The sequence below is a fragment of the Nostoc sp. NZL genome, assembly GCF_015714705.1.
Taxonomy (GTDB): Bacteria; Cyanobacteriota; Cyanobacteriia; order Cyanobacteriales; family Nostocaceae; genus Nostoc; species Nostoc foliaceum_A.
Genome location: NZ_WBKL01000159.1, coordinates 1 through 57,671 on the forward strand (window position 1 = coordinate 1; position 57,671 = coordinate 57,671).

A 57,671-nucleotide genomic window follows, 5' to 3' on the forward strand; every position below is an offset into this window, starting at 1 on the left:
GCTCCCTACTCCCCACTCCCCAATCCCCAATCTCCTTAAAAATCCGTCCGACGGTCTTGGGGTAGAAAAGATCGCTCCATCGGAATTGGAGAAACTGGTTCTGTGAGGGTAAATGTCCCTGCTTCGATCCACTTTTTCAACTCTAGGGCGACTTGCCTAGAAAAAAATAAACTCGCTAAGGGGGCAGAGCGTACAGCTTTGCCCTCAATAGTGATCCGCCCAGATTTGAGTTGGGCGTAACTCACCAAACCAAAGGTGGGACGGACGCGCCGGGGAATGGAAAAATCCACTATTGGGGCTACTAAGTCTTGATCTTGCACGGCACAGTGTTCAACTACTTGTTCATTTAATACAGGGAGTGGTACACCAACACCTAACATCAATGAGGGCCCATAGCTTTTGAAGTAACAACCCCGCACCCAATGAGCATCCATTTGCTTGGCATCACCAATTAAAGCTAAAGTGGCGGAAGGGCCAATGGGTGTGCGATTAGCTAAACGCTTTTGTAAAGGGAAGTGCTGAGTACCCTCCCAAGCAACATAACCAATACCACCGCCTAAAAAAATTCTTGTACCTATACCAACGAGTTGTAAATCGGGGTCGTTGAGTAAGGGCGAAATAGCACCTGGGTTAGAGTAAACGGCATTTCCCAGACGCGGTTGTAAAGGGCCGAGATAAGTGAAAAGGGGGCGATCGCCACCATTTACACCAACAATAAAATTTTGATAAAGATTGCGCGGATTAAATAAGTAAAACTGATTAATCGTTTCACTGGTAACTGTAGTTTCAAAAGTTGCTCTGGGGTAACAATCTGTTACTTGTCCTTGCGCTTTTACGTGTATAGCTTTGCCAGCAATCAAATCTTCGATTACATGACCGCCGCCACGTTCTCGGACTTCTTCTCCATCCGTCGTCTCTACAGCACAACTCGCACCTAAATATAAATCTACTGCCCCAAAACCAGAGTATGCTGGCACACCATCTAACCAGCAGCGACGAATTTTTATCGGCGGATCGGTATGTCCGAGATTGATAATTGCACCACTTGATTCCATCGGCTCAAAGGTGCCAGTGGTAATTACATCCACCTCTTTAGCAGCTTTAGTAACACCGATTTCTACAACTCGTGCTTTTAACTCTTCAGTTGTCAACACTACCGCACGTTGGCGGCTAATTTTCTCGTTAATTTCTGCAATTGTTCGCATCTTATCAGTGCTAGCGCTTCCTGCTGTCTTCCTTTTTGAAGGATATCTTGATAAATCACAGATTCTTGCATAATTTCCTCTCAAAATATTTGTCGCCAATCTCTGCACGAGAGCTTATCACCCCAGATAGAGTTAAAATTCCAAAAAAACAATTCAAGTATTGCAAAGTCTAAATCATATATTTTTGGGGCAGGCACGTTACTTATGTCTGAAATATTTTTTATGTCTACGTAAAATTACCATCAAAAAAGCCTTGCATTATCAATCAAATATATGTATGGTTAGGATTGACTAGACTCACTGGACTTAAATAATTTTATGTCAACCGAAAGAAACATTTCTGACTGTTGTAAAGCATTTTAAGCCAACTAGTCAATCGTAAAGTGGGAGCAAATAGTAGATGCTAGAAGGTTTGGGAAGGAAAAGAATTACCTAACGGTCATAAAAAGGATATTTAAGCAAAAGTTAGAAGATTAGCTATTTATAGTAAAGCTGCTCTCTGGCTAACTTATCCTGACTTTAACCCCCTCAAAGCAATTCTACTTGTTGCTATTCATTTGATTGCTACATTTAATCTGATAACGAATTGAGTAAGAGGCAATGACTACTTCTGAATTAACTAATTTTGAGCAAAAAAACCAAAGTAAGGTTTCTGATAGAATTGAAAATTTATCTTCTTCATCAGATGAAAAAAAGTTGTTTAACTTGAAGGTAATTGAGTATTTATTACTTGCAGCTTTTGTATCTTCTGGACTCTTTATTATTTTTCTTTCAGATGATAAAAAAGTTGTAATTTCTGGAGCAGTAGCTCTAACATTTTTGTTTTTTTTATTGCTCATCAATAGACAAGTATTTCAGAACTATAAGAAGGCCGCTTATCAGTCTGAACTCACCAAAAAAGCTGAACTCTATAGTTATCTATTGACTAATCCTAATTCCTGGGATAAAGATACGCTGACTCTGACAAGAGGGAAGGCTTTACAATACAGCCAAGACTTGATTGACGATTATAAAAGAATTAGAGGTTTATCAAGGAACCTTTACTATAGTTTGCAAATTGCGACAGTAATTTTATCAGGAGTCACACCGATTTTAGTTCTGGTAGACAAATTAGAAGCTGGACAAGCTTGGCTCAAGTGGCTCCCTGTGCTTTGCCCAGCTATTGCTTCTATAGTTGCCAGTATAGTTACCTCTTTTCCTTTTCAGAAGAATTCGCTTGCTGCCAATACAGCTGTTGAATTGCTAGAAGCTGAACAAGAGAAATTTATATTGGGAGTGACTCCGCCTTATCGTTGCTATGATGTGTCTGACGAAACCCAACAGCAACAAAAGGCAAGTCAAGCATTAGAATATTTTATTGTTCAAGTGAACAATATCCATCTCAACCAATTGCAACAAACAAGTGAGACGCAATCAGAGAAGACAGAATCATCTTCATCTAATGAGTCAAACAAAGCAGGAGCAGAGGTAACGAACGAAAAGAACACCTGATGAGCTAATTGTGGTCACGAATCAGTCGAGTCTTCTTTGTAGTTATTGTTTTAAATAGGATTTATTCAGACTGGCTCGAAAGTCTCAGATTCCCAACTTCTTAGAAAAGTCGGGAATCTTATTGTTATTCCACTCCAGCATTGCTTGTGCCAAGCGCTGCCGAATCTGCAACATAGCTGGGTTTGTGGTTAAAAGTGCTAGTTACAATGTTGTTTTTTTGATTCTAGCAGCGATCGCAGTGATAGCTTTGGATATTTTTGGTTATATGTCCTAAAACCTTTATTCAGATAGGGTTTTGCTCATTGATATTTATTTTTTGACTGTTTTTGTAGCTATGAATAGGCATAGCCCCCGCAGGCATCGCTAATTTGCTCACAACATATGACTTTGAGCGTTTAGCCTCAATTATTCTCGACCAAAGTCATAAAAGAGCATTAATTGCAAAGATTTACAATTAGCAATTATTGTTTAATAACTGTCTTAAATATTTTAACTATTTGCTTAACTGTCTTAACTGTCTTAACTGTCTGCTAATTGTTCAATTTTTAATTTAACTATCTGTCTTAACTGTCTTAACTGTCTGCTAATTATTCAATTTTTAATTTAACTATCTGTTTAAATGCTTGAACCTACGTATTGCTTTTTTTCTCTAACAATGAAAGATTTATGACAACAGCATAAATTGCTAAAAATTCATTTGTCATCATCTCAAAGGAGTAATAACTCAAACAGATTTTTCAAATGCTTTATCTTTCGGTATAGGCAACTTCAGCTAAAACTGACATAGCTCTTTATTTGGACTAAGAGTATTTTGTATTATCCCCTTGATACGAGCTACCACGGGCAAATCACACATGGGGACGTAGCTAAGTGAGGATGCTCGTCAACTGCCATGATCCTCATCTCAGTCACGAAATGAAGATAGCAAGAATACCCCAGAGGAGGTTACGCGCAGATCATGCAACCCTTTGAACTGCCTGAATTTTACATGCCTTGGCCCGCCCGGCTGAACCCAAACCTGGAAGCAGCGCGAGTGCATTCCAAGGCGTGGGCCTACCAGATGGGGATACTTGGCTCACAAGAGGAAGCGGAAAGCTCCCTTATCTGGGACGAACGCACATTCGATGCTCACGACTACGCCTTGCTTTGCTCGTATACCCATCCAGATACGCCAGGTACGGAGCTTGACTTAGTGACCGACTGGTATGTTTGGGTGTTCTTCTTCGACGATCACTTCCTTGAAATCTATAAGCGCACCCAAGACATGGTTGGTGCGAAGGAGTACCTTAATCGACTGCCGGCGTTTATGCCAATCTACCCCGTCAGCACTCCCCCAGTGCCTACTAACCCAGTAGAGCGGGGCTTGGCTGACCTATGGTCTCGCACCGCGTTCACCAAGTCTGCGGACTGGCGGCTCCGGTTCTCCGAGAGTACTAAAAATCTCCTGGAAGAGTCTTTGTGGGAACTCTCCAATATTCGCCAGGATCGGGTAGCTAACCCGATCGAGTATATCGAGATGCGCCGCAAGGTTGGTGGTGCTCCGTGGTCAGCGGATCTGGTTGAGCACGCCGTATTTGTTGAGATCCCGGCTGAAATCGCCAAAACTCGGCCGATGCGTGTACTGAAAGACACATTTGCCGATGGGGTACATCTTCGCAATGACCTGTTCTCATACCAGAGAGAAGTAGAGGATGAAGGTGAGAACGCCAACTGCGTGTTGGTCTTGGAGCAATTTCTGAATGTGAGTACGCAGGAAGCGGCTAACCTCACTAATGAACTTCTAACCTCGCGGCTACAGCAGTTCGACAACACCGCCATCACCGAACTGCCCCCTCTCTTTGAGGAGCACGGACTAGACCCGGTAGCTCGTGTGAACGTTCTGTTATACATCAAAGGACTTCAGGACTGGCAGTCGGGCGGTCACGAGTGGCATATGAGGTCGAGCCGCTACATGAACAAGGGAGGGGACAATTCCTCTACATCCACGCTACTTCTGGGTGGTCCCACTGGGTTGGGCACATCAGCCGCGCGGATTGGATCGTTATACAGTGCCTTGGGTTTAGGAAGGTTCAAGAGCTTCACTCATGTTCCATACCAGCCTGTGGGGCCGGTGACACTGCCGAAGTTTTACATGCCGTTCACTACAAGTTTGAATTCCCATCTAGATACCGCACGGCAGCATTCCAAGGAATGGGCGCGCCAGATGGGGATGCTGGACTCACTACCTGGCATTCCTGAGGCCGTAATCTGGGATGACCACAAGTTCGATGTTGCCGACGTGGCCTTATGCGGTGCGTTGATCCATCCTAATGCGTCCGGTCCTGAACTGAATCTGACGGCGGGCTGGCTTGTCTGGGGAACCTATGCTGACGATTACTTTCCAGCGCTGTACGGGCACAACCGCAATATGGCGGGTGCAAAAGTGTTCAATGCCCGATTGTCAGCGTTCATGCCTCTCGATTCCAGCCCGATCCCGTTACCAACCAACCCAGTGGAACGCGGCTTGGCTGATCTGTGGTCTCGCACAGCTGGCCCGATGTCCGCGATCGCACGGGGTCAGTTCCGGCGTGCGATCGCGGATATGACCGAAAGCTGGTTATGGGAACTCGCCAACCAAATCCAAAATCGAATTCCCGACCCGATAGATTATGTTGAGATGCGCCGTAAGACCTTTGGCTCGGATCTGACGATGAGCCTATCCCGGCTAGCTCAAGGCGACGAAATCCCACCGGATATCTACCGCACCCGACCGATGCGCCAGCTGGATAATTCGGCCGCCGACTTTGCCTGTTTGACCAATGACATCTTTTCTTACCAGAAAGAAATAGAATTCGAGGGCGAACTCAATAACGGTGTGCTGGTCGTTCAGCAATTCCTCAACTGCGATCTATCGCAGGCCGTCGAGGTCGTCAACAACCTAATGACCTCTCGGGCCCGCCAGTTTGAACACATCGTGGCCACCGAACTACCAGCCCTTTTCGACGATTTCGACCTGGACGCAAGTACCCGCGAGAAACTGTATGGATATGTCGAGAAACTACAGCAGTGGATGTGCGGTGTGCTCAAGTGGCATGTGACGGTAGACCGCTATAAGGAATTTGAATTGCGTAATAGTTCGGTAACAGGGCATCTGCCAAGTGGCCCCACAGGGTTAGGCACTTCGGCTGCGCGGATCAGATCGTTGATCGGTGCGGGATGTATAAGTTCAGTACTAGGTCAAGTGGGGTCGGGTTCTTTTGCCAGTGAATAAAGTTTGGTGGTGTGAATCCAAAGTCAGTATTGGGTCAATCAGGTCAGGTTTTTTTGTTAGGAACTAAAGATTAGAGGATTAGGTTATGACTGAATCTATCGAGTTGAATTTGGATGTTGAGAGTGGGCAACCCCAACTGAGTTTGAGTACCGCAGCTGCGCGTAACTTGGCAACGACAACCAAATCTGCGCCACAGATGCAGGAGATTACATCGCGGTGGTTGTTGAAAATGTTGCCGTGGGTGCAGACCAAGGGTGGCACTTATCGGGTAAACCGTCGATTGACCTATGCCATTGGCGATGGGCGCGTAACTTTCACCAACACTGGAGCCGAGGTGCGGGTGATTCCTCAGGAACTTAATGAGTTACCATTGCTGCGAGGATTTGACGACACCGAGGTGTTGAACGCGTTGGTAAGTCGGTTTGTTCAGCAGGAATTTGCACCTGGTGACATCATTGTGCAGTTAGGTCAGCCAGCCAATCAGGTTTTCCTGATCGCTCATGGCAAGGTGGACAAGATTGGCGTTGGCAAGTATGACGAACAGACCGTGTTGGGTGTGTTGGCTGACGGCGACTATTTTGGCGATCGCATCTTAGTAGAGCCTCAGAGCAATTGGGATTACACAGTCCAGGCAGTCACCCGAACCACGGTATTGGTGCTACCACAACAGGCGTTTCGGGAACTGCTCAATCAGTCACAGGCACTACAAGCTCACGTTGATCGCTTCAGAAGCCTCCCACTAGTCCCGCAGAACGAGTCCGGTGAAGCTGCCATTGAGGTGACATCAGGGTACGTCGGAGAACTTGAGTTGCCGGGAACCTTCGTAGATTACGAACTCTCACCCCGGGAATATGAGTTGAGCGTCGCTCAAACCGTATTGCGAGTGCATACTCGCGTAGCGGATCTGTACAATGAACCGATGAATCAGACCGAACAACAATTGCGGCTGACTATTGAGGCATTGCGGGAACGTCAAGAACACGAGTTAATCAACAACCGTGGATTCGGCTTGCTACACAACGCCGACTTCAAACAGCGCATCTACACCCGCAACGGGCCACCCACCCCCGACGACCTCGACGAACTGCTGGCCAAGGTATGGAAAGAGCCGGGACTCTTCCTGGCGCACCCCCGCACCATCGCCGCCTTTGGTCGTGAATGCAACCGTCTTGGCATTTATCCACAAAGCATTGACCTGGGTGGACACCGAGTGCCTGCTTGGCGGGGCATACCTATCTTTCCCTGCAACAAAATCCCCATTACCAATACTCGCACCAGTTCTATCCTCTTGCTTCGTACAGGTGTGGAAAAACAAGGGGTGATTGGCTTACATCAAACTGGTATTCCCGACGAATACCAACCCAGCTTGTCAGTGCGATTTATGGGTATCAGCGAAAAGGCCATCCTCTCCTACCTAGTTACCGCTTACTACTCCGCAGCCGTCCTTGTTCCTGACGCACTCGGCATCCTGGAAGATGTCCAAATCGGACTCTAAAGCATTCTTGCCGAATTTTAGATTTTAGATTTTGGATTTTAAATTTTGGATTTTGGATTGAAAGATTCAAAATTCAAAATTTAAACATGTCTGTTCGCGTAGCGTCTCCGACAGGAGAAGCAACTGGCATGAGGTTTCTAACTGCCTAGTTCACTTTTGTTAGTAATTAGAGAGTAAGGATAAGGTGATGACAGAATCTATCGAGTCGAATTTGAATGTTGAGGGTGGACAGCCCCAGCTAAGTTTGAGTACCGCAGCTGCGCGTAACTTGGCGAAGACAACCAAATCTGCGCCACAGATGCAGGAAATTACCTCACGGTGGTTGTTGAAGATGTTGCCGTGGGTACAGACGAAGGGTGGGACTTATCGAGTAAACCGTCGGTTGACTTATGCCTTTGGTGATGGGCGCGTAACTTTTGCCAACACCGGGGCCGAGGTGCGGGTGATTCCCCAGGAACTTGCTGAGTTGCCATTACTGCGAGAATTTGACGACGTTGATGTGTTGAACGCCTTGGCAAGTCGGTTCGTTCAGCAGGAGCTCGCACCTGGTGACATCATTGTGCAGTCAGGCCAGCCAGCTAATCAGCTTTTTTTGATTGCTCATGGCAAAGTGAACAAGATTGGTGTTGGCAAGTATGATGAACAACCTGTGTTGGGTGTGTTGGCTGACGGCGATTATTTTGGCGATCGCACCTTGTTAGAATCCCAAAGCAGCTGGCAGTTTACAGTCCAGGCTATCACTCGCTGCACAGTATTGGTGCTACCACAACAGGCTTTTCGGGAACTGCTCAACCAATCGGAGGCGTTGCAGACTCACGTCGATCGCTTCAGAACCCGCCCCCAAGTCCCACAGAACAAGTACGGTGAAGCTGCGATCGCTTTAACTTCGGGGCATATCGGGGAGACTGAGTTGCCGGGAACCTTCGTAGATTACGAACTTTCACCCCGTGAATATGAGTTGAGCGTCGCTCAAACCGTGTTGCGGGTGCATACTCGCGTAGCGGATTTGTACAATGAACCGATGAACCAGACTGAGCAACAACTGCGGCTGACTATCGAGGCATTGCGGGAACGTCAAGAACATGAGTTAATCAACAACCGTGGATTTGGTTTGCTGCACAACGCCGACCTCAAACAACGCATCTACACCCGCACCGGGCCACCCACCCCAGACGACCTTGACGAACTGCTCACCCGGCGGCGGAAGTCGAAGTTCTTCCTGGCCCACCCCCGCACCATCGCCGCCTTCGGTCGGGAGTGCAACCGCCTCGGCATCTATCCAGAAAGCATGGACCTGGACGGCAGCATGGTGGCGGCTTGGCGGGGTGTACCCATCCTTCCCTGTAATAAAATACCCATCACCGATACCCAAACTAGCTCCATTCTTGTACTCCGCACTGGAGAGGAAGATCAGGGCGTTATCGGCTTACATCAAACTGGTATCCCCGACGAACACCAACCCAGCTTGTCTGTCCGATTCATAGGCATCAGCGAAAAGGCTATCATTTCCTACCTCATCACCGCCTACTACTCCGCAGCTGTCCTTGTCCCTGACGCACTGGGAATCCTCGAAGATGTCGAAATCGGTCGTTAAGCGAAAGAGTCGCACATCTGCTGGGCTTCTTCCTGCTGCGCTAACGCGTCTCTACACGCCTGATAATCCTTAACTGAACTGTATGAGATTAATTCATCTTGTGGGTGAAAGTTGAAATATATAAGACTTACGCAATAACTCTCTCAAACTCTTATTCCTTTGTGTCCTTTGCGTCCTTTGCGGTTCGTTTTTTCATTATTTTGCGTAAGTCCTGATATAGATGAGGGTATAGGCAATTTCTGAAGTTGCTAATACCCTCAAATCAACATCTTAAGTTTTTGTAGTAGCGTATAAGTCTAAGTTAATGCCTGAGCAACTGCTGCCGAAAGTGACTCGTTTGCTGCTTGTTTCAACAATTCGGCTTTATCGGTCTGTTCCCAAGGCAAGTCTAAATCAGCCCGCCCAAAATGACCGTAAGCCGCGACGTCCTGATAAAAACGTCCGCCTCGTTCACTTGGTAAGTTGCGTAAGTTGAAGGTATGGATAATCCCCGCTGGTCGCAGTTCAAAGTGCTGATTGATTAATTCCAGTAAGGTTTCTTCATCCACTTTACCAGTGCCAAAGGTATCCACCAGAATGCTTGTTGGTCGCGCTACGCCAATAGCATAGGATAGCTGAATTTCAACTTTTTCTGCTAACCCAGCGGCGACAATATTTTTCGCGACATAGCGAGCCGCATAGGCAGCAGAACGGTCTACCTTTGTGGGGTCTTTTCCAGAAAAAGCGCCGCCACCATGTCGTGAATAGCCACCGTAAGTGTCAACGATTATTTTCCGTCCTGTCAAACCAGAGTCTCCCTGAGGACCACCAACGACAAATTTGCCAGTGGGGTTGACTAAAAAACGTGTTTCCTGATTAGGCTTAACGTCAATGTCGCCAAAAACAGGTTCGACCACTGCTGACCAGAGGTCTTGTTTAATTTTGGCTTGTACAGCCACCTCATCCGTAATTTCCCCTATGCTGGCTGTATGCTGGGTGGAAATTAGAATAGTATCAATACCTACTGGGCGTCCATCTTCGTAGACCACAGTTACTTGGGTTTTACCGTCAGGACGCAGGTATGAAAGTTCACCCGTTTTCCGAACTGCTGCCAATCGGCGAGCAATGCGGTGGGCAAGACTGATGGGTAAGGGCATCAGTTCTGGTGTTTCGTTACTGGCAAAACCAAACATTATACCTTGATCGCCTGCACCAATTTTGTCGAATAGCTCATCACTATCTTGCTGGCGAGTTTCTTGGGCGGTGTTAACGCCTTGAGCGATATCAGGTGATTGTTCGTCTAAAGCCAGCAGAACGCTGGTGCTATTAGCAGAAAAGCCATTATCGGCATTGGTATAGCCAATTTCGGCAATTTTTTTGCGGGCGAGATTGACGAAATTAACATTGGCTTTGGTGGTTATTTCACCAGTGATTAGCACCAAACCAGTATTAACTACTACTTCAGCAGCGACACGGCTGCTGGGGTCTTGTGTCAGTAGGGCATCCAGAATGGTATCAGAAATCTGATCGCAGATTTTATCTGGATGACCTTCGGTAACTGACTCGGAGGTAAATAAATATCGACGAGACAAAGGAAATTCCTCCTTTCTTGGGTTTTTTGCGCTGACTAAATGTGAGTATTTAGTTCAACTACCTAATTTATGAAATCATAACAATATTTATACTTCAGTAGTTAGTATCTTCTTGATATTGATAAAAATCACTAACTATAAGGTAAGTATCTGTAAAGAAGACAAATGTATGCTAATTATTTTCTGGTTAAAATGTATTTAATAACACAAAAAAAGGGGGACACCCGGAAGCGCCCCCACAAGCTTTGACACAAACACTGCTGCTTTAAACCTGAACCGCTAACTTTGCTTCTGTAGCTGTCAACCGCTCATAGGCAGCACGCATTTTCAAACCTGTAAGCACTTGGAAGAAACCAGTACCATTGTTGGAACCTGGATACTCACGGTGCTGGAGTAACAAGTGAGTCAATTCACCTTGATATTTAGTGGATGTATTGCTGAGATGGGTTTCGATATAAATTACTTCTTCCAAGTTGTCAAATTGACCATCTACCTCTAGTACTGAGACATAGCGGCCGTAGTAAACATCTGAACCGTAGTACAGTTGCATACCAGGATAAGAACAGGTCAGCTTGCGTCCACAAGGAGTCCAATTAATTGTTGACCCTTCATCAAACAGGTAGGTTGGATCAAAGCCTTCCTTACCTTCCCTTTGGAGCATACGTACCCTTAAGACTCTACGCTCGGTGTCGTTTTTGATCAAATTTGTGGGCAATACCTGGAGAACCACATCGGCAAATTCTCTTTGTGGTTCGATAAACTTTTCAAAATCAGGTTTACGGGAATTGATTTGCGCTAACACATCTTCGTAGCGATGACCGCGTTCAGCCATATCTCGCTGGATTTTCCAGGCAATTTTGACTTCATCGCTAATGTCAAAATAAACACTGAAGTCGATTAGCGATCGCACCCGCTCATCATATAAAGGATGCAGCCCTTCAACAACTATAATATGATTCGGCTCCACCCGCTCTGGCGGATCAATCAAGCCGGTTTCGTGGTTGTAAATCGGCTTATCAATCGCTTGACCACTTTTGAGCGTTTTAATTTGCTCATACATCAGGTCAAAATTGTTCGCCCTGGGGTCTAAAGCCGTTATCCCAGTTTCTTTACGCTGTTTGCGATCCAGGGAATGATAGTCATCCAAGCAAATGACTGTCATTAAATCTTCACCAAACAAATCTATCAAACGACGCAAAAACGTAGATTTACCGCACCCAGAGTCTCCGGCTACTCCAATCAGTACCACGCGTTCCGGCTTACTTGTCATAAATCTCCTCTAAAATACTAAAGTTGTGTCAATAATTTTTCACACAGCAGATTCTGAAGCCAGGAGTTTACCCCTTTGGTTTATCCTGCGTTCTTGCTACCTAGCACAGCTATAAGACACCAAGCGGGTAGACAACAAAGTAATTAAGTTGCTACTCGTCGGACTAGCCTGAATGTTGGTGCCGGTAAGTATTTAATCCTAGTGGTATATTTGATTTTAACAGAAGGGGGTATCCCATACAAGATTGCTGTCAAGAAGAATTAGCCTGGTTCATCAATCATTTTTTTGTTGATTTAGTTATTAATTTAAAAATGGGGATCAGCACCGCCCATCAGCGTTGCGCCTTTATCACTCCGCTACTTGTGACTCTATATAATCAAGACTGTAAAGTATAATTTATTATTGCAGCCAATTTTCTAATACTCCTAAATTCTAATTCCTGTTCGAGAATACTTAAGATATTCAAAGCAAAAATCTATCCAACGAATGAGCGAACAACTTGCATTAGTCAAATTATTGGTTGTAAATTTATGGATATGCTCAAATAGAAGCGTTGGCTTTATGGCAAAGTACTGATAGAGGTTGACAGATTTTTCACATCAAGTGAAACTGATTACAGTTGCTTAAATCACGGTTCTCTATCTCCTTATGTTTGTAGCTGGAGTTGTTCTAGTCATGTCATTATCCATAGACAGGTCATGAATATAACTAACAACATTGTGGGAGAGTAGTAGATTGTGAGAAGTAAAACCAATCGGAAGAAGACCTTCTAGGATTGGCATTCTCCGATTAAATCCTTGGATTAGGCAAGCGCAACCGCAATTTTTGGAAGTCAACTGAGCAGTAGCTTCCACTAATCGAAGTAGGTTTCCTACAATATCATCTGCCCTTTTAATTTGCTCGTTTGGTAGTAGGGAAAAAAACTATCTCCCTAATAGGAGTGGTAGTTAACGAAAAAAAGATTAAATTGACTCATTATTAACATTCTCCACAAGACTTATCCTTTACCTTAGAAGGTGAACAGGTGTGTTTTTTGCTATGCCTGCATGTCTTTGGTGAGTGTACTTAGCAAGGCATTAATTTAACGATGCCGTTTTTCCAAAAGGGCCAGTTTTGTGAAACGAAAATCCGGTAAACTAAAGCTGGCATGGGATGGGAATAGTTTTTTTTGAAAAACGGTTAAGTAAATTATCGGAGTGGTAGAACGAATGTACAATCAAGGTGCTGTTGAGGGTGCTGCCAACACAGAATTAGGTAGCCGCGTCTTCCTTTATGAAGTGGTGGGTTTGCGTCAAAGCGAAGAAACTGATCAAACTAACTACCCAATTCGGAAAAGTGGCAGTGTGTTCATCAGAGTGCCTTACAACCGCATGAATCAAGAAATGCGACGTATCACTCGTCTAGGCGGCACAATTGTTAGCATCCAGCCTGTAACTGCTTTACAGCCAGTTAATGGTAAAGCCTCACTTGGGAATGCTACAAGCGAAGTCAGCGAGTTAGCTACATCTGGGGAAACTGCTAACAGTGAAGGGAATGGTAAAGCCACACCTGTAAATGCTGATAGTGAAGCCAAAGGCTTTGCTAAATCATCAGCTGAAGAACAGCTCAAGAACAAGGACAAGAAAGGCAACACCATGACTCAAGCGAAAGCCAAAAAAGACCACGGTGACGTTCCTGTTAACACTTACCGTCCCAATGCTCCGTTTATTGGCAAGGTAATATCTAATGAACCGCTAGTTAAAGAAGGCGGTATTGGTATTGTTCAACACCTTAAATTTGACCTATCTGGCGGTGATTTGAAGTATATAGAAGGTCAAAGTATTGGGATTATTCCACCAGGATTAGACAAGAACGGCAAACCGGAAAAACTTAGACTCTATTCCATTGCCTCAACTCGTCATGGCGATGATGTAGATGATAAGACAGTATCACTGTGCGTCCGCCAGTTGGAGTACAAGCACCCAGAAACTGGCGAAACAGTCTACGGTGTTTGCTCTACACACCTATGTTTCCTCAAGCCAGGGGAAGAGGTAAAAATTACAGGGCCTGTGGGTAAGGAAATGTTGTTACCCAATGATCCTGATGCGAATGTAATCATGATGGCAACCGGAACAGGTATTGCTCCTATGCGGGCTTATCTGTGGCGTCAGTTTAAAGATGCGGAAAGAGCAGCTAACCCAGAATACCAATTTAAAGGATTCTCTTGGCTAATATTTGGCGTACCAACAACTCCAAACCTTTTATATAAGGAAGAACTGGAAGAAATTCAACAAAAATATCCTGATAACTTCCGCCTCACTGCTGCTATCAGCCGCGAACAGAAAAATCCCCAAGGCGGTAGAATGTATATTCAAGACCGCGTAGCTGAACACGCAGATGAATTGTGGCAATTGATTAAAAATGAAAAAACCCACACATACATTTGCGGTTTGCGCGGTATGGAAGAAGGTATTGATGCAGCCTTAACTGCTGCTGCTGCTAAGGAAGGCGTAACCTGGAGTGATTACCAGAAGCAACTCAAGAAAGCCGGTCGCTGGCACGTAGAAACATACTAAATTAGTCATTAGTCATTAGTCATTGGTCATTAGTCATTAGTTTTAGACAAAAGACGAAGGACAAAGCACAAAGTCTGTAGACGCTTCTGCGGCTTTCCGCAGGGTGCGCCGGCTTCCGGCTAACAGAACTTTGTAAGAGAGGACAAATGACAAAGGAAGCAGGATAATCAGTAGGTAGGGCAAACGCTCTACCTACAATTGTTATTGGTGAAATTGGGTGCAAAAATTGTGGGTGTGAAACTAGGAATACTCGGATTAGGCACCGTGGGAACGGGGACAGTGCAATTATTGCAAGATAGGGTTGGTCGTCACCCTTTGTTGCAAGAGATAGAAATTTATCGGGTGGGAGTGCGATCGCTCGATAAACCCCGTGCAGTAGAATTGTCTACAGAAGTCTTAACTACAGATTTAGAATCAATTGTCAATGATCCGGCGGTAGATATAGTTGTCGAGGTGATGGGTGGACTGGAGCCGGCGCGATCGCTCATCCTCAAAGCTTTGAGTAATGGTAAGCATGTAGTCACCGCCAATAAAGCCGCGATCGCCCGCTTTGGGGCGGAAATTTTCACAACTGCCAATAAAGCTGGCGTATACGTCATGCTAGAAGCGGCTGTGGGTGGTGGGATTCCAGTGATTCAACCCTTGAAGCAGTCTTTAAGCGTTAACCGGATTCATACTGTAACTGGTATCGTTAACGGTACAACTAACTACATCCTGACGCGGATGCAGACAGAAGGCAGCAACTTCAGCGATGTTTTAGCTGATGCCCAACGTTTGGGTTATGCTGAGGCTGACCCTACAGCCGATGTTGATGGCTTAGATGCAGCAGATAAAATTGCCATCCTCGCATCATTAGGCTTTGGTGGACGGATCAACCTACAAGATGTTTATACTGAGGGCATTCGGCAAGTCAGCAAGACAGATATTGCCTACGCCGAAAAATTGGGATTTGTGATTAAATTGTTAGCGATCGCTAAACGTGACACTCCCTCATCCCCCCTATCCGTCAGAGTTCATCCTACCCTAGTGCCCAAAGCCCACCCTCTGGCTAGTATCAACGGCGTTTACAACGCCATTCTTGTGGAAGGAGAACCAATCGGGCAAGTAATGTTTTTTGGCCCCGGTGCTGGTGCTGGTGCAACCGCCAGTGCTGTCACATCAGATATCTTAAATTTAGTTGCTGTCCTCAAAACCAATACAGCAGTTGCAAATCCATTATTAGCTTGTGGACATCAGGAATACTGCCAAATTGCGCCGATGGCAGAACTGATAACTCGGTTTTATGCCCGTTTCCTTACCAATGACCAACCGGGAGTTATCGGTAAATTGGGAACCTGCTTTGGCAATTATGGCGTTAGCTTAGAGTCAATTGTCCAAACTGGCTTTCAAGGGGAACTTGCAGAGATTGTGGTTGTTACCCATGATGTGCGAGAAGGTAATTTTAGGCAAGCTTTGGCAGAAATTCGTGATTTGGAAGCGATCGAAAGCATTCCCAGCTTACTGCGTGTACTTTGAGATTAGTCGGGAGTGAAGCTCGTCAAATCGCTTTGCTCCAATTCGTAATTATCCCAAAGATAACAATCTCCATCTTATACAGACCAAGCTATGAGTAAAGCTTGGTTAAGTACACAAGCTAAACTAAAAAATAAACTTCACCCCAGCGCGAGGCTAGACCTATGACCTCTGCAACTGATCCATCCACCGCCCTCACTCCTTTCCCCGACCATACGCAGCTACCAGAGTCAGATGGTACTTTCGTGAAAAACTGGCAAGAGCATCCCCAAAGCATCTTACTCACTGACTCGATTACACCTGTCCTTAAACAATTACATCCTGAAGGTCAATATTGTATAGGTCAGGACTTAGGTATTTACTGGCGTTTGACAGACCCGCCAGAACGAGGAGCAGAAGCACCAGATTGGTTTTATGTAGGAAATGTACCGCCCTTGCTCGATGGACAAACGCGGAGGTCTTATGTACTGTGGCGAGAATTTATTGCCCCTTTAATTGCCTTGGAATTTGTCTTTGGGGATGGTAGTGAAGAAAGAGATAAAACACCTTGGCAGGGGAAATTCTGGATTTATGAGCAAGTAATTCATCCGGCTTTTTATGGCATTTATGAAGTGAATAAAGCCAGTGTAGAAGTTTATAAATTAATTGGTGGACAATATCAGTTATTAGCAGCAAATGAGCGCGGACATTATCCGATTACGCCTTTGGGAGTAGAGTTAGGTTTATGGCAAGAAGAATATCAAAACGCCCAATTGCCTTGGTTGCGTTGGTGGGATTTGCAGGGTAATTTGTTGTTGACTGGTGAGGAAAGAGCCGAACAGGAAAGACAAAGAGCCGATCGCTTAACTGCTCAATTGCGATCGCTCGGCGTTGAACCAGAGGTTTAAGTATTTGCTTTAAGGGTGCGATCGCTCTGATGTTACCGGAGGCGATCGCGCCAATTTTGGATTTGCCTGGGGAAGGTAAACAAGTAATAGACTAGTTACGTAGAGACGCGAAATTTTGCGTCTCTGTCATTTTGCGAGATAGTAGGATTGAAGTACGCCAGTTAAAAAGCCCCATTTGCTGATGTAGTAACACCAAGCATCACTAATAACTGAGTGAACAAACAAGTGTTAATACTAAGGAGTAAGCGCTGTGACAGATTTGAGTAACTACAATGCAGAATTAGCTGAGGAAGAAACTTTAGAAGAAGAACAAGAGGAAAAAGTTACTTTCCAGTATGACCCTGATAAAATTAACATTGTAACTAGGGAACCAACAATAGAGTTATTGCTTAAAAGAATCAATGAAGAAGCCCTTGATTTAGCACCTGATTTTCAACGTCATGCGGATATATGGAAAGAAGATGCCCAAAGCAGGCTTATAGAATCTATTATTATCCGCATCCCCATACCAGCATTTTATATAGATGCTACTAATGAAGATAAATGGTTAGTAGTCGATGGGTTACAGCGTCTATTTGCACTAAAGCGCTTTATTCTTGATAAAAAACTTAAACTATCTGGATTAGAATATCTTACAAATTTGGAAGGTAAAACCTACGATGAAATTGATCGCAGATACCAACGCCGCCTTGAAGAAACTCAACTAACAGTATATTTGATAGAAAAAGGCACACCTCCAGAAATTAAATATAATATTTTTAAACGCATTAATACAGGAGGGCTTGCTTTATCTCCTCAAGAATTACGCCATGCTCTTAATCCTGGTAAGGGAACAAACTTTTTAACTAAACTTGCTGCATATCCAAAATTTAAACAGGTAGTTAAACTTGGAAATGAACGGATAATGCGTATGGAAGATCGTGAATTTATACTAGGTTTTTTAGCTTTTACGTTGACTCCTTATAAAGATTATGCCGACAACAGAGATACTTTTTTAACTAAAGCACTATCTAAAACAAATAAACTCTCTGAAGCTGAGTTATCTAATATTGAAAATAATTTTCAAAGAACAATTATAGCTACCTGGAACATCTTTGGGAAAGATGCATTTCGGAAAATATCTAATTCTCAGAAAAGACAGTTTCCTATAAATAAAGCTCTATTTGAATCTTGGTCAGTACTTCTGAGTAAATTGAGTGATGATCAAATACAAATTTTAATAGATAGAAAACAAAAATTGATTAATATATTCAAGACATATATAGACAATGACAAATACTTTTTAGAATCTATATCTCAGGCTGCTGAGAAAGTACAGTATAGATTTAGTACTATAGAAAAAATAATTCAGGAAGTACTTCTATGATTGATTCCCTAACACTCACAAATTTTAAGCCTTTTCAAAATCAACCCCTTACATTTAGACCACTTACCCTTTTATCTGGACTTAACAGTACTGGTAAATCTTCTGTTTTACAAGCATTATTATTATTAAGACAATCTTATCAAAAAGGTTTATTGTTAGAAAAAGGCTTGGTACTCAATGGAGATTTGATTAATATTGGTACAGCTAAAGATGCGATTTTTGAAGGTGCATCTAAACAAGAACAACTAGTATTTGAAATACTTTGGAAAAATGGCACAAAAAGTATATGGAAATTTAAAAATGAAGAAGAAGATATAGGAGCTAATTTTTTATATCTTACATCAGAATATGTAGACTATCGAGTATATGAATTATCCAGTCTTTTTAATCAAAATTTTCATTACATTGAGGCAGAGCGTATAGGGCCAAGAGCATTTAACCAAATGTCATATGACAAAGTTCAATTACTCGGAACGCTAGGCACTAGATGTGAATATACATTAAATTTCCTTTCAGTCAATGAGAGGAGAATTATTACTAATCAAAAATTAAGTCATCCTAATGTAAAAAGTTCACAGCCACAATACGACGATCCAGAGGAAAAATCACTAGCTTTAATAGATCAAGTAGAAGCATGGATGGGAGAAATTAGCCCAGGTACACGTATAAGGATAAAATCAAATCCAGACATGGATTTGATAAATTTGCAATGCGGGTATGGAGATAGCAACCCTTACCGTGCAACTAATGTTGGCTTTGGAATTACCTACACTTTACCAATCATAGTAGCTGTACTCGCCTCAGAACCTGATACACTAATTCTAGTTGAAAACCCAGAGGCTCATCTTCATCCCAGAGGACAAGCAAAAATGGGTGAATTGTTAGCACTGGCTGCTAGTTGTGGTATTCAAGTGGTGATAGAAACTCATAGCGATCATGTTTTAAATGGAATTCGGCTTGCAGTTCATGGCGGAAAACTTGAGCCAGAAGATGTCCAGTTGCACTATTTCCAGCGTCAAGAAAAACAAGGACAAGCATTTACTGAGGTAGTTTCACCACGGATTGACCGCAACGGCAGAATTGATAATTGGCCTGATGGCTTCTTTGATGAATGGGAAAAGAATTTAATCACCTTACTCAAACCAAGGGATATTTAACGCATGGACTTGGAGATGGTGTTTAATGAGCTGTCCATGCGAATTCCTGCTGATAATATTCAAACAGCTAAACAAAGGATGTTAGACCTGATTGCTACAGCAAGAGAAGCTGCGGAAAGAGGTATAAAGCCCATAATTCGCACGCATAGTGAGTTTTATGCTAGTGTACTAGCGAATAATTATTCTTTATCTGATTGGCTTCGAGATCCAAGTATAGATAGGGATGATATGCGATTTATTCTTACAGCAGCAAAGACTCCTTATCTAGCAGATATTCAAAATTCTGAGATTGAAAATAGAAATATACTATCTGATTTTTGCTGTGAGGGAGAAACTAGTGCTGGTCTTGGCATTGCTTATTTGCTTGAATCTCTTGCTTTAAGCATCAGCTCAGAATCGAAATGGAAATCTAATAGTATTGTTCTGGAAGTTACTTGGTTAGAAGACAGTGAAAACTTGAATTCGGATATAGTAGAAGTTGTTCACGCCAGTAGCAAAGAGCATGTACAGGAACATATTACTTGGATACAGGAGCGTCTGAGAACAGGAGTTAGTGACGGACTAGATTTGTGGAATCGCAGAGAAGATTTATTTCCCTCCCTGCTCTTTTGTGAAAGTGTTAATCAACAAATACAAAATCTTGGTAATGGTGATCCAATGCTAAGACAGGTCGTTAGAAAGTTGTTTGAACTAGAAAACTACTGTAAAACTTGGACAGATGGAGCTTTTAATTTAGACCTTATTCCTAGCAAAGCGACTCCAGAAAGTGACTCTAGACTTCAAAAATTAAAGCCGAAACTAACCTTTAAGTGTCCTGATAATGTGCATCGTATCTTTAGTTTCCACCTAAGAATGACTGGTGCAGGGGCTTGGCGACTTCATTTTTCTGAAGAATTAGGGCCAGCTAAAATTCTCATTGGGTACATTGGGCCAAAAATCCAATAATCTTAAAGCTAATTAGAAAAAGCGATCGCCTACGCTTGCTAAACTAAAAAACAACCCTTACTCCTGCAAAGGTAGTCTTATGACCTCTGCAACCGATCCATCCACCGCCCTCACCCCGTTCCCAGACCATACACAGCTTCCTGAATCTGACGGTACATTCGTGAAAAACTTTCAGGAGCATCCCCAAAGTATTTTATTAACAGACTCGATTAAACCGATATTACAAAAACGCCATCCTGATGGGCAATACTGTATTGGTCAAGATAGCGGTATCTACTGGCGGATAACTGACCCTCCAGAAAAAGGCGCAGAAGCTCCTGACTGGTTTTATGTAGGCAATGTACCGCCTACCCTGGATGGACAAACGCGCAGGTCTTATGTACTCTGGCGAGAGTTTATTGCCCCATTGATTGCATTAGAATTTGTCTCTGGGGATGGTAGTGAGGAGCGAGATAAAACTCCTTGGAAGGGAAAATTTTGGATTTATGAGCAGGTGATTCGTCCTCCCTTCTACGGCATTTATGAAGTGAATAAAGCCAGCGTAGAAGTTTATGAATTAATTGGTGGACAATATCAGTTATTAACAGCAAATGAACGTGGACATTATCCCATACATCCTTTAGGAGTTGAGTTAGGGATTTGGCTGGGACAATATTACAATATGGAATTGCCTTGGCTACGCTGGTGGGATTCGCAAGGTAATTTGTTATTGACTAGTGAGGAAAGAGCCGATCGCTTAACTGCTCAATTGCGATCGCTAGGTATCGAACCAGAAGCCTAAATTTTTGGATGAAGGTATGAAACCAATCGCTTAAACAAGTTAATCGGAGGTTTGCGGCTTAAAATTTTCCGATGGCCCCACATTTGCAATTTCATAGCCAGTGGGATAGCTGGGGATAGGAGAGTCAATATAAAAATTAGGCTGATTCCGAGGTGGGAATAACCGGATTAATTTGGCTCGGATTTTTAGTAGACTTACCATAACCGATCGCAGCAATGGCGAAGGATAGGGAAAACCAAAGGCATCGAGCATTGTGTCATCGAGTAAAGCGTAGATACCTGGTTTGATGGAAGAACGCATCCACCAAGGAAACCAACTCAAAAATAAATCGCGTGTAGCTTCCCCAACTCGACAATTTGTATCTGAATAGCGGAATTTTTGGCGTTCGTAGTCAAGGTTATAGCGCTCGAATTCTTCGTAGGTTTCAGGGATATTCTGAATCTGCATTTGCTTACCTACTTCTCGCCAGAAGTAAAAAGACGCTAATTTTTCTTGTTTGCACATCAGCCGCCAACCAAACTGTGCATTCCAACGGATAGGCTCGAAAATGAAAGTTGAAAGTACATACAGGAAATCGTTGTTGTCAATCTTGAAGCGTCCGTGGAGTGCATTCATGCGTTGCAGGGCTTGTTTGCCGCGATCGCTATCATAACCCCACTTAATCATCTCTCCAACAATTATTGACGTATCATCGTAGCGTTTTTGCGGACAATGGGTAAATTCTCCTGTCTGATTCAGCAATTTAGAAATACTAGGAACGCAGTAAGTTCGCATCAAAGCAACTTCGAGCGATCGCGTCATATCCCAAGGAAACTCATAGCCATTCATCAAGTTATAAATCCGGCAATGATCTTGCACTGGATCAAGTTGCTGAATTAGGTGAAAATTTTTATAACGATTGAGAAGCATCTGAAATTTCTCTGTATAAATTCAGTTATTTATTGACATCTAGCAACCGCGAAGTTTCTAACCGACTCATCCACTTCTCTAAATAAACTCGATTACCTTTTTCCTCATTTGGATCTTTAGTATCCAAAGGATAAGGCATCAATCCCAAAATCGTCGCTGTTGTCACGCAAAACATCGATTTTTGGAAACTCATGCAAATTTGTACCCGCAAATCATCTTCACCCCGAAGACTGCGACGATAAATTTCATGCAAATACTCTGGAAGATAATGACGCATATCCTGCATCAATAAGGTGGGAGGAATACCCGCACCGCCGATGGGCAAAGGATCGGCATACAATGCGCCATATTGAAATCGGGTTTGATCTGGGGGGATTTGATATCCTTGGGCGTTGTATGAAACTGTACCGTGGAAAGGAGTTCCTCGGAAGAATACTGCTTCTACATAAGGTATTGCTGTATCTGCTAAGAAGGTCAAACCAACACTTTTGGGAATGATTTCATAGACTTCATTCCGAATTTTGACGGCGTAGGTAATTGGGTTTGATGCATTTGCCACTAACCCTGCTTTAATATGTTCTACAATTTGGGGAATCGATTTGATTTCGCCTCGGTCGTAGCGGTCTGATAAGTTGAGGAACATATCAGCCATGACTCGCCAGAATTGACCTAAGCCAGTGTAGTAGGCAGAGACGCGCAAATGTTCTGTTAAGAAATCTGGAAACAGTTGGTTAATACCCGAAATTAAAGGATTATTTTTAAACTTTGCGGCGATAACGACTTGCGCTCTTTCTTTAAATTCATTTGTATCTAAATACGTATCTAGCCCGCCGCCACCATGCCACATCATGCCTTTCATGCAATACTCGGCATATTCAAAATTAATTCGGTCATGCCACCAGTGACGGAGTAATTTCTGAAAAGAAACCTCTCCATTAAAGTATTTAAAAAATGGGAAAAATACTAAAAATTGATGCTCGGCAATATAGTTAAGATTTTTTGAGTAGGCATCTAAAACTACCCCATAGCTTTTAAGAATACCAACAACTTCCAGGACATTTTCTGGATTATCGGGGAGTAATGCCTCTCCTTTTTGCAAGCGTTCAATATACTCAGCTAAGGGATTATGAGTCGCTTTCTTTTTAATAGTTACCATTGCTATCTCTCCAACAAGTATAGGGATTAGGGCATTGGGCATTGGGCATTGGGCATTGGGCATTGGAAAGAGGCAAAGGAGGGGGGTGCAGGGTACAGAGGCGGAATTCTTCTCCCTTGCTCCCTGCTCCCTGCTCCCCTGCTTCTTCCCCATTCCCCACTCCCTACTCCCTAATCCCTATTCCCCACTTTATCCAAGGACACGGCTAATACTACGTTTTGGCTATTCACCATTGCTGTAATTGTTGGTTCAGTCCAGCGTGCTAACCAACCAGGTTGAATGCCAAAAATTACAATCAGCACAGCTAAAATTGCAGCTGGGCCGCGATCGCTCCAATACACCCGTGGTAAGTTGGTAACTTGTGCAGACAAGCGTCCAAAAAAGGCACGGTTGAGAAGTATTAAGAAGTAAACCGCAGTTAAGCCTGTGCCAATCATTGATAGCAGGGTTTGCACTGGAAAAACTGGGAAACTACCCCGAAAAACGATGAATTCGGAAATAAACCCCAGCATTCCCGGTATACCAGCGCTGGCCATGGCTCCCACAACAATCAAGCTACCAATTACAGGCATACCGCGTTCTGGGTTCAGCAGTCCTTGGAGGACTTCTAAATCCCGGCTTCCGGCTTTTTTATATACAACCCCTACCAGCAAAAACAGCATGGCAGAAATCAAGCCGTGACTAATCATCTGCATCACAGCACCCAACACACTTAATGGTGTAGCCGCCGCCGCCGCCAAAAGTACATAGCCCATGTGTCCAATGGAACTGTACGCCACCATTTTTTTCATATCGGTCTGGGCGATCGCGCAGGATGCACCATACAATACACTCACTACTGCCCAACTCGCTAACCAAGGAGCCACATAAGCCCAAGCTTCTGGTAACAAGTTCATACCAAACCGCAGTAAGCCGTAGGTTCCCAACTTTAATAACACTCCAGCCAACAGCACAGAAATTGGTGTGGAAGCTTCAACGTGAGCATCTGGTAACCAAGTATGGAAGGGAACCAAGGGAATTTTAATCCCGAAACCTACCAAAATTCCCCCTAGCAGTAAAAGCTGTGTAGCTAAAGGTAGAGTCGTAGGATTCAAAGTTGCTAATGCAAAGCTAGAAGAACCACTCAACCAAACCATGCCGAGGAAACTTGCCAAAATCAAGATTCCCGAAACGGCGGTATAAATAAGAAATTTTGTTGCAGCATAACCCCGCTTTGCCCCACCCCAAATGGCTATCAATAGATATAGCGGGATTAGTTCCAATTCGTAAAACAAGAAAAATAGCAGTAAATCCTGTGCCAGAAAAGCTCCGGTCACCCCAGCGCTTAATAATAATATCAAAGAGTAATAAAATTTAGGACGCTGTAGGGATTCATCACTGCTGTAAATGGCAATGCAAGTTAACAATCCATTTAAAACCAGCAGTGGCAAAGATAAACCATCTATTCCCAGGTTATAGTTCAAACCTAAGACATCTATCCAAGGGAGAGACTCGGCAAATTGTTGAGTGATTTCCCCTGGATGAAACTGAATTGCTAGTACGATTGTCCACAAGAAAGCGATACTGGCAAAGACCAAAGCCACCCCACGGGCAAATTTCCCACTGATGCCAGAGGGCGAGAAACCAATTAAAGCTGCACCGATTAACGGCACTAGAATTAAAACACTAAGCATAGATAGAAGGGGATAGGGGAAAGGGGACAGGGGATACGGGATAGGGAAAGAGGGAGAGAATAATCCCTAACTCTTAACTCCTAACTCCTAACTTCTCACTCAGCACGGATTAAACCATAGCTATCCGCTAACAGCACTCTTAAAAAGGCAATTTATCTAGTAAACCCGATGACCAGCTGATGAAAAAACCCAGGACGCTGACAACTGCTAGGATGGTCAACATATAGCCCTGAGATTGCCCAGAAATGCTGTATTTTAAAGTTTGTCCGCCAAGGATTGTTGCAAATCCAACTAAGTTCACTAGACCATCGACTAAATAGCGATCGCTCCAAGCAGAGATTTTAGATAGCAGTGCGACTGCACCTACTACCGTTACCCGATAAACTCGGTCAATATAAAAATCATAACCTAACAAGTCCTGCACAAATCTCCACGCCAAGATTCTGGATCTTGACCAAGCTTTGTGTAGATGAACTGTAGAACCTACACCTACCCCCACGACGGTAGAAGTAAACAACGCTAACGCCACATACCAATTAATACTTTCCCAATCTGGTAGCAAGTACCATTGCTGTAGCATCAGAGGTAGAAGCAGAGTGAAGACTGTGAGAATCACCATTGGTAAGGCCATCTGCCAACCAACTTCTGGGGTGCGACGGGTCTTCTGTTGCGGTTTCCCCCAAAAAACTAATCTGAATACTCTGGTCAAGTTCAATGCTGTCAAGCCATTGACCAATAATAAAACCCCAATTACCCAAGGGCTAATATTCACAAAACCGTCAGCCCATGCTAACATTGCCCAAAAGCTTCCTAAAGGTAGCAGTGTTACCATTCCGGCTGAACCGACAATAAAGGCAGTAGTTGTGGCTGGCATCCTTGACCAAAGACCGCCCATTTCTGTTAAGTCTTGGCTTTGGGTAGTCAAGATTACTGAACCGGAGCTCATGAATAATAATGCTTTAGCGATCGCATGAGTTAACAGCAACATCAAGGCCACACCCCCTTGCTGCAACCCCACCGCCAAAAACACTAACCCCATGTATGCACTGGTGGAATGAGATAGCGATCGCTTAATGTCAATTTGAGCTATGGATACTAATGTTGCCCCAATCGCTGTCACCGTTCCCATGACTACTAATACATTCAAGGCAACTGGCGACAAAGCTAATAATGGTTGCAGTTTATACAGTAGATAAGCACCACCAGCTACTACCAGTGAGTTCCGCATTACCGAGGCGGGGTTGGGCCCCTCCATTGCCTCATCTAACCACAGGTGCAGTGGAAATTGGGCACATTTACCAGCAGGCCCAGCAATTAACGCCAACCCCAGCAATGTTGATGTAATTGGGCTTAAATTAGCTGTTTGCGCCCACTCATATAAATCCGAAAAGTTCAAACTGCCAGCTAAGGTCGAAAGCGTCACCACACCCATTAGCAGTAACAAGTCTCCCACACGTTTGGTTAAAAACGCATCCCGCGCCGCTGTTACTACTAGTGGTTGAGCATACCAGAACCCCACCAGTAAGTAAGTCGAAAGCGTCAGCACTTCCAAAAGGGCATAGCTGAAAAACAAAGAATCACTGATTGCTAGAGCACTCAGCGCTGCTTCAAAAAATCCGAGCAACGCAAAAAAACGCGCCAACGACCAGTCTTTTTCCATGTAACCCAGAGCGTAAACTTGTGCCAGTAAGCTTAACCCCGTAATTAAAACTGTTGCTCCAATGCTGACTGCTGAGAGTTCTAAGGCAAAAGATAAGTCTAAATCAGCAGCTTTGAACCACCGCACCAGTAACTTTTCTGGTTCTCTATCCCAGATAATGTTAAATACAAACAGACTATGTACAAAAGCTAAAACGGTCGTCAACAAGTTTATGTATGCCGCAGGTCTTGGTCCTGTTCGCTGAATTATTCCTATTCCCCACGGCAACGTCAAAATTGCGCCTAATAAGCTATATAAAGGCACAAACCAACTTGTTGAAAATAGAAATTGATCCATTTAAATTTACCTTGATGACTCAGCCTTGATTTAAAAAAACTTTAAAAACAATTATTTAATGTAATAAAATTAATTTACCAAAACATTGATGTTTTTTTACTATTATTATTTCAATTAAATTCCCGGAAGTACTTTTACTTAACGTTATCCTATTAAATATAAGTAAAATATAACTTTACATAAGCAAAAGCATTTACTTGCCTTAACATCACAACCGTTTTTACATTTGTATTTCTACTTTGAGCAAAGTGCTTTATACGATATATTTGAAAAAATTATATATTTTTCACCTAGTCCTTGTACATATAGCAAAATTTCAGAAAAGATAGAGACAGTAAAAGATACAGCCTCTGCTCGTCCCTCGCCAGATAGAATTACCCTTGGTTATGAATGTCGTTTTGTAAATGTGATAAAGAAATTATAAAGCATAAGTGGCTGCTCTAGGAATCAGTGAACTTTAATTACTCAGAAGCACAGATAAATTTTTGTTAAGTTTTTTAAAACTTTCTTATCATAAACTATTATAGTAATTTATATTGCCAGGAACGCCAAGCTTTCCTATGCTTAATTTGGAAGTGTTTTCTTAGCTCTAAGATCAGGCTCTCCCCGTCAAAAAATTCAAACGACAGTACAGATTGCATTAATTTTGTAGGAGTTCTGCGATGCCAATTGCAGTTGGAATGATTGAAACGAAGGGCTTTCCAGCAGTGGTAGAAGCTGCTGATGCGATGGTGAAAGCCGCCCGTGTCACTTTAGTAGGGTATGAAAAAATTGGTAGCGCTCGCGTCACCGTGATAGTTAGGGGAGATGTATCGGAAGTGCAAGCTTCCGTAGCTGCTGGGGTTGAAGCGGCGAAAAGAGTCTTTGGTGGTGAAGTGTTATCCACTCACATCATTGCTCGTCCTCACGAGAACTTGGAATACGTCTTGCCGATCCGTTACACAGAAGCTGTGGAACAGTTCCGTACCTAACTAAAAGCTGTTTAAAAAAAAGTAATTAATGCTCTTTACCTTTTTGAGCATCGCTTTTGTCCAGGGCTAAAAACTTTAAATAGGGATTAAAACTAATGTCAATTGCAGTGGGAATGGTTGAAACGCTAGGCTTTCCAGCGGTAGTGGAAGCTGCTGATGCGATGGTGAAAGCTGCCCGCGTTACTCTAGTAGGCTATGAAAAAATCGGTAGTGGTCGAGTTACGGTCATTGTCCGGGGTGACGTGTCGGAAGTACAAGCTTCCGTAGGCGCTGGTGTTGAATCAGTGAAGCGAGTCAATGGTGGACAAGTGCTGTCTACTCACATCATTGCTCGTCCTCACGAGAACTTGGAATACGTCCTACCAATTCGGTATACAGAAGACGTAGAGCAGTTCCGGGAAAATGTGAATGCAATTCGTCCTTTCGGTAGAAGACCGTAATTTGTAATGCAAGTCGCCAAAGTTCGCGGCACAGTAGTTAGCACGCAAAAAGATCCAAGTCTTCGAGGTGTGAAACTACTGTTGTTACAATTAGTAGATGAAGACGGAAACATCCTGCCACAATACGAGGTAGCAGCGGATAGTGTGGGAGCAGGAGTAGATGAGTGGGTACTTGTCAGTCGTGGCAGTGCCGCTCGTCAAGTTATTGGCAATGAACAGCGACCATTAGATGCAGTGGTAGTGGCGATCATAGATACCATTCACGTTGAAGATCGCCTCATTTACAGCAAAAAAGATCAGTATCGTTAGTCAACAGTTAGAGAAGTGAGGAGTCAGGAGTGAAAAGTTAAAACTGATAACTCCTAACTCATAACTCCTAACTTAATACAGGAGGAATCTCGAAATGGCAGTCCGCAGCACGGCGGCACCCCCAACCCCGTGGTCGAGGAATTTAGCTGAAGCCCAAATCCATGAAACTGCCTTTGTACACCAGTTTTCCAATCTGATTGGGGATGTACGGATAGGTGCAAATGTAATCGTTGCTCCGGGGACTACGATTAGAGCGGATGAAGGCACACCTTTTTATATTGGTGAAAACACTAATATTCAAGATGGTGTTGTGATTCATGGGTTAGAGCAAGGTCGAGTAATTGGAGACGATCAAAATAAATACTCAGTGTGGGTTGGCAAAAATACTTGCATTACCCATATGGCTCTAATTCATGGACCAGCTTATGTAGGGGATAATTCCTTCATTGGCTTCCGCTCTACTGTGTTTAATGCCAGGGTGGGTGCAGGTTGCATCGTGATGATGCACGCTTTGATTCAAGACGTAGAAATTCCCCCAGGTAAATATATACCTTCGGGAGCGATAATTACCAGCCAGCAGCAAGCTGACCGCTTGCCAGATGTGCAAGATCAAGATAAGGACTTTGCTCATCATGTGGTTGGGATTAATCAGGCGCTGCGAGCTGGTTATCTTTGTGCTGCGGATAGCAAATGTATTGCACCAATTCGGGATGAGAACACTAAATCTTATAAAGGTAATGGTGTTACTGTTTTAGAGCTAGAAAGGAGTAGTGAAGTGTCGAGCAATAGCTTGGGTGCAGAAACAATAGAGCAGGTGCGCTATCTATTGGAACAAGGGTATAAGATTGGTACAGAACACGTAGACCAAAGACGGTTCCGCACGGGTTCTTGGACTAGTTGCCAACCAATTGAACCAAGATCCATCGGTGAAGCGATCGCAGCATTAGAAAGCTGTGTAAGAGACCATAGCGGCGAGTATGTCCGGCTGTTTGGTATTGACAAAGATAGACGACGTGTGTTAGAAAGCATCATCCAACGCCCGGATGGTGATTTTAAACCAGCTACCAATTTTAAGGCTCCGGCTAGTAGTCATAGCAATGGCAGCTACAGCAGTAATGGTAATGGTAGCGGCTCTAGCAGTGGCAAAGTCAATGGCGAAACTGTAGAGCAAATCCGCCAACTTTTGGCAGGTGGTTACAAAATTGGCATGGAACACGTAGATGAGCGCCGCTTCCGGACTGGTTCCTGGACTAGCTGCAAGCCAATTGAAGCAACTTCCATAAATCAAGTAATTTCCGGCTTGGAAGAATGTATAGAAAGCCATCAAGGTGAGTATGTGCGTTTAATCGGCATTGATACGAAAGCCAAACGGCGGGTATTAGAGAGCATAATCCAACGCCCAAATGGTCAAGTAGCCTCCTCTGGCAGTCAAAAATCATTTACTAGCAATGCATCCTCTGCTACTGCTACGCCAACATCTAACAGTAACCGTTTGAGTACAGAAGTCGTAGACCAACTCCGGCAGTTACTGAGTGGTGGGTATAAAATTAGCCTTGAACACGTAGATGAACGACGGTTTCGGACTGGTTCCTGGACTAGTACCGGTCAAATTCAAGCCACTTCAGAAAGAGAAGCGATCGCAGCCGTAGAAGGACACCTTGGCGAATACCAAGGGGAATATGTGCGCTTAATTGGTATTGACCCCAAAGCCAAGCGTCGGGTATTAGAGACCATTATCCAACGTCCAAATGGTCAAGTAGCCTCCTCTGGCAGCCAGAAATCATTTACTAGCAGTGCGCCCTCTGCAACAGCAACAGCAACAGCAACAGCTACCAGTACCCGCTTGAGTACTGAAGTAGTAGACCAACTCCGACAATTATTGGCTGGCGGCTCTAAAATTAGCCTTGAACACGTAGACCAACGGCGGTTCCGTACTGGTTCCTGGACTAGTACTGGTCAAATTCAAGCCACTTCAGAAAGAGAAGCGATCGCAGCCGTAGAAGGACACCTTGGCGAATATCAAGGGGAATATGTGCGCTTAATTGGTATTGACCCCAAAGCCAAGCGTCGGGTATTAGAAACGATTATCCAACGACCTTAAGGAGTTAGGAGTTAGGAGTTAGGAGAGACGCGATTAATCGCGTCAGTACAGGAGTTAGGAATAAGCTTTGAATCAAAACTCTAATCTTAAAAATTTCCAACTTATAACTTCTAACTCATAACTTCTGACAAACTCCTCACTTTCTAATTTCTTCCGGCTTCCGAGGTTAAAATTTCCATGTCTGTGCTGTCACTGCGCCTCAGCAATAACTTTGATTCTTACATTAGTGGTGAGGTGACTATTCATCCAAGCGCAGTACTTGCACCTGGGGTGATCCTCCAAGCAGCTGTAAACAGCAAGATCATCATTGGGCCAGGGGTCTGTATTGGCATGGGAGCAATTCTCCAAGTCCATGAAGGAACCCTAGAGGTAGAAGCAGGCGCAAACTTGGGAGCCGGTTTTTTGATGGTTGGCAAAGGCAAAATTGGAGCAAATGCTTGCATTGGTTCAGCAACAACAGTTTTTAACTATTCAGTTGAACCTGGACAAGTAATTGCACCTGGTTCAATTTTAGGAGACACCAGTCGACAGATTGCTCAAACAATGCAACCGGAACCATCTACAAATAACCAAACTCCTACAAGTGCAACACCGCAGAAGGAAAAGGAAAATGGCTTAGGGGAAGTTAAGGAAAAAGTAACTTCCTCAACTAACTTCTCAGCTTCAGCTTTTGTGGATTTCAAACAAAATAAGTCGATTTCTTACTTTAAATCTCCCGCCACTCCAGAAAGTCAGTCTCCTCCCGTAGAGGAACCGACCAATGATGCTGACTCCACCTTGCAAGAAGCCCCCCAAGAGTCTACAGAACATGACTCAGACCCCAATCAGCCAACCACAGAATCCTCTAACGGTTTCGGGACTCAAATTTATGGGCAAGGGAGCATACACAGACTGTTGACTACATTGTTTCCCCATAGACAATCCTTGAACGACCCAAACTCTGACGATTAGTCTGAGTAAGTGTTAATTGTAAGTTGTCAGCTTTGTGATTATCTGGGAAAGTTCACATGGAAACATCTAATCAACGGTCTATCAGTACCATGCAGGACACTGCTTTGGGTTTAGTTTCTACTCGCAGCTTTCCAGCAATAGTTGGGACAGCGGATATGATGCTAAAGTCCGCAGGAGTTCACCTAATTGGGTATGAAAAAATTGGTAGTGGGCATTGTACTGCGATCGTCAGGGGTGGGATTGCTGACGTGCGTCTTGCCGTAGAATCTGGTGTCCAAACTGCTGAACAGTTTGGTCAGTTGGTTTCTAGCTTGGTGATTCCCCGACCTTATCCCAACCTAGATATAGTACTTCCCATCACAACCCGTTTCACTAAATTGATGGAGGAAGGTAATTACAGCCGTCTGAGTAACCAAGCAATTGGTTTGGTAGAAACGCGAGGATTCCCCGCGATGGTAGGAGCATGTGATGCCATGCTCAAAGCTGCTGATGTTCATTTGGCAGCCTATGAAAAAATTGGTGCGGGTTTGTGTACAGCCATTATTCGTGGTTCTGTAGCAAATGTGGCGGTAGCAGTGGAAGCGGGAATGTTCGAGGCAGAACGCATTGGGGAATTAAATGCAGTAATGGTAATTCCCCGACCGCTAGACGAAATGGAGCAAACTTTGCCATTAGCAAGCTGCTGGATAGAAGAACGCCAACCGTTAAACTTACCAGTGAATATTAAAGAGCAAGTTGCCGAAATAGAGGTGCTAAGATTACCAGATTTAACTAAGCTACCTACAAAAATTGCAGAAGAATTATGGAATGATGAATGATGATAGATGAATTTTGCAAAAGCCTTATTCATCATTCAGCATTCATCGGGCTATGGAAGGCATCTTACGCTTTTCTTGTTGTTCTGATAATAGCTTCTTAAATCCATAAGTAAAATACCTTTATTTTAATAGGAGCAATAGAGTTTTATCTATAATAAAACTCGTAGCTTTCTATGAGCATAGCTATATCATTTGCAAGCCTTCAGTAATACTAGTTTTATATCTATGAATAGCTATTTACAGGAGAATCACTTTTGAAGCAAGCGACGCTGCACCAGTTAAAGGTATTCGAGGCGGCGGCACGACACAGTAGCTTTACTCGCGCTGCTGAGGAATTGTTTCTCACTCAACCTACCGTTTCTATGCAAATTAAGCAACTCACAAAATCGGTAGGGTTGCCATTATTTGAGCAAGTGGGGAAGCGATTGTATCTCACCGAAGCAGGACGGGAATTATTTGCCACTTGTCGGCAGATTTTTGAAAATATAGCCCAATATGAAATGAAGGTAGCAGATTTAAAAGGGGTAAAACAGGGACAATTACGCTTGGCAGTGATTACAACAGCAAAATATTTTATCCCACGTTTGTTAGGGCCATTTTGCGAACTTTATCCAGGGATTGATATCTCCCTGCAAGTAACGAATCACGAACAAATTTTGGAACGGATGAGTAATAATCTGGATGACTTATATATTATGAGTCAAATTCCAGACAATATAGATGTGAATTGCGAGCCATTTCTAGAAAACCCTTTGATAGTCTTTGCACCAATTAATCATCCGTTATCTAAAGAAAAAAATATTCCGATACAACGACTGTCTAACGAACCTTTTATTATGCGAGAACCAGGTTCAGGAACTCGTCGTGCCGTCCAAAACCTATTTGAAGAACAAGGGGTGACAGTAAAAGTCAAGCTGGAATTGGGAAGTAACGAAGCAATCAAACAAGCGATCGCAGGTGGTTTAGGGATTTCGGTTTTATCGCGTCATACCTTACTGTTAGACGCTTCGGAGTTTAGCATTCTAGATGTACAACACTTTCCCATTGAGCGACATTGGTATATGGTTTACCCAGCTGGCAAGCAGCTATCTATCGTCGCTCGTACCTATTATGAGTATCTCCTCGGTGCGGCAAAGAATTTTGTAGAGCAAAACGCTGCTACTACTTCCACTACGCTTGAACCAACTCACGGGTAAAATAATTCGTAATTACGAATTACGAATTACGAATTATGAATTACCTAAAGGGGTTGACGGCTAGACCCGGAAACATTGACAATTAACCAGCAGAATCATTAAAAATGGGGGAAAACTGGCAGTGGTTAACCCGGAAATACCGTCTTGGCGCAAAACAGTACAAAGCGAGATTGTAGCTGTTACAGTGTACTCTGACAGAGCATTGGTTACACGGCGTGGTGTAATTGATTTAACAGGAATTGAACAAGAATTAATAATTACCCCAGTGCCAGAGACTCTGGAAACTGAGTCTGTCAGAGTTAGCGGTAAAGGGACGGTAGGGGTGCGCTTGGTGGGAGTGAGTAGCGATCGCATCTACACTACTGAACCAGTAGCCGAGCGAGTCGCAAATTTGACAAGGCAAATTCAGCAGTTAGAAGCAGAAAAACGCCACCTGCAAGCCCAGGTAGATGCTTTAGTGTTGCAATCTAGTTTTATTGCAGGCTTACGTGAAAAAACAGAAGAACCCTTTGCACAGAGTTTATCCCGTAAAAATCTCAGCCTCAGCGAAACTTTGGATTTTTTGAACTTTCTTGGAAGCCAGTATAGTGAATATGCGATCGCATCTGGGGAGTGCAAAACCCAGCAGCAAGAATTAGACAAACAACTGCAAGCACTCCGCGCCTCGTTGCAAAAAATCCAAACACCCCATCCCAAAGAGAGTTTTAGCTTAGTTGTAGGAGTTGAAGTTGCAGGTGAAGGCGAGTTTGAGCTAGAGCTTTCCTACCTAGTAAATCGTGCCAGTTGGAGTCCGCGATATGACTTGCGCTTTAGCACCACCAGCGATATTGTACATCTGAGCTACCTTGCAGAAATCACTCAAAGCACCGGTGAAGATTGGATTGGTGCAAATCTCACCCTTTCTACCGCTAAACCGGGATTAGGTACACTCCCACCCAAACTTGAACCCTGGTATATTGATGCCCCACGTCCACAACTAGTACGACAACGACGATTTTCTGCCCAGCCACCACTCCTGCCTACCATCGCAGAACAGGCTGCTCCTGCTGCCAGAGCAGATTGGCAAGGAGAAGATGAAGTTGCAGAAGATAGTCTCATTCCAGCAGAAACCGTTACAGCAGAAGTATCCAAAGAAGGAAGTGTAGTTACCTTTAAATTGAATGGTGGCGGTAACATTCCTAGTGATGGCGCACCTCATAAAACTACAATTTTCAATGATGATTACCCTTGTAGCTTCGATTATGTGGCTATGCCACGCTTAGTAAGTTTTGCTTATTTGCAAGCTAATGTAAAAAATAATCCCAACGGTGCAACTCTGTTACCAGGTAAAGCGAATATTTTCCGCGACAATGTTTTTATAGGAACAACTAAGTTAGAAAATATTGCACCAGGACAAGAATTCAAACTGAACTTAGGGATTGATGAAGGTTTGAAAATTGAGCGCGATTTAGTTGAACGTCTGGTAGACAAAAGATTGATTAGCAACCAGCGCCGGATTACTTATAGTTATCGATTGTTCATTATTAACCTACTCGACAAAGAAGTAAATCTGAAACTAACTGAACAATTGCCGATTAGCCGTAACGAGCAAATTAAGGTGCGCCTCAGCCGGAGCAATCCGCAAATTCAACTTGGTGAAATGGGTATTTTGGAATGGCAGTTAACTCTCCCACTACAGGAGCGACGAGAGATATATTACCAGTTCAATGTTGAGCATCCGCCTGACTTAATGGTAGTTGGATTAGATATTTAGAATCCAGGTGAGCGTTGAGCAGAAAATTATAGAAGTTCTTAATTGGATGCAATAACCTCTGGTTTGGGAAGACAGGAGTCAGAATATTCTGACTCCTGAGATGTTTGTCAGCGTATTTCCTACATTTGAGAATCGCTATATTGTTTATTTAAACATTCATTTTTATTACAGCAGATTGCAAATTAATAATACCAGTTTGAAAAACAATACGACAAAACACTACAAAAATTTTTTGCAAAAATTCTATTGTAATTAAAGAATTGAAGCTCCTATTTTCATTAAACGCTGCTTACTAACAGCATAGCAATTTTATGTCTAAAAGTTCTTATTAACGCTTTCTTAATAATACCTTAAAGGCGAACTTTTACCATTCATTAGGTTTCTGAACTTTTGCTGACAGTATACTAATGAATTTATCAAGACGTAACTTTTTTACATTGGCTGGCGCGAGTGCTGTCGGTGTTACGATGCTTTCTCCTCTGGAAGCCTTATATGCAAGACGTGCTAATGGCCAAGTTGTCGGATTAACTGGTGGTTACGGCCCATTAACACCAAAAATGCCAGAAAATGCGGATGAACTTGTTGGTGTTGTTCGTAGTGGAATTAACTTGGGGACTACTCCCCTGCTTGAACTTCCCCCCGGTTTTAACTACACCGCAATATCGATTACTGGGCAACCTATGGATGATGGGACAATAGTGCCAGGTGGTCATGATGGGATGGCTGCCTTTGCTGGGCCTAACAACACTACAATTCTGGTGCGAAATCACGAGCTAAGTCCTAGTTCTAATGGACTCAATGTGTTGCCGCGATATGACCAGATTGGAGGAGGTACAACGACGATTGTTGTAGGCCCTAACCGTCGGGTGAGAAAGCAATTTGTTTCTCTAGCGGGGACTATTCGTAACTGTGCTGGAGGGCCGACTCCTTGGGATTCCTGGATTAGCTGTGAAGAAAATCTGACTCTTCCTGGAACGGGTGGAGCTATGAAAAGGCATGGCTACAACTTTGAGGTTCCAGCAACAGCCGACATTCAGGTTGCCGATCCGATTCCCCTTGTGGCAATGGGTCGCTTTAACCATGAAGCTGTCGCAGTTGATCCAGAAAGCGGATGGATTTATGAAACTGAAGATGAGGGAGCTAGCTGCTTCTATCGCTTCCGTGCTGATGTCCGTCCTACTAGATATGGCGATCTTCAAACTCGTGGTGATGGAATACTTGAGGCCCTGGTTATTGAAGGTGCTCCTCAAGATACTCGCAGGAATTTTCTTCAATATAAAAATCAACCATTATCAGTTAGGTGGGTAAAGATTGATAATGTTGATCCTGCTAGCAATAGCGCTGCTACTTCCGTGCGGCAGCAGGGGCAAAATAAGGGTGCAGCCATTTTTGCACGTGGTGAAGGTGCTTGGTATGGCAATGGCTTAATCTACTTTACCTGTAGCAGTGGTGGCAATGCAGGGCAAGGGCAGGTTTTTGCTTATAAACCTAACAATAATGACCCCAACAGTGGTACTATCACCCTGGTTGTGGAGTCTCCCGCAGAGAATATACTCAATTTCCCCGATAACATTACTGTGGCTCCTTTTGGAGATATCTTCTTGTGCGAAGACGGTAGCAATACTGAATTCGTGATCGGCGTTACCCCAGAAGGGGATCTGTATAGGTTTGCAGCAAATGCTATTAACGGCAGTGAATTCGCGGGTGCTTGCTTCTCACCTGATGACCGCACAATGTTTGTCAATATCCAGAGTCCTGGAATTACATGTGCGATTTGGGGACCTTGGAGCAGAAACCGAACATAAGATTAGTTACATCTAAGTGATTTGATCATTTGCAGGGGTGCTCCAGTTTATTCTTGGAGTAGCCCTATTCCTGCGAGGTTTTGGTTAAGATTGTAAGAAGACAATATGTTTACTTCTGGTTTGACCAGAAACCTTAGAATTTGAAGGGTTACATTCGCTTGATGGTGAATATCAAGCGTTGGAACCCAATCCACAAGGCTGGTTGTGAAGTGAACAGCTAGGTTTATATTTAGGTGCTTATCAAGAAAAGTTAGGCTTTTTTATGCCTGGAGGAGAACTAGTTCCGGCACCAGAAGAAGTTGCCCAACAGGCTGAACAACAAAAGCAACGCGCTAACCAAGAGAAACAATGCAGCGATCGCTTGGCGGCAAAACTGCGAGAATTAAATATAGATCCAAATACTATTTAACCTCCGCGCTGTCTTGCTTTTGCCTGTTGGCGCGAATGCTATGGATCTTCAGGAAAAACCCATTTTGGTGGTTCTGTCATTTTTTTCCGCAGGCGTTCTTGTGCCAACTCCAACATTTTGTCTAAGGGAGTCTCTTCAATAAATTTTGCAGCGGCCTCTCTAAACTCGATATTGGGGCATTTATCCCCTAAAACACAGCCGTTAACACAGGCTACAGCGCAGTTAATCTTTTGCTCCACAATAAATTCCTCTTTTTAAAAGTTATGAGCAGAGACGCGATTAATCGCGTCTGTACAGGAGTTATAATTTTCACCCCTAACTCTTTACTATCAAGCATTACCCTCCAGGTAAATTTTACCTTGCCAGTTGCCATCCCATTAGTCTAAATACTTACCATTTAGAAAGTTATCAGTTATGAGTTATGATTTTGACTCCTAACTTCTCACTCTTATGAAGGGCGCTCATGTCAGAAGTTTTTGCTACTAGTGGAACTATCGCGGCGATCGCTACTGCTGTTGTCCCCCAACAAGGTAGCGTTGGTATTGTACGGGTGTCCGGTTCCCAAGCAATGGCTCTAGCCCAAACTCTCTTTCACGCACCAGGGCGACAAGTTTGGGAAAGTCACCAGATTCTCTACGGTTACATTCGCCATCCCCAAACGCAACAACTGGTAGATGAAGCCCTGTTGCTGATTATGAAAGCACCTCGTTCTTACACCCGTGAAGATGTGGTGGAATTCCATTGCCACGGGGGAATAATGGCAGTGCAGCAAGTATTACAACTGTGTTTGGAAAATGGTGCCAGACTAGCCCAACCAGGAGAATTTACTCTCCGCGCTTTTTTGAATGGACGATTGGATCTGACTCAAGCCGAAGGTATCGCTGATTTAGTGGGAGCGCGATCGCCCCAAGCTGCCCAAACTGCCTTAGCTGGTTTGCAGGGGAAATTAGCTCATCCGATCCGCCAGTTACGCGCCAACTGTTTAGATATCTTGGCAGAAATCGAAGCTCGAATTGATTTTGAGGAAGACCTTCCTCCGCTGGATGATAAAGTAATAATATCAGAAATCGAGAAAATTGCCGCCGAAATCACTAGGTTAATAGAAACCAAAGACAAAGGTGAGTTGCTACGCACTGGCTTAAAAGTGGCAATTGTTGGGCGGCCCAATGTGGGTAAGTCGAGCTTATTGAATGCTTGGAGCCAGAGCGATCGCGCCATCGTCACAGACTTACCCGGTACAACCCGCGATGTGGTGGAATCTCAGTTAGTTGTCGGGGGAATTCCCGTACAAGTCCTAGATACAGCAGGGATTCGGGAAACCACAGACCAAGTGGAAAAAATTGGCGTAGAGCGATCGCGTCGTGCCGCCAATGCAGCTGATTTAGTCTTGCTTACCATCGACGCTTCAGCAGGTTGGACAGAAGGCGATCGAGAAATTTACGAACAAGTGCAACACCGTCCGTTAATTCTAGTGATTAACAAAATCGATTTAGTAGAAGAAGGTGAAAGCAAAATTCTTCAATCCCAAATTCCAAATTCCAAATCTAGAATTGTTACAGCCGCGGCTCAAAATCAAGGTATTGATAGTTTAGAAAAAGCAATTTTAAAGATAATTCAATCTGAAAAAATCCAAGCAGCTGATATGGATTTAGCCATTAACCAAAGGCAAGCAGCAGCCTTAACTCAAGCGAAAATTTCTTTGGAACAAGTAGAAGCAACAATTGCCCAGCAGTTACCTCTTGATTTTTGGACAATTGATTTACGTGGTGCAATCCAGGCATTGGGAGAAATTACTGGTGAAGAAGTAACGGAATCAGTTTTAGATAAAATTTTTAGCAAATTTTGTATTGGTAAATAAACCAAAATAACTCTAATTTTGCTAATTTTAGTAAGTTGGTGAAGCGAACCAAACCCAACATCTATCCTAATTTGTATTAATTGTTACTATTGTAAAATCCTAAGTTTATATGTCTTTGATCAATGAAATTAATCCTGTCAATGCATTTATTGTGGGAGCCAGCCAAGGTATTGGTTTGGGTTTTGTAAAAAAATTGCTACAAGATGACAGAATAGCCAAAGTTTATGCAACTTCTCGTCAACCAGAGTCAGCCTCTGATTTAATAGCTCTTGCAAGCGAACATTCTGGCCGATTAATTTGTCTTAATATGGATATTACAGACGAATTGCAGATTATTGAAGCTGTTCAAAAAATACGTACCCAAGTTGACAAACTGCATTTGGTAGTCAACTGTGTAGGACTATTGCATGAAGATACTTTGCAACCTGAAAAAAGCTTAAGACAGATCAATTCAGAAAATTTGCTGCGCTACTTTCAGATAAATAGTATTGGTGCTGTTTTACTGGCTAAACATCTACTGCCTTTGTTTCGTCATGGAGAACGCAGCGTGTTCGCTAATATTTCTGCTAAATTGGGCAGTATTGGCGATAACCAACTTGGTGGATGGTATGGCTATCGCGCTTCTAAAGCAGCACTCAATATGTTGATGCGAACTGCGGCAATTGAGTATAAAAGAAGTTGTCCTAAAGCATTAATAGTGACATTGCATCCTGGTACAACTGATACGCGTCTTTCCCGGCCTTTCCAGGGAAATGTAGCTGCGGAAAAATTATTCTCAGTGGAACGCACCGTTATCCAATTACTGACTGTTATCGAACAGCTTCAAGAAGGCGATAGTGGACAGTTTTTCTCGTGGGATGGAAGCAGATTGCCTTGGTAACTGCGTTACGCTGGTGCTAGTGAAATTTACGTTATTTGTAACCAAAGCCTATGAAGTTTTTTGTGCCAGCAGCTAAAGATGATGTTAAAGCAGAGCAAGTGTATAGTGCTTTTGCTCAGTCTGTAAAAGCACCAATAACCGAAAAGCGTATTTGGAAGTTACAGTGGCGCGATCGCGAAATTAATATGGAATGCGAGGTAGGTAAACCCTTACCATCCTCTTATCAAACCGGGAAAGAGTTAGTTATGGCAATATTTGAGTGCGAAAACCTTTATAAAATTTGTACTCTTACCCGTGGAGGAGTAAAGGGAGAACCTATCTTGGTTGGCAAAAACTCTGTATCCTCAGCAACATATTTTTCAGATAATATACATAACTGACTCTTTAATATGCGATCGCTTGTTTGAGAAAAGTGGGTGCGATCGTCCTGGTAGCATAATACTGTGTAAAGTTAAAGTGCTAAGAACTAGGAAACTCTAACTCAGCACTTCCCCGTCCTAACTGCACTGTTTCAGATGGTAGATGTCGCTCCAACCAATCCTCCAAATCAGCCATTACCTCAGGGTAATTAAGGTCGCTCTGAATTTCGTGATAGGCTCCCGGATACTCAATTCTTAGCTTATCTTTGCACTTTACCCGTTGGTAAAAGATGTCACTTCCCGCAGGTAAAGCAACTCGGTCTGCACCACCGTGGAGAATCAACAATGGTAATTGCCAATCACCTGCATGAGCATTAATCCAATCAACTGTTGCAAAGAATTCAGTAGCTAGACGGGCTGTGGCAAGGGTATGTCGCAGCTTATCTTGGGCATAGGCGGCTAAAACCTGCTGATCTCGTGAACCAGCACTCAGGTCAATGCCTGTATTCAGGGTGAAACGCGGCCACACCCGTGAGAGCATTTTTCCTAAAAGTACCCGGATAGGTGAAACCCCAACTTTCCCCAAGGTTGGCGCTAAAGCGATCGCACCCTGCAATACTGATGCTTGTTGGGGATAGCGCAGAATGTAATCTAAAACGATCACCCCACCTAAACTATGACCCAAGAGAAAAATTGGGCATCCAGGATTCTGAGTCTGAATTAACTCTAAGAAAGCTTTTAAGTCTTCTCGAAACTCACTCCAAGCGTTGATATAGCCTCGCTGACCTGGTGAGCGTCCATGACCACGCAAGTCTAAGGTGTAGACAGCATATTGTTTGGGTATCAAATGCTGAATTACATTACTGTAGCGATCGCTGTGCGCTCCAAGTCCATGCACAATGGCTAATATTGCCCGTACTTTACCCTCTGGATGCCAGCTTTGGTAATACAGGTCAAGTCCTCCAACACCCTGAAATGTGCCTTCTCTACGAGACGCTACGCGATCGCTATGGTCAATCATAGGGTTAATTTTTTACGTATTTTCCCAGCAAGTTACTAACATGTCAACAGTCATTGTAGTAAAAATAGCTTCTGGCTATGGGAATAATTACAGTGAATTGAGCTACCCTTATGTATTTAAAATATCGATAAAATAATTCCACAGCTTCTAACCGTGGGTTGGTTAATAATATGACCTCAAGAATTATGATTTATTCATGAATTCAAAGAGGTTTTTATCAAAAGTTCTTCTAGGGAATCTGTTCAGGAAAACCTAGCTGATGGGGTAACTTCCGAAGTTCATGCCGACTCAAAATCCAGCCATCAGCAGGAAGATAGTACACAATTAAAAAGTTTGACTGCTGCAAGTATCAAGCGGGTAAAAGAGGGTGTAGCTGCGGCTGGCGATCGCGCAGTTCGCCAAATTATCGAAAAAACTCTCAATGGATTGGAAGGTATTAATCAGGGGCATTCGGAACCTAGAGCCAACTCTGGGCTACGTCGTTTTGTAATGCGATCACTCATCCATTCCTTTTTCAAGGTACGGGTCGAACATCTAGAAAGAATACCTCAGAAACCTGCAATTCTAGCTGTCAACCATCTCCACCACATCGATCCTTTACTCCTCTTAGCCGAACTCCCTACCCAACCCCACTATTACATCCTGGGCGATGCCCGTACTCTCTATAACAAGTGGTGGAAGCGCCTAATCCTGGGTTTTGCGGGGGGTGTGATTCCTTTGGAACGGGTGTGGAAAGAAGAAGTTGCTGTTATGGAAGCGGCTAAAGCAGGAAGGCAAGATTTAGTTGAACTAGCCGCAGCAATTAAACAGACAGTACCGACAGGGGAAGATATACACACACTGCGACAAATAGACCGCATTATTCTGGCAATTTTGACTCGTGGAGATGGGATGATTCTCTTTCCCGAAGGACGACTAGGAACTGCTGAGGGTAAGTTGCATCTCCCTTTGAAACGCGGGACTGTAATTTATGCCTTGCGGGCTGGTGTACCGATTATTCCAGTTGGACTGATTGGAACTCATGACCTTTATTTGGGAAAAGAGTTAACAATTCGAGTAGGTGAACCGTTACACTTTACCCAAACAACCAGACCAAAGCGCCAGGAAGTGGACGTAGCTTTAGAGGCGTTACAGAATGCTATGCTGGCTCTGTTACCAACTAATTATCAAGAACCAACAGGATTAAAGCTGTTACGTTCTTTCCTCAATCACATGTTGTGGTAAGAGATTATTGCTCTAAAAAGTTTGTAACTTTGAAATTTGATGTTCCCTCCCAACAGTGGTTTAAAAATGCGTTTACCTGAGCATCTGCCGAGTCAGCCGATTCCCTAGATGCATTAAACTGGACTGCTGTCACAATGTACTCAAAGATAATTACGAACTCCTTTTGAGGTGAAATTCTTTCAACTACAATTGTTTCACCTATCTTAGGGATTTGAGGCATATTTACCACAAATGTCTCAACTTTTGGTTTATCTAGTGGATTTTTGAAATTGAAGTATTTACAGTAAACAATAATTTTCACTTAGACAACCACCAATAAGATTATAGATAATCAAAATTATCCTTTAATTGAAAAATTGTAAATATTATAATAGTTTTTTAAAAAATATCGATCAGCTTATACCGATTATCTAAAATTAGGCTACAGCCATAAAGCTGTAAACCAAACTAAGATTTGGCGAATTACGAATTACGAATTAGTATTATTTCCCCTGCCATAGTTGCCGTAACGACCTAAAAATCTTTACAAATCTCTCTTCTAGCCAGAGCATAGCATAATCAACCCATTCCAAAAGTTGCTCTAAGGGGTGCTTCTCATAGCCAGATGAAGTTACTTTGGTTTCTATCCAGTCTGGTTGTGCCTCAACTTGACTGCTTTGGTGAAGCTGCTGTTTCAACATTTCCCCTTTACGACTCTCGCTTTTAGTTTGGGAAATGCTGGTTCGGGTTTGTTTTGCAGAGGCAACTTTTCCAGATACTTTTTGACTTGAGGCGAGATTACTAGTTAGTTGTTTCCTTTGCACCAAGCCAGATCCAACTTTAGGTTGTTTTACAGCCAAATTATTTTGTGAAAAATGTCCTACTGATAAACTTGAGGCTAAAGCAGGATTTTTGCTTTGAGAAAGTGTAACTGGCTTTTCAGCAACTATTTCAGTATTACCAAATAAATCATTCCACGTTAGCCAAGGATCATCTGTTAAATTCTGATTCTGCAACTGACGGCTTTTGGACAAGGCTTTTCTAAGGCGTGAAGATAATATTTTACTTGGCAATCGCTTATCACTGGTTGTTGGCTCAAGTGTTTTTCTATTACCAACACCAAAAAAGTAATTAAGCGCAGCCTCAATCAAAGCCTGAAGATTCAGTGTATGAGTTTCCAAACCATCAGCAGCAGTTGTAATGTCTCCCTTAGCAGCTAATTGCTCTTTGCCATAAAGAAATATGTTTAACTGAGTTTGGGCAACTTGGACAATTTCCTGGCTACGTTCTTGCACAGGTACTAAAGCATTTGATTCCAACTTAGCAACGGCTATATCTAGAAATGCTAATAATTTATCTGTAGTAAGTAAATCTTTTGATATCCCTTCAACTAAAACTGGCATTCTAGCTGTATTTCCATCAGTAAGCTTTGCTAATAAACGGTCAATTTGTGGCAATAGCTGCGTTTCTTTTCTAGCTATAATCAACTGCCAAGAATGCCAGTAATTAGCAACTTCGTTAATAATTCGAGCTTCTAATTTTGCCTGCTGTTGAGGTGTTAAAACATCTAAAATTTCATTGTTGGTAGTAACAAGTACTAAACTACGATTCATCAAATTTGTGGCGATTCCCCGCACTACTGGAAGATATTCTTTGAGAGCGTTCTCTAGCTGTGAAGGGTTGATATTTCCGGCTTGATTCCCTGTAATATTTGATGATTCTGTAAGACTAGCGTTATTTGTAGAGTTATTATCAAGGAATTTCAGCCGCAACAATCCCAAAAAAACCAAGGGATTGAAAGGTTCAGATGTTTTCGTAAGAGTAGAGGCGGATTCATCAGATGACAGATAATTGACTGCCTCTAGTACTTGTTGAATGGGGTTATCAACATTTGGAATTTCAGGCTGGAAATCGGTATCATTTGGTTGTAACTTTAGTCTAGTTTGTGGTTCTTTGGTCTGTAGCGTTTTCCCAGATGATTCAGATGACTGAAACAGTAGATACACTGGGTAAAGTAGTACCTCCACACCCCACTTAGTAGCAACTTGTAAATGCCGGAAGGTGTGTTCCCACTGTTCTGTCACCCGCCGAGATTGCTGGTGGACAAAGTTAAATAGTCTGCTTTGATAACGACCAGAGGAACCAGAAGACATAGTAGTAATTTTTTAGTTCAAGTCTTGTTAAGTTGTGAGACTCGCGCCAAACAATAAAAACAACCAACACCTCATCTTAGCGAATATATGACCCCGACTGTCTCTCAATCCCAGACCAAAATCATCTCACAAGCAATTGAGCAACTGCGCTCTTTTTGTCAAGTTAATCTTCAGTCTAGTTGGCTATACCAGGAATGTGACCTGATTATTACTGATGTTGTAGCTGCTGATTTGTCTCATTGGCAACCTGTTCAGTTGAATGCTAAAGAACATATTGCTTGGACAGGCGGGAAAAAAGTGCTATGGCTAGTGCAAAGATTGGTGGTTCCCCAAGATTTACAGGGCTATCCCTTAGCTGGGTTATCTTTGCGGCTGGCGCTGGTTTGGTGGGCAGATTCTGCTGAGATTTATGTGAATGGGGAGTTAGTGCTGGAGGGTGATTTATTTGATTGTTCGCCTAGAGTGCTTCTGGCTCAGGGGGTGAAGCCAGGGGAAGAATTTACTGTGGCTTTGCGGTTAGTGAGTCCGGGACATTGTGATGGTGCTTTAGTGCGATCGCTCCTAGTTTATGAGTCTACTGTTGATAATAATCCCGATCCGGGTTTTGTGGCTGATGAGTTAGCTGTGCTGCAACTTTATTTGGAAAAGTTTGCGCCGGAAAAGTTGGATGTTTTGGCGGCGATGGTGGGGGAGGTTACGAACCGCAGAGGCGCAGAGGACACGGAGGAAGAGAAGGGAGAGTTGGTAAGGTCATTTTTATCTTTACGCCAAAACCTAATTCAATCCGATATCTTAGCCCCCCTTTTGAAGGGGAGCCACTGCGGTCTTGGGGTCTCCCCAAGTGGAGCAAGTAGCGTGGGTTGGGGGGATCAAAAATCTAAAATTTTCTTATTGGGTCATGCTCACTTAGATTTAGCATGGCTATGGCCTGTGAGTGAAACTTGGAATGCGGCGCAAAACACTTTTGAGTCGGTTCTGAAATTGCAAGAAGATTTTCCTGAGTTAATTTTCTGTCATTCGACTCCCGCCCTTTATGCTTGGATTGAAGAACATCGCCCGGATTTGTTTCAGGCGATTCAAGCACAGGTAGCCACAGGACGTTGGGAAGTTGTCGGCGGAATGTGGGTGGAACCAGAACTTAACCTAATTTCTGGTGAATCAATAGTCCGTCAGCTATTGTATGGTCAACGCTACATCCAGGAAAAATTTGGCAAGCTTTCAACCATAGTGTGGGTTCCAGATACTTTTGGTTTTTGTGCAACTTTACCGCAGTTTTTCGCTAATGCCGGAATTGAGTATTTTGTGACGCAGAAGTTGCGGTGGAATGATACTACTAAATTTAATTATGGGGCTTTTTGGTGGCGATCGCCTGACGGGTGCGAAGTCTTTAGTTTGATGTCTGCACCCATCGGTGAAGCTATAGACCCAGTAAAAATGGCATCCTACGCTCTTGAATGGCAATCCCAAACTGGTTTACCAGAATCCCTCTGGCTTCCCGGTGTCGGTGACCACGGCGGCGGCCCCACCCGTGATATGTTAGAAACCGCCCAACGCTGGCAAAAGTCGCCTTTCTTCCCAGATATCGAATTCACGACAGCAGAAAAATATTTACAGCAAATCGTAGAGACGCGATTCATCGCGTCTGTCAGTCATTATGATTCTTCCTCCGCCTCCCCCCCTTCCCCTTCATTCCCTACTTGGAATGACGAACTATACTTAGAATTCCATCGCGGTTGCTACACTAGTCACGCAGATCAAAAACGTTGGAATCGTCGTTGTGAAAATTTATTGTATCAAGCTGAACTATTTGCTACCTTGGCAACCGTAAGCTGTGGTGTGACGTATCCTAAAGCAGAAATCGAAGCAGCTTGGAAGCTGGTGTTATTTCAACAGTTTCATGATATTTTACCTGGTTCTTCAATTACCCAAGTTTACACAGATGCGTTGCCTCAGTGGCAGCAAGTGGAACAAATAGGAACGAAGATATTACAGGAATCACTTTTAGCGATCGCATCTCACATTACCCTATCAGAACCACCAAAACCCGATAGTTTGCCTATTTTCGTTTTCAATTCTCTCAATTGGCAACGTTCTGAGGTAGTCTCTGTAGCCTTACCCACACCAGAAGAATGGCAGATTTACGACACTTCTGGAAAGCAGCTTGTCTCCCAATTATCTGAACCATCCACCCTACTATTTCTCGCTACCGAAATTCCACCCGTTGGCTACCGCATATTTTGGCTTTCCCCCCTATCTCCCCCATCTCCCTCATCTCCTCTCCTCGCAGACTGGATTTTAGAAAATGAATTCTTGCGAGTTGTTATAGACCCTGACACCGGAGATTTATCAAGTGTTTTTGATAAAACTTATCAACGAGAAATTTTAAGTGGGGCGGGGAATCAACTACAAGCTTTTAAAGATAGTGGTCAATATTGGGATGCTTGGAATATAGACCCCAATTACGCTCAACATCCCTTACCCTCAACAAATCTTCTATCTATTCAGTGGTTAGAACAAGGCCCTGTGCAAAGCCGTGTGCGCGTGGTGCGTCAGTTGGGTGAATCGGAATTTTGCCAAGATTATATTCTGCAAGCTGGTTCACCTCTGCTGAAAATAGCTACTACCGTTAATTGGCAAGAAAATCATGTATTAGTGAAAGCTGCTTTTCCCCTCCATTTTGAAGCAGACTTTGCTACTTATGAAATTCCCTGTGGCGCAATTCGCCGCCCAACTAAACCGCAAACCCCCGCAGAACAAGCAAAATGGGAAGTTCCCGCTTTGCGTTGGGCTGATTTAACAGGAGAAACACAGCAGGGTATTCACGGTGTTAGTCTGCTAAATGATTGTAAATACGGTTACGACAGCAAACCGAATCAACTCCGCCTGACACTGCTACGCAGTCCTAATTGGCCAGACTCAGAGGCTGATAGAGGTTTTCACGAGTTTACATATACCTTGTATCCTCATACTGGTAGCTGGGAATCAGCCCATACAGTACGGCGTGGCTATGAATTGAATATCCCATTGCAAGTGATATTGAATCCACTTACAACTCACAACGTAAACGCCCCGCTACAGCTAACAGCACTGGCTCAACGCACCGCTACCGCTAACAGTACTATTGAAAGGGTGAGTTTCCTAGATTTATCAGATGAAAATTTAATCTTGATGGCCTTGAAGCCATCAGAGGATAACCCACAGCAGTTAATTCTGCGGTGTTATGAATGTCACGGAGAAATAGCCGAGTTATCTTTGCAAAGTGATTTAGGGTTGAATCTAGGAGATAAAGTAGATTTGTTAGAGCGTTCCTCTACTACCGAATTCTCATCTGGGCAACAAATATTGACGATACAGCCTTGGAAAATCGCCAGTTTCAAGGTGATACCAACGATTAATCCCAGACTTGGATAAGTCAATACAGACTTAACCCCCAGCCCCTTCTTCCCTTGTAGGGCTACGGTGTATACACAAGTCTTCTAGAGTTGCGCCACAGGCTTTTTATCCCCCCAACCCCCCGATAAATTGGGGGGCAAAAAGCTCTCAAAGTCCCCCTTAAAAAGGGGGATTTAGGGGGATCTAGGACGATTTTGGTTTTTTAGAAAGATGTGTGTACACCGTAGCCTTTGCAAGGGGAGGGTTAGGGTGGGGTAAAATCCTGGTAAATCAGCGATTTTAGACTTGTGTGTACACCGTAGCCTAAAAGGACAGAGGTCTAGCTGTACTAGCGGCTGACTCCTAACTCCTGTACAGACGCGATTAATCGCGTCTCTCCAAACTCCTAACTCTTTTAATCTTCGTGGTCATCAAAAGGATCGTTCAATTCCTTGCTAGGAGGACCAAAGGAGGTATAAATCGAAATTCCGGTGATGGCAACCACTACGGCAGCCATAGAAATGCTAAGAACTATTGCGGGTTCCATAATTGAGAGATAGATTATGAGTGCTATTCTTATAGAATATTACAGAAGATTAAAAAAAGCTTTGGCAAGTAATCTTAGGTGAACTATGGCGCAAAGGACTAGGTTGGGAGATATCCTGAAACCACTTAACTCTGAATATGGGAAAGTGGCTCCAGGTTGGGGTACTACCCCTGTGATGGCTGTTTTTATTTTGCTATTTTTTGTGTTTCTGCTAATTATTCTGCAACTTTACAATAGAACACTGTTGGTTGAGGATGTAGTAGTCGATTGGCGGAGTTTGGGACGCTAATAGATACACAGCTATCAAGTTTGGATAACAAGTTAAGTTACACCCGGTACTTCCGGGTTTTTTTGTACGTTGTTATTTGCTACTGGGCAAGAAGGGGCGCAAGGCCTTGCGCCCCTTCTAGAAATAATTTGGGATAATTTATTTTTTGCAAGTCCCTTGAGGAACGTAGCAAGATCCCACAGGGTAAAACAATATTTCCAGGGCTTTGTTGGATTGCGCTTTGTTTAACCCATCGCAATAGTTAGAGAGCTTAGATTTGCTTAAGCTGAACTACTATCGCAAATTCACTGGCACTGCTAATATCAACTATAGTTTTGTATAAACACTATTTAGACTAATTGTTACAGCAGATTTCAACCAACTTGTTCACGTACAAAACCTAAGTCTGATAGCCTTGCGTTCGGGAGCATCTTGAGCAAAGAGAACGACTAGAAATTTCCGCCTATACTCAAATCTTAGCCGGGTTAAAATACGAAAAAGACTTGATTAGAAACTTGTTTCGGGAGGGTATGATGCGCGAATCAGTGATTTATCAAGAGATTCTCGCTGAAGGGGAACAACGAGGAGAACAACGAGAACGATCGCTCATTGTTCGTCAAATAACTCGGCGCGTGGGAGAATTACCCCAAGAAGTGCGTGAGTAAATTGAAAGCCTCGACCTAGAGCAATTAGAAAATCTCGGTGAAGCTTTGTTAAATTTTCAAGCGATGTCTACGGCGGTAAACTACGCAGATTTAAAAACTTGGTTCAATACATTAGAGCAGAAGGGCCAATAATAATATATGAGTCTATGGTAGTGGTTCTATAGTTGACAGGAGACAAAAATGAATATATTTGGTATCGGTTTGCCGGAAATGGCTGTAATTATGGTAGTTGCATTGTTAATCTTTGGCCCAAAGAAGCTGCCAGAAATTGGTCGGAGTGTGGGCAAAACAATTCGTAGTTTCCAAGAAGCTTCTAAGGAGTTTCAAACCGAGTTTCAAAAAGAAGCAGAACAGCTAGAAGAAGTTGTCAAGACTACTGCTGAACTGGAACCTAAGCAAATCTATCCTGCTAAATCTGAGCAGGATACCGCTAGTTCTTCGCAACCTAGCTAGTACCGCTACGCGGAAGTCAAAAGTCAAAAGTCATGAATGCTTTAATTCTGGACTTTTTGGCTGTAATGAAATAGTAGGTTTATTTCCGCCTTTACCTAAGTCGGAGAGAAGGCTCCCGCCATAATCTTTGATTTGGCGGCGAGATGAATCGAGGGCGAAAAACGAGGAGCGATCTTTGCAATCCCCCGCTATATCAGGTACTCCTGATATAGCGGGGAGAGGGTTTCAATAGGAGAATGCTGGATATCAATTGACTGTAGGCAAAATGACAGAAGCTGTTACGCAACCAGCTTTAGTGATTCCCCAGCTAATTGTTGGATTGGGGAATCCAGAAAGCAAGTACGACCAAACACGCCATAATATTGGCTTTGCTGCTGTAGAAACTCTCTCCCGTTCTTGGCGCATTTCCTTAGCAGAAAACCGCAAGTTTCAGGGGGAGTATGGCGAGGGTATGGCCCCAGGTGGTGGTAAAATTCGCTTGCTAAAGCCGTCAACTTATATGAATCGGTCAGGACAAGCAATACAAGCGGTGACAAGTTGGTATAAATTGCCGCCTGAGTCAGTGCTGGTGATTTATGACGATATGGATTTGCCCTTGGGAAAAACTCGTCTGCGCTTATCTGGTTCGGCTGGGGGACATAACGGCATGAAAAGTGCGATCGCACATCTTAGTACCCAAAACTTTCCCCGTTTGCGAATCGGTATTGGTAAACCCAAAGGTGCAGCTAATAACGATGATTCTGATGCTGTTTCTCATGTGCTGGGGCGATTTTCTGGTGCCGAAAATCAGCAGATGTCTCTTGTACTTCAGTTCGTGGTTGAGTGTATTGAACTAAGCCTCAAGCAGGGAGTAGAAAAGGCGATGAATATTTGTAATAGCCGCACCATTAATAATTCTGAGTCTTAGGGTTGGATGAATACTATCCTATAAGCTTGGCAAAGGCTCTTATTTTGGTTGATGGGCAGCGATTTTAGCTTGCTCCATCCAACCGATATAAAGCCCTTACGCCTTTTGTGCTTGGGAAAAGTGACTCATCTACATCCTAATTTGGGGTGCGGCATAGTTTGCTTAATTTTTGTAAGAATAATGGCAATTACGTTGTTGCCTGTTTTAGGTCATAACCTCAAGCAACGCCACTACCAAACCAAGTAAGTTTAGTTAAAACGTCTTTTGCGTCTAGCTGCCACTGCCTTACGTTTGCGCTTTTCTATCGGTGTTTCAAAGTGCCGATGATATTTCACATCAGCTAATATCCCAGCTTTGGAAACCTGACGTTTAAACCGACGCAAAGCTGAGTCTATTCCTTCGTTCTCTCCTAGAACCACCTGGGTCATTCTTGCCTATTCCTCATAATGAATAGTTTCCATTGTAATAGTAGCCTCAACCTTAGTAAAACCCCCCTAAGCTAAAGTCATGATTAAGAGGCTATTCGTCTAGTTGAGGCTAGTTGTGTGTGCTTCTAGATTGTGAAATTGGCACTTAACTAAAAGTTAATCTAACTGCCCTAATGCGCTCTCCGCAGCAGTAAAGAAGATAGCAAAATTGCAATGTCAAATTTTCCTGACTGTAATATTAACTGGCGATAAATGTAGTTTTGGCTACTATAACAATCCTAAGCGATTCGTGAGAGAGAATATCCCCAATTTCTTAAATAAATCGGGGATAATGTGACTTTGAATTCTTCGCAATCAGATAGGATTGCTATAGCAAATATGAGAAAATATGATTATGTTTGCAGATTTTAGAAGTTGATTCTGCCCTCATTAAATAATTTATATCAGGCTGCTAATGCTGCAAAAGCAACAAATAAATTCCATAAGCTAGTTGATCGGAAAATTACTCCACCACTGAAAAAAACTAGTACTATGCCAATACCTAACAAAATCCACCCAAGCTGACTAGCTTCTCTGCGAAAAAACACTAATGTAAACACACCTGACATGATTGCTAATACGGAAACAGTAGCAGGTAATCTACTGGAAAAAGGTAGATAGTAACCGCTAACAAATATTATATTTTGACCAAAAAAGTATAAGCCTGTAAAAAGTAGGATTAAACCTATAAGTCTGATTAACAGTCTGCCCATAATAAGTAGGTCGGCGTAAATAATTATTGTTGCAATAAGGCAGGGGGCAGGGGGAGAAAGAGTTTGAGCTTTATTTACTTTTATTTACATAGTTTGATTTTATTCCACCGACTTACTTATTTGTATATTTATAATGGCTGAAGCCAATTTTAATCCGATTATACTGAAGTTTCTAAAATGTTACTAGATTTTACGTAAAAAAAATAATTAGATTTAAGTAAATATACTGCTTTTTAGTCTGCCATACTTGAAGATACCAGTACAAGTAATGTTGGTTACATGAAGTAGTCCTTGCCAGCGTTTTATCAAGGTGCTTTAATAGCGATCGCATTCCGCAAATAGAAAATATGTACAAGACGCGCAGCGACTCGACATCAGACATCGCTGCTAGTGTTCATCAAATTACAGACTCAAAACATTAAACTCAAAGATATGACAAGCTAGTAGCATATCTTTGATACTAAATTCGCCCAAAAGCTGAATAGGAGCATATATGGAGCCAATCATTGCTATAGTCTTAGCGCTTATAGGTTATGCCTTAGGTTCTGCAAAACTGATTAATCAAGGTAATGAAGCCCTAGTCGAACGCTTGGGGCGGTATCATCGGAAACTTAAGCCAGGGCTGAACTTTATTGTTCCCTTGGTAGATCAGATTGTGATGGAAGATACTACACGAGAGCAGTTTTTAGACATCAAACCTCAGAATGTGATTACCCAAGATAATATTTACGTGGAAGTGGATGCTATTGTGTACTGGCGTATTAGAGATATTGAGAAAAGCTTTTATGCTATTGAGGATCTGCAAGGGGCACTGACACAGGTAACCACAACCACGCTCCGGGAAGTCATTGCCCAGAACACCCTAGAGCAGACCAATGTCTCCAGATCGGAGATGGACTCAGCTATCCTAGACCAGTTGAATAATATAACAGCAGATTGGGGAGTTGATATTATCCGGTTAGACCTTCAGAGAATTACTCTACCTGAGAGTGTACGAAAGTCTAGGGAAGAGGAGCAAGCCGCTGTAATTAAAAAAAGGGCGCTGATTACTGAAGCAGAAGGGGAAAAGGAAGCTGCCATTAAAAAAGCAGAAGGAACTATGGCTTCAGTGCAAATCATTTCTCAAGCTCTCCGTTCCAATCCTGACAGTAGAGACATTCTGCGGTATCTTGTAGCTCAAGATTACGTAGATGCTAGCCAAAAACTTGGTGAGAGTAATAATGCCAAAATTGTCTTTGTAGACCCAGCTAACTCAAGTGAAATGTTTCAAGAGTTGATAGCTGAGTCAGTAAATCAAGAAGGTAACGGCAAAAAATCCGAGAACGGTAATACTTAAGAGTCATGCTGTGCATCTTGTCTCAGTAGCGCATCGGCTACTAGTGAAACATCGCGCATTTCTTGAACATCGTGAACTCGGAGGATATCAGCGCCATTAAGAATAGCAGCACAACAAGCTGCTGCCGTTCCCCAAACTCGTGCTTTGGGATCTGGTTGATTTAAAATCCGACCAATGAAGCTTTTACGAGATGCTCCTACCAAGATAGGACAGTTGAGTCTTGTTAGCGATCGCAAGCGGCGAAAAATTTCTAAATTTTGCTCATAGTTCTTAGCAAAGCCAATACCAGGATCGATAATAATTTTTTCCAGTTCAATGCCCGCAGTAGTTGCTGCCTCAATTTGCCGAGCCAAAAAACTATAAATCTCACCGAGCAAATCTTGATAATCAGTCTGTTGTTGCATTGTCTGTGGTGTTCCCCGGATGTGCATTAAAATTATCGGTACACCTAAATCTGCAACTGTTGGCAACATTTCAAAGTCAAAAGTGCCGCCAGAAATATCATTAATAATATCCGCTCCAGCTTCTACAGATGCCCTGGCTACAGCAGCACGGGTAGTATCTACAGAAATCGGGACTGAAATTTCTGGTCTTAGCACCTGTAACACCGATAACACTCGGTCAAGTTCCTCCTCCAGAGGTATTTGCTTTGCCCCTGGTCGAGTTGATTGACCGCCCACATCGATAATGTCAGCACCAGCAGCCACCAGTGCTTGCGCCTGCACTAAAGCAGCAGAGGTAGTGTTAAACTCACCCCCATCACTAAAGCTATCAGGCGTTACATTCAAAATGCCCATTAAATAAGTTCGCTGTCCCCACTCGAAACAGCGTCCCCGAATTATCAAGTTGCTTGGCATAAATTTACATTAGACATTCCCATGCAGAGCATGGGAACAAGAAGAAGGCACATCACACTGACTGAAAATTCACAATTCGAGCGAAACTCTCAGGTTCCAAACTTGCTCCTCCCACTAAAACACCATCAATTTCTGGTTGAGCCATGATCTCATCAATATTATTCGGCTTGACTGAGCCACCATATTGAATTGATACATTTGGATTACTCAACTGGCTACGAATTAAGCCAATAATCCGATTTGCCTCTGTTACTTCACAGGTATCACCAGTACCAATCGCCCAAATTGGTTCATAGGCAATCACCAAATTATCCTGATCGATATCTACCAACCCTTTGTCGAGTTGGAGAGCAATCAGTGATTCAGTTTCTCCCGCATCCCGTTGTTGTTTTGTTTCGCCAACACAGAGAATTGGGGTCAAACCAAACCTTTGAGCAGCTCGGAGGCGTAGATTAACGGTTGCGTCTGTTTCACAAAAGAATTGCCGTCGTTCGCTATGACCGACAATCACAAAGCGCACACCACTTTCTGTCAGCATTGGGCCAGAAATCTCACCCGTATAAGCTCCATATTCTTCCCAATGGATATTTTGTGCCCCCAGTTGGATAAGGCTACCGTGCAAAGTCTTGGACAAAACGCTTAAATCAGTGAAAGGAGGGCACAATATCACTTCTCGCCCTTGGGGGGTTTCCTCTAAGTGGGGCAGAAATCCTCGTAGAAACTCTTGGGTTTCTGCCTGGGTTTTGTACATTTTCCAGTTGCCGGCAATAACGATTTTCCGCACAGGTAATTTAGTCAAGATCCTAACGAGTTATTTAGATGCATTTTTCAGTTTATGACTTTTTGTTAGTCATTAGTCATTAGTCATTGGTCATTAATCAAGAGTTATTCTCTTATGCACCTCTGCCCCCCTACTCCCCAAACCCTTGTTAAAAATAACTAGGATAATAGACAGGGGTAATTTAAAAATCCCAAATTTCAAATCTCAAATTGATATGACTTCGACATTGCCCGTGCCTGAACCTCATCAAAGCGATTCCGCTAACACTGACCCAAATTCTCTCAGTTGGGAGGAAGAACTGGATAGTGCGATTTTCAGTTTTGAAGATATTCAGACGGAACTGAACTATAAACAAGCACAAACGGCACTGCGAAACTTGGTAACCAATCTCGACCTCACCCCCCAAGAAAAAACCGGATTGGAGACAGAAATTGCTGATTTGGAAACCATGCTGGGGAAGTTAGACCGCATGGTGGTGCAGATTGCGGCTTTTGGCATGGTGGGACGTGGTAAGTCTTCTCTACTCAATTCTTTGGTTGGGCAAACAGTATTTGAAACTGGGCCGCTGCACGGTGTCACTCGTGCTGCACAAAGAGTTAATTGGAGTATTAGTGAGGAAGCGATTGGGGAAACTGAACGTGCTTTGCGAGTCACACTCCCTGGTGTAGGTCAATCCCAGGTGGAATTAATTGACACTCCTGGGTTAGACGAGGTAGATGGTGCAACTCGTGCCGCTTTAGCTGAACAGATTGCCAAACAAGCAGATTTGATTCTGTTTGTGATATCTGGCGACATGACAAAGCTAGAATATACCGCTCTTTCTCAGTTGCGGGAAGCAGGTAAACCGATTATTTTGGTGTTTAACAAAGTAGATCAGTATCCAGAAGCAGACCGGATGGCAATTTATCACAAAATCCGGGATGAAAGGGTGCGAGAATTACTCACACCTTTAGAAATTGTCATGGCTGCGGCATCGCCATTAGTGAAGACGGCGATTCGTCGCCCTGATGGTACGAGGGGTATACAGTTGCGTACAGGTAATGCCCAAGTCGAGGAACTGAAGCTAAAAATTTTGGAAATTCTGCATCGTGAGGGTAAAGCCTTGGTTGCTCTTAATACCATGCTTTATGCCGACGTTGTAAATGAGCAATTGGTTGAGCGAAAACTGATGATTCGGGAACAGAATGCCAATCAGTTGATTTGGAAAGCTGTGATGACCAAAGCATTAGCGATCGCACTAAATCCCGTAACTGTGGTAGATATTCTGAGTAGTGTGGTCATTGATATTGCTCTAATTTTGGGTTTATCTAAACTCTATGGCTTCTCCATGACCGAAGCCGGGGCTGTACAATTGCTACAAAAAATCGCCCTGAGTATGGGCGGCATCGGTGCGAGTGAATTGTTAGCAAATTTGGGCTTAAGTGGATTAAAAACTTTACTTGGGATCTCTGCAACAGCTACAGGTGGCATTGCGCTAGGCCCTTATATATCGGTAGCCATCACCCAAGGGGGAGTAGCTGGTGTTTCTTCTTACGGTATTGGACAAGTTACCAAAGTTTATTTAGCCAATGGCGCAACTTGGGGGCCTGATGGGCCGAAAGCAGTGATTAATCGGATTTTGACAAACCTTGATGAGACTTCAATTCTCAACCGCATTAAAGATGAATTACTCTACAAGGTAAAACTCAGAAAGTGATACACAGACGTGGAATGAATAAAGTTCGGTGAGCCATGTTAGTTCCTAGAAGCTGCTTGCTTCTCCTGTTCAGAGACGCTGTGCGTAAGCTTGCTTTAACTAATTCGTAATTACGAATTACGAATTACGAATTATTTCAACTGCTTGTATTTTGCTCAAGCCAAGCAACTAAATCAGATACATTTGTAAAATCTAAAAATTCTTCTCCTAATTGTTCCAATTGTTCAGTAGATAAAACTCGAATTCTCTCAAATATTGATGGATCTATTTCTCCAAATCGGCGATTTAACTGGCGATTTAAGAAGCGAAAAGCTTCTTTTTGTTCTCCCCTTTGTTCTCCTTGATGCAAAATATCTTGATAAATAACTGATTCTTGCATAATATCTTCCCGCAATAATTGATGAATAAAATCTTTCTCAAACTTTAATCCTGCTAAAATCTCCGTGTAAGCAGCAGTATTTTGTCTTGTTTCGATATCTGGAATTTTAGCAATTTCCTCGGCAACTTGCGATAATAACGCCCGGGCTGAATCTGTTCGCGTTAACGGTGCTAAAGGTAATAACGCCAGA

47 protein-coding genes and 4 pseudogenes (1 of these 51 running past the window's edge) are annotated in these 57,671 nt (G+C 43.2%); 33 read left to right on the forward strand and 18 right to left on the reverse strand.

Features of this window, described 5'->3' with window-relative positions:
* Positions 1-35: 35 nt before the first annotated feature.
* Positions 36-1,205 carry a homocysteine biosynthesis protein gene (locus F8R90_RS22810; protein WP_190891089.1) on the reverse strand — a complete coding sequence of 390 codons (1,170 nt, stop codon included), beginning with the start codon at positions 1,203-1,205 and terminating at the stop codon, positions 36-38.
* Between the two features lie 600 nt (positions 1,206-1,805).
* Here F8R90_RS22810 and F8R90_RS22815 point away from each other — a divergent pair.
* The 4 genes from F8R90_RS22815 (at position 1,806) to F8R90_RS22830 (ending at position 9,035) form a co-directional block, all read left to right on the forward strand.
* A complete protein-coding gene (locus tag F8R90_RS22815; protein ID WP_196512580.1) occupies positions 1,806-2,696 on the forward strand; it encodes a DUF4231 domain-containing protein in 891 nt (296 codons plus the stop codon).
* Positions 2,697-3,654: 958 nt separating this feature from the next.
* The gene (locus F8R90_RS22820) at positions 3,655-5,946 is read left to right on the forward strand and encodes a family 2 encapsulin nanocompartment cargo protein terpene cyclase (RefSeq protein WP_196512581.1); all 2,292 of its coding nucleotides are present in this window, start codon (positions 3,655-3,657) and stop codon (positions 5,944-5,946) included.
* Between the two features lie 85 nt (positions 5,947-6,031).
* Positions 6,032-7,441 carry a family 2B encapsulin nanocompartment shell protein gene (locus tag F8R90_RS22825; RefSeq protein ID WP_196512582.1) on the forward strand — a complete coding sequence of 470 codons (1,410 nt, stop codon included), beginning with the start codon at positions 6,032-6,034 and terminating at the stop codon, positions 7,439-7,441.
* Between the two features lie 187 nt (positions 7,442-7,628).
* Positions 7,629-9,035, forward strand: coding sequence for a family 2B encapsulin nanocompartment shell protein (locus F8R90_RS22830; RefSeq protein ID WP_196512583.1), 1,407 nt, complete (start codon positions 7,629-7,631; stop codon positions 9,033-9,035).
* A gap of 296 nt (positions 9,036-9,331) precedes the next feature.
* Here F8R90_RS22830 and metK read toward each other — a convergent pair whose 3' ends face one another.
* Positions 9,332-10,606: a methionine adenosyltransferase gene (metK, locus tag F8R90_RS22835; RefSeq protein ID WP_196512584.1), complete on the reverse strand. Its 1,275-nt coding sequence runs from the start codon at positions 10,604-10,606 to the stop codon at positions 9,332-9,334.
* A gap of 265 nt (positions 10,607-10,871) precedes the next feature.
* Positions 10,872-11,876, reverse strand: coding sequence for a phosphoribulokinase (locus tag F8R90_RS22840; RefSeq protein WP_012409283.1), 1,005 nt, complete (start codon positions 11,874-11,876; stop codon positions 10,872-10,874).
* 1,208 nt (positions 11,877-13,084) lie between these two features.
* Between F8R90_RS22840 and petH the strand changes: the two genes are divergently transcribed.
* From petH to F8R90_RS22875, 7 genes are all read left to right on the forward strand, one after another.
* Positions 13,085-14,431, forward strand: a complete 1,347-nt coding sequence (gene petH, locus F8R90_RS22845; protein ID WP_196512585.1) for a ferredoxin--NADP reductase — start codon at positions 13,085-13,087, stop codon at positions 14,429-14,431.
* A gap of 228 nt (positions 14,432-14,659) precedes the next feature.
* Entirely contained in the window at positions 14,660-15,946 is a 1,287-nt protein-coding gene (locus tag F8R90_RS22850; RefSeq protein ID WP_196512622.1) for a homoserine dehydrogenase, read from the forward strand.
* A 161-nt stretch (positions 15,947-16,107) separates the two neighbouring features.
* On the forward strand, positions 16,108-16,830 hold the full coding sequence (locus F8R90_RS22855) for a Uma2 family endonuclease (protein WP_196512586.1): 723 nt from the start codon (positions 16,108-16,110) through the stop codon (positions 16,828-16,830).
* A gap of 250 nt (positions 16,831-17,080) precedes the next feature.
* A complete protein-coding gene (locus tag F8R90_RS22860) occupies positions 17,081-18,196 on the forward strand; it encodes a DUF262 domain-containing protein (RefSeq protein ID WP_196512587.1) in 1,116 nt (371 codons plus the stop codon).
* The gene (locus F8R90_RS22865; protein WP_196512588.1) at positions 18,193-19,353 is read left to right on the forward strand and encodes an AAA family ATPase; all 1,161 of its coding nucleotides are present in this window, start codon (positions 18,193-18,195) and stop codon (positions 19,351-19,353) included. The genes F8R90_RS22860 and F8R90_RS22865 overlap by 4 nt, the downstream gene beginning before the upstream one ends.
* A 3-nt stretch (positions 19,354-19,356) precedes the next feature.
* Positions 19,357-20,298, forward strand: a complete 942-nt coding sequence (locus F8R90_RS22870) for a hypothetical protein (protein WP_196512589.1) — start codon at positions 19,357-19,359, stop codon at positions 20,296-20,298.
* Positions 20,299-20,377: 79 nt separating this feature from the next.
* Entirely contained in the window at positions 20,378-21,079 is a 702-nt protein-coding gene (locus tag F8R90_RS22875) for a Uma2 family endonuclease (protein WP_196512590.1), read from the forward strand.
* Between the two features lie 39 nt (positions 21,080-21,118).
* On the opposite strand, the gene F8R90_RS22880 is transcribed toward F8R90_RS22875, so the two are convergent.
* From F8R90_RS22880 to F8R90_RS22895, 4 genes are all read right to left on the reverse strand, one after another.
* On the reverse strand, positions 21,119-21,988 hold the full coding sequence (locus F8R90_RS22880; protein ID WP_196512591.1) for an oxygenase MpaB family protein: 870 nt from the start codon (positions 21,986-21,988) through the stop codon (positions 21,119-21,121).
* Positions 21,989-22,013: 25 nt separating this feature from the next.
* Positions 22,014-23,144 (reverse strand): CO2 hydration protein, encoded by a 1,131-nt coding sequence (locus tag F8R90_RS22885; protein ID WP_196512592.1) that lies wholly within the window; start codon positions 23,142-23,144, stop codon positions 22,014-22,016.
* Between the two features lie 170 nt (positions 23,145-23,314).
* Complete coding sequence (locus F8R90_RS22890; protein ID WP_196512593.1) at positions 23,315-24,817, reverse strand: NADH-quinone oxidoreductase subunit M; 1,503 nt, start codon at positions 24,815-24,817, stop codon at positions 23,315-23,317.
* Positions 24,818-24,956: 139 nt separating this feature from the next.
* Positions 24,957-26,813: an NAD(P)H-quinone oxidoreductase subunit F gene (locus F8R90_RS22895; RefSeq protein ID WP_196512594.1), complete on the reverse strand. Its 1,857-nt coding sequence runs from the start codon at positions 26,811-26,813 to the stop codon at positions 24,957-24,959.
* 662 nt (positions 26,814-27,475) lie between these two features.
* Between F8R90_RS22895 and F8R90_RS22900 the strand changes: the two genes are divergently transcribed.
* The 11 genes and pseudogenes from F8R90_RS22900 to F8R90_RS33060 form a co-directional block, all read left to right on the forward strand.
* On the forward strand, positions 27,476-27,784 hold the full coding sequence (locus F8R90_RS22900) for a carbon dioxide-concentrating mechanism protein CcmK (RefSeq protein ID WP_012410633.1): 309 nt from the start codon (positions 27,476-27,478) through the stop codon (positions 27,782-27,784).
* Positions 27,785-27,879: 95 nt separating this feature from the next.
* Positions 27,880-28,224, forward strand: coding sequence for a carbon dioxide-concentrating mechanism protein CcmK (locus F8R90_RS22905; RefSeq protein WP_039748664.1), 345 nt, complete (start codon positions 27,880-27,882; stop codon positions 28,222-28,224).
* A 6-nt stretch (positions 28,225-28,230) separates the two neighbouring features.
* Positions 28,231-28,533: a EutN/CcmL family microcompartment protein gene (locus tag F8R90_RS22910; RefSeq protein WP_100899927.1), complete on the forward strand. Its 303-nt coding sequence runs from the start codon at positions 28,231-28,233 to the stop codon at positions 28,531-28,533.
* A 94-nt stretch (positions 28,534-28,627) separates the two neighbouring features.
* Positions 28,628-30,280 (forward strand): annotated as a pseudogene (locus F8R90_RS22915) (ribulose bisphosphate carboxylase small subunit); the annotation flags it as partial.
* Positions 30,281-30,388: 108 nt separating this feature from the next.
* Positions 30,389-30,634 (forward strand): annotated as a pseudogene (locus F8R90_RS33910) (ribulose bisphosphate carboxylase small subunit); the annotation flags it as partial.
* 177 nt (positions 30,635-30,811) lie between these two features.
* On the forward strand, positions 30,812-31,585 hold the full coding sequence (locus F8R90_RS22920; protein WP_190891125.1) for a transferase: 774 nt from the start codon (positions 30,812-30,814) through the stop codon (positions 31,583-31,585).
* Positions 31,586-31,641: 56 nt separating this feature from the next.
* The gene (locus F8R90_RS22925; protein WP_196512596.1) at positions 31,642-32,403 is read left to right on the forward strand and encodes a BMC domain-containing protein; all 762 of its coding nucleotides are present in this window, start codon (positions 31,642-31,644) and stop codon (positions 32,401-32,403) included.
* Between the two features lie 254 nt (positions 32,404-32,657).
* On the forward strand, positions 32,658-33,599 hold the full coding sequence (locus tag F8R90_RS22930) for a LysR family transcriptional regulator (RefSeq protein WP_196512597.1): 942 nt from the start codon (positions 32,658-32,660) through the stop codon (positions 33,597-33,599).
* A 121-nt stretch (positions 33,600-33,720) separates the two neighbouring features.
* Positions 33,721-35,352, forward strand: a complete 1,632-nt coding sequence (locus tag F8R90_RS22935; protein WP_196512598.1) for a mucoidy inhibitor MuiA family protein — start codon at positions 33,721-33,723, stop codon at positions 35,350-35,352.
* Positions 35,353-35,759: 407 nt separating this feature from the next.
* The gene (locus F8R90_RS22940) at positions 35,760-37,157 is read left to right on the forward strand and encodes an alkaline phosphatase PhoX (protein WP_196512599.1); all 1,398 of its coding nucleotides are present in this window, start codon (positions 35,760-35,762) and stop codon (positions 37,155-37,157) included.
* 110 nt (positions 37,158-37,267) lie between these two features.
* A pseudogene (locus F8R90_RS33060) lies at positions 37,268-37,566 on the forward strand (Uma2 family endonuclease); the annotation flags it as partial.
* Between the two features lie 38 nt (positions 37,567-37,604).
* On the opposite strand, the gene F8R90_RS22950 reads toward F8R90_RS33060, so the two are convergent.
* On the reverse strand, positions 37,605-37,805 hold the full coding sequence (locus F8R90_RS22950) for a hypothetical protein (protein WP_012410641.1): 201 nt from the start codon (positions 37,803-37,805) through the stop codon (positions 37,605-37,607).
* Positions 37,806-38,029: 224 nt separating this feature from the next.
* Between F8R90_RS22950 and mnmE the strand changes: the two genes are divergently transcribed.
* The 3 genes from mnmE (at position 38,030) to F8R90_RS22965 (ending at position 40,684) form a co-directional block, all read left to right on the forward strand.
* Positions 38,030-39,424: a tRNA uridine-5-carboxymethylaminomethyl(34) synthesis GTPase MnmE gene (gene mnmE / locus F8R90_RS22955; protein ID WP_196512601.1), complete on the forward strand. Its 1,395-nt coding sequence runs from the start codon at positions 38,030-38,032 to the stop codon at positions 39,422-39,424.
* Positions 39,425-39,533: 109 nt separating this feature from the next.
* Positions 39,534-40,304 carry an SDR family NAD(P)-dependent oxidoreductase gene (locus F8R90_RS22960; protein WP_196512602.1) on the forward strand — a complete coding sequence of 257 codons (771 nt, stop codon included), beginning with the start codon at positions 39,534-39,536 and terminating at the stop codon, positions 40,302-40,304.
* A gap of 50 nt (positions 40,305-40,354) precedes the next feature.
* Complete coding sequence (locus F8R90_RS22965; RefSeq protein ID WP_196512603.1) at positions 40,355-40,684, forward strand: hypothetical protein; 330 nt, start codon at positions 40,355-40,357, stop codon at positions 40,682-40,684.
* A 79-nt stretch (positions 40,685-40,763) separates the two neighbouring features.
* On the opposite strand, the gene F8R90_RS22970 is transcribed toward F8R90_RS22965, so the two are convergent.
* The gene (locus F8R90_RS22970) at positions 40,764-41,684 is read right to left on the reverse strand and encodes an alpha/beta hydrolase (RefSeq protein WP_196512604.1); all 921 of its coding nucleotides are present in this window, start codon (positions 41,682-41,684) and stop codon (positions 40,764-40,766) included.
* Between the two features lie 229 nt (positions 41,685-41,913).
* The gene (locus F8R90_RS33065) at positions 41,914-42,006 is read right to left on the reverse strand and encodes a phage tail assembly chaperone (protein WP_230966692.1); all 93 of its coding nucleotides are present in this window, start codon (positions 42,004-42,006) and stop codon (positions 41,914-41,916) included.
* 11 nt (positions 42,007-42,017) lie between these two features.
* Here F8R90_RS33065 and F8R90_RS22975 point away from each other — a divergent pair, with 11 nt between their 5' ends.
* Positions 42,018-42,908: a lysophospholipid acyltransferase family protein gene (locus F8R90_RS22975; protein WP_196512605.1), complete on the forward strand. Its 891-nt coding sequence runs from the start codon at positions 42,018-42,020 to the stop codon at positions 42,906-42,908.
* A gap of 4 nt (positions 42,909-42,912) precedes the next feature.
* Here the strand turns inward: F8R90_RS22975 and F8R90_RS22980 are convergent, their stop codons facing one another.
* Together F8R90_RS22980 and F8R90_RS22985 are read right to left on the reverse strand one after the other, a co-directional pair.
* Positions 42,913-43,209 (reverse strand): hypothetical protein, encoded by a 297-nt coding sequence (locus F8R90_RS22980; protein WP_190891148.1) that lies wholly within the window; start codon positions 43,207-43,209, stop codon positions 42,913-42,915.
* A gap of 181 nt (positions 43,210-43,390) precedes the next feature.
* Positions 43,391-45,040 carry a hypothetical protein gene (locus F8R90_RS22985; protein ID WP_196512606.1) on the reverse strand — a complete coding sequence of 550 codons (1,650 nt, stop codon included), beginning with the start codon at positions 45,038-45,040 and terminating at the stop codon, positions 43,391-43,393.
* Positions 45,041-45,127: 87 nt separating this feature from the next.
* On the opposite strand from F8R90_RS22985, the gene F8R90_RS22990 reads away from it, so the two are divergent.
* Positions 45,128-48,451, forward strand: coding sequence for an alpha-mannosidase (locus F8R90_RS22990; protein ID WP_196512607.1), 3,324 nt, complete (start codon positions 45,128-45,130; stop codon positions 48,449-48,451).
* 376 nt (positions 48,452-48,827) lie between these two features.
* On the opposite strand, the gene psbN is transcribed toward F8R90_RS22990, so the two are convergent.
* Complete coding sequence (psbN, locus tag F8R90_RS22995) at positions 48,828-48,959, reverse strand: photosystem II reaction center protein PsbN (protein ID WP_012410654.1); 132 nt, start codon at positions 48,957-48,959, stop codon at positions 48,828-48,830.
* 85 nt (positions 48,960-49,044) lie between these two features.
* Between psbN and psbH the strand changes: the two genes are divergently transcribed.
* The 4 genes and pseudogenes from psbH to pth all read left to right on the forward strand — a co-directional run bounded on the left by psbH (position 49,045) and on the right by pth (position 51,252).
* Entirely contained in the window at positions 49,045-49,248 is a 204-nt protein-coding gene (gene psbH / locus F8R90_RS23000; RefSeq protein WP_109011888.1) for a photosystem II reaction center phosphoprotein PsbH, read from the forward strand.
* 410 nt (positions 49,249-49,658) lie between these two features.
* Positions 49,659-50,024: pseudogene (locus tag F8R90_RS23005) on the forward strand (DUF4351 domain-containing protein); the annotation flags it as partial.
* Positions 50,025-50,072: 48 nt separating this feature from the next.
* Complete coding sequence (locus tag F8R90_RS23010; RefSeq protein ID WP_190891154.1) at positions 50,073-50,345, forward strand: TatA/E family twin arginine-targeting protein translocase; 273 nt, start codon at positions 50,073-50,075, stop codon at positions 50,343-50,345.
* A gap of 265 nt (positions 50,346-50,610) precedes the next feature.
* On the forward strand, positions 50,611-51,252 hold the full coding sequence (gene pth, locus F8R90_RS23015; RefSeq protein ID WP_196512608.1) for an aminoacyl-tRNA hydrolase: 642 nt from the start codon (positions 50,611-50,613) through the stop codon (positions 51,250-51,252).
* A 248-nt stretch (positions 51,253-51,500) separates the two neighbouring features.
* Here pth and rpsU read toward each other — a convergent pair whose 3' ends face one another.
* Together rpsU and F8R90_RS33070 are read right to left on the reverse strand one after the other, a co-directional pair.
* Positions 51,501-51,680: a 30S ribosomal protein S21 gene (gene rpsU / locus F8R90_RS23020; RefSeq protein WP_190891159.1), complete on the reverse strand. Its 180-nt coding sequence runs from the start codon at positions 51,678-51,680 to the stop codon at positions 51,501-51,503.
* A gap of 443 nt (positions 51,681-52,123) precedes the next feature.
* Positions 52,124-52,432, reverse strand: coding sequence for a hypothetical protein (locus tag F8R90_RS33070; RefSeq protein WP_230966694.1), 309 nt, complete (start codon positions 52,430-52,432; stop codon positions 52,124-52,126).
* 493 nt (positions 52,433-52,925) lie between these two features.
* On the opposite strand from F8R90_RS33070, the gene F8R90_RS23025 reads away from it, so the two are divergent.
* A complete protein-coding gene (locus F8R90_RS23025; protein ID WP_190891163.1) occupies positions 52,926-53,768 on the forward strand; it encodes an SPFH domain-containing protein in 843 nt (280 codons plus the stop codon).
* Here the strand turns inward: F8R90_RS23025 and folP are convergent.
* Both folP and tpiA read right to left on the reverse strand, forming a co-directional pair.
* A complete protein-coding gene (gene folP, locus F8R90_RS23030; RefSeq protein WP_196512609.1) occupies positions 53,765-54,625 on the reverse strand; it encodes a dihydropteroate synthase in 861 nt (286 codons plus the stop codon). The two genes, F8R90_RS23025 and folP, sit on opposite strands and share 4 nt — an antisense overlap.
* Positions 54,626-54,677: 52 nt before the next feature.
* The gene (gene tpiA, locus F8R90_RS23035; protein ID WP_196512623.1) at positions 54,678-55,409 is read right to left on the reverse strand and encodes a triose-phosphate isomerase; all 732 of its coding nucleotides are present in this window, start codon (positions 55,407-55,409) and stop codon (positions 54,678-54,680) included.
* A gap of 211 nt (positions 55,410-55,620) precedes the next feature.
* On the opposite strand from tpiA, the gene F8R90_RS23040 reads away from it, so the two are divergent.
* Positions 55,621-57,102 carry a GTP-binding protein gene (locus tag F8R90_RS23040; RefSeq protein WP_196512610.1) on the forward strand — a complete coding sequence of 494 codons (1,482 nt, stop codon included), beginning with the start codon at positions 55,621-55,623 and terminating at the stop codon, positions 57,100-57,102.
* A gap of 136 nt (positions 57,103-57,238) precedes the next feature.
* Here the strand turns inward: F8R90_RS23040 and F8R90_RS23045 are convergent, their stop codons facing one another.
* Positions 57,239-57,671: the 3' portion of a DUF4351 domain-containing protein gene (locus tag F8R90_RS23045; protein ID WP_196512611.1), read on the reverse strand. 407 nt of this gene lie beyond the right edge of the window; 433 of the gene's 840 nt are visible here — the last part of the coding sequence; its start codon lies off the right edge, out of view; it ends in the stop codon at positions 57,239-57,241.

Bases quoted from the DNA above. Each gene is read 5' to 3' on its own strand.
- F8R90_RS22870 (WP_196512589.1), top strand. From the start codon at position 19,357: ATGGACTTGGAGATGGTGTTTAATGAGCTGTCCATGCGAATTCCTGCT.
- F8R90_RS22990 (WP_196512607.1), top strand. From the start codon at position 45,128: ATGACCCCGACTGTCTCTCAATCCCAGACCAAAATCATCTCACAAGCA.
- F8R90_RS22920 (WP_190891125.1), top strand. From the start codon at position 30,812: ATGTCTGTGCTGTCACTGCGCCTCAGCAATAACTTTGATTCTTACATT.
- F8R90_RS22885 (WP_196512592.1), bottom strand. From the start codon at position 23,144: ATGGTAACTATTAAAAAGAAAGCGACTCATAATCCCTTAGCTGAGTAT.
- F8R90_RS22820 (WP_196512581.1), top strand. From the start codon at position 3,655: ATGCAACCCTTTGAACTGCCTGAATTTTACATGCCTTGGCCCGCCCGG.
- F8R90_RS23010 (WP_190891154.1), top strand. From the start codon at position 50,073: ATGAATATATTTGGTATCGGTTTGCCGGAAATGGCTGTAATTATGGTA.
- F8R90_RS22875 (WP_196512590.1), top strand. From the start codon at position 20,378: ATGACCTCTGCAACCGATCCATCCACCGCCCTCACCCCGTTCCCAGAC.
- F8R90_RS22815 (WP_196512580.1), top strand. From the start codon at position 1,806: ATGACTACTTCTGAATTAACTAATTTTGAGCAAAAAAACCAAAGTAAG.
- mnmE (WP_196512601.1), top strand. From the start codon at position 38,030: ATGTCAGAAGTTTTTGCTACTAGTGGAACTATCGCGGCGATCGCTACT.
- F8R90_RS33070 (WP_230966694.1), bottom strand. From the start codon at position 52,432: ATGGGCAGACTGTTAATCAGACTTATAGGTTTAATCCTACTTTTTACA.
- F8R90_RS22940 (WP_196512599.1), top strand. From the start codon at position 35,760: ATGAATTTATCAAGACGTAACTTTTTTACATTGGCTGGCGCGAGTGCT.
- F8R90_RS23040 (WP_196512610.1), top strand. From the start codon at position 55,621: ATGACTTCGACATTGCCCGTGCCTGAACCTCATCAAAGCGATTCCGCT.
- F8R90_RS22985 (WP_196512606.1), bottom strand. From the start codon at position 45,040: ATGTCTTCTGGTTCCTCTGGTCGTTATCAAAGCAGACTATTTAACTTT.
- F8R90_RS22825 (WP_196512582.1), top strand. From the start codon at position 6,032: ATGACTGAATCTATCGAGTTGAATTTGGATGTTGAGAGTGGGCAACCC.
- psbH (WP_109011888.1), top strand. From the start codon at position 49,045: ATGGCGCAAAGGACTAGGTTGGGAGATATCCTGAAACCACTTAACTCT.
- folP (WP_196512609.1), bottom strand. From the start codon at position 54,625: ATGCCAAGCAACTTGATAATTCGGGGACGCTGTTTCGAGTGGGGACAG.
- F8R90_RS22960 (WP_196512602.1), top strand. From the start codon at position 39,534: ATGTCTTTGATCAATGAAATTAATCCTGTCAATGCATTTATTGTGGGA.
- F8R90_RS22895 (WP_196512594.1), bottom strand. From the start codon at position 26,813: ATGGATCAATTTCTATTTTCAACAAGTTGGTTTGTGCCTTTATATAGC.
- F8R90_RS22910 (WP_100899927.1), top strand. From the start codon at position 28,231: ATGCAAGTCGCCAAAGTTCGCGGCACAGTAGTTAGCACGCAAAAAGAT.
- F8R90_RS22965 (WP_196512603.1), top strand. From the start codon at position 40,355: ATGAAGTTTTTTGTGCCAGCAGCTAAAGATGATGTTAAAGCAGAGCAA.
- F8R90_RS22890 (WP_196512593.1), bottom strand. From the start codon at position 24,817: ATGCTTAGTGTTTTAATTCTAGTGCCGTTAATCGGTGCAGCTTTAATT.
- pth (WP_196512608.1), top strand. From the start codon at position 50,611: ATGACAGAAGCTGTTACGCAACCAGCTTTAGTGATTCCCCAGCTAATT.
- F8R90_RS22830 (WP_196512583.1), top strand. From the start codon at position 7,629: ATGACAGAATCTATCGAGTCGAATTTGAATGTTGAGGGTGGACAGCCC.
- F8R90_RS22925 (WP_196512596.1), top strand. From the start codon at position 31,642: ATGGAAACATCTAATCAACGGTCTATCAGTACCATGCAGGACACTGCT.
- F8R90_RS22855 (WP_196512586.1), top strand. From the start codon at position 16,108: ATGACCTCTGCAACTGATCCATCCACCGCCCTCACTCCTTTCCCCGAC.
- F8R90_RS23025 (WP_190891163.1), top strand. From the start codon at position 52,926: ATGGAGCCAATCATTGCTATAGTCTTAGCGCTTATAGGTTATGCCTTA.
- petH (WP_196512585.1), top strand. From the start codon at position 13,085: ATGTACAATCAAGGTGCTGTTGAGGGTGCTGCCAACACAGAATTAGGT.
- rpsU (WP_190891159.1), bottom strand. From the start codon at position 51,680: ATGACCCAGGTGGTTCTAGGAGAGAACGAAGGAATAGACTCAGCTTTG.
- F8R90_RS22905 (WP_039748664.1), top strand. From the start codon at position 27,880: ATGTCAATTGCAGTGGGAATGGTTGAAACGCTAGGCTTTCCAGCGGTA.
- F8R90_RS22865 (WP_196512588.1), top strand. From the start codon at position 18,193: ATGATTGATTCCCTAACACTCACAAATTTTAAGCCTTTTCAAAATCAA.
- psbN (WP_012410654.1), bottom strand. From the start codon at position 48,959: ATGGAACCCGCAATAGTTCTTAGCATTTCTATGGCTGCCGTAGTGGTT.
- F8R90_RS22840 (WP_012409283.1), bottom strand. From the start codon at position 11,876: ATGACAAGTAAGCCGGAACGCGTGGTACTGATTGGAGTAGCCGGAGAC.
- F8R90_RS22880 (WP_196512591.1), bottom strand. From the start codon at position 21,988: ATGCTTCTCAATCGTTATAAAAATTTTCACCTAATTCAGCAACTTGAT.
- F8R90_RS22970 (WP_196512604.1), bottom strand. From the start codon at position 41,684: ATGATTGACCATAGCGATCGCGTAGCGTCTCGTAGAGAAGGCACATTT.
- F8R90_RS22900 (WP_012410633.1), top strand. From the start codon at position 27,476: ATGCCAATTGCAGTTGGAATGATTGAAACGAAGGGCTTTCCAGCAGTG.
- F8R90_RS22810 (WP_190891089.1), bottom strand. From the start codon at position 1,205: ATGCGAACAATTGCAGAAATTAACGAGAAAATTAGCCGCCAACGTGCG.